Consider the following 57,671-nt stretch of genomic DNA (forward strand, 5'->3'; position numbering starts at 1 on the left):
GTTGCGAAAGCGACCTGTGCCGCATTCCACCCACCACCGGGGTCTGACCCCGGTTTGGGTGGAATGCGGCACAGCTCGCTTGGGTGTCTCAAGGGCCATGGCGGGCCGCAGGGGCGCGCCGGGGCGGGCGCATTTTAGCGGACGCGGGCGATTTGCGACAGGCGCTGCGCTATCGTGTCGAGCTCGCCTCGCAGGGCGTCGGGGGTGAGGATGTGGAAGCCGAACGGCAAGCCGGCCAGCTGGCGCGCCAGCCACGACAGGTCGTCGGCCTGGTTGTGCAGCAGTACGCCGTCGGCGGTTTGCTCGAACAGGCCGATCGCGTCCTTCAGGAAGCGCTGCGCCGTGCGCAGGTCGGTGTTCAGCAACACCTTCGTGGCGTGCGTGCGCGGGATGGAGGCGAGCGACGTGCGCAGGTGGGCCAGCGCATCGAAACTGTCCGGGCGCTTGAAGCGCTGCGGCAGCGCCGACGCCGTGACAATCCGGTCCAGGCGGAAGGTGCGCATGTCCTGCCGCAGATGACAGTAGCCGACCGCGTACCAGCAGCCGTCGTAGAACGCCAGACCGTAGGGGTCGAAGCCGCGCTCGCTCTCGGCCGCGCCGGGCGGCTGGTAGCGCAGCTGGACGCGGCGGCGCGCCTGCGCCGCTGAGCTGAGCGTCACCAGCGCGGCATTGTCCTCCGGCGCGGTGGCGCGCGCCAGGTCGAGCCGCACCGTTTCGTCGATGGCGCCCACCCGCTGCTTCAGCCCGGCCGGCATGATGCGCTCCAGCTTGGCCTGCGCGCTGGCCACCGCCGGCGCCGCTTCGGCCAGCCCCAGACTGCGCGCGGCCAGCAAGCCAAGCGCCAGCGCCAGCGCTTCGTCGTCCGTAAACATCATCGGCGGCAGCTTGAAGCCGGGCATCAGCGCGTAGCCGCCGTGGCGCCCGCGCTCGCTCAGGATGGGGATGCCGATCTGCTCGAGCATGACAATATAGCGCCGCAAGGTGCGGCCGTCGACTTCGAGCCGGCGCGACATCTCGGCGCCGCTCAGGCGGCCATGCGTCTGCAGCAGCTCCAGCACGGCCAGGACTCGGGTGGTTGGATGGTACATGCCGCCAAAGATAGCAGACAATCAGGGCGGAATCTGTCCTATTTGAACTTTATGCTCCTTCTTCGCACAAGAAATCAAGAAGGAGATTCAAATGGAACAAAGCACCAACCTGTGGCTGTACTTCGTGGTGGTATTCGGCATCATCGCCCTGCCGGGGCTGGACATGGCTTACGTCATGGCCAGCTCCATCCTCGGCGGGCGCCGCGCGGGACTGGCGGCGGTGGGCGGCATTGTGGCGGGCGGGCTCTGCCACCTGCTGATGGCCACGGCCGGCATCGCCGTCGTGCTGCAGCTGTGGCCCTCGCTGTTCAACGTGATCTTGCTGGCGGGCGCCGCCTATATCGCGTGGATGGGTATGACTTTCCTGCGCAGCGACAGCGTGTTCCGGCCCGCCACCGGCCGCGAAGTGCTGGCGCCGCCCGTCATCTTCCGCCGCGCGATGATGACCAGCCTGCTCAATCCCAAGTCGTACATCTTCATGCTGGCGATTTTCCCGCAATTCCTGAAGACCGACCAGGGCCCGCTCTGGCTGCAGTCCGGCGTGCTGGGCGCGATCACGGCGGTGACGCAGGTGGCCGTCTATGGCGCCCTGGCGTTTGCGTCCAGCCAGGCCAGCGGCTGGTTCAGCACGCATCCGCGCGCCGCCGTCGTGACCGCGCGCGCCATGGGCGTGCTGCTGATTTTCACCGCGCTGCTAAGCGCCAGCCAGGCCTTGCGCGAACTGGCGCCGCGCTGGCAGCCGCACGACGTAACCCTGGTGGGGGCGGGCGGTCGCTGCGCTGAGGGCGGCTTACAGCGCGCGGCCGTCGTACTGCTGCACCGGCAGTGCGTAGATGTCGATGTCTTCCAGGCAGTTGATGTTGACGGCAGCCATGGCGTTGCCCTGCGGGTCTACGCCTTCGCCGTAGGTGTGGATGCCGCACGCGGGGCAGAAACGGTGGTGGATGACGTGCTTGTTGAAAGTGTAGCTGGCCAGCTTGTCTTCCGGCGTCAGCAGCGTCAGGGCGCTGCGCGGGAAGAAGGCCATGCGGGCGCCCTTGCGCTGGCAAATGGAGCAGTTGCACGTCATCGCTCCAGTGATCTCTCCTTCGACTTCGAACTTCACGTTGCCGCAGTGGCAGCTTCCGGTATAGCGCATTGCCGTCTCCATCAGATTGTTATGGAGGCAGTGTAGCGTTATTTGCTGCGCCGTTCCAGCGCTTGCAGCACGCCTTTGCGGTTCTTGTGCGCCGCTTCAAAGCTGCGGATCTTGCGCACCTGGGCGGCGGTCAGCTCATCGAGCCGGCTGCGGATCTCGGTCACGGTGAGCTGCTGGTAGTTCTTGATGGGCAGCGCGGCGTCGCCCTGCTTGCCCTTCTGTTCCTTGGTCTCGCCGCTTTCCTTGCGCTGCTTGTTGACGATGCGCGCCGCCACTTCTTCCTCGCGTCCTTTGTAGCGGCCTTCCTTTTCGAACTTTTCTTCAAGCTCGTTGTACTCGCGTTCCCGTTTCGGGCTGGCTCCTCGTGGCATGGCGCTTCTCCTGGCAGTGAAGATACCGCCGATACTACAAAATCGGCCCTGCCGGCGGCGCACGATCGGGCTTGCGCATCGGCGCCGGCGCCAGCAACGGCAGCGTCACCGTGAAGCACGCGCCCGCGCCGTCGCTGCTGCTGGCTTCCACGCTGCCGTGCAGGGTCGTGGTCACCAGCTTGTAGACGATGTGCAGCCCGAGTCCGCTGCCGCCCTTGCCCATGCGGGTGGTGAAAAAGGGATCGAACACGCGCCCCAGGTTGTCCTGCGGAATGCCGAGGCCGTCGTCGGTCACGGTGATGGCCACCTGGCCTGCGCCGTCCGGCTCGGCGGCAATGGTGACCGTGCCGGCCAGCCCGGGCAAAAAGGCGTGTTGCACCGCGTTGGCGATCAGTTGCGCCACCACCTGGCCCAGCTGGTCGGGGTAGCTGTCCATTTCTATGCCGGGGCCTATGCTGCACAGCACGCGGTGGCCGCTGTCGGTGATCGCCTGGTCCAGGCCTTGCAGCGCGCTGCGCACCGCGTCGCCCAGGTCGAAGCGCCGCCGGCCGTCGGCCGCCTGCTCGTCCGCCACCTGTTTAAAACTGGCCACCAGCTTGGCCGCCTGGTCCAGGCTGCGCATCAGGATGGCCGCGCCCTGCTCCACCGTGCCGACGAATTCCTGCATGCGGCTGCGCGTCAGGCCGCGCCCCATCTCCTGCGCAAACTCGGCGGTGCGCGACTGCAGCGTGCTGGCCGCCAGCAGGCTGTTGCCGATCGGTGTGTTCAGCTCGTGGGAGATGCCGGCCACCACCGCGCCCAGCGCCGCCATTTTCTCGGAGCGCAACAGTTCGTCCTGCAGCGAGGTCAGCCGCATGAGCGCGGCGTGCAGGTCCTGGTTGGACTGCGCCAGCTTGAGCGAGAACGCTTTCTGCTGGCGCATGGCCAGGCGCAGTTCGGCATTGCTGGCTTCCAGCTGTTCCTGTTGCTCGATTACCACGAAGTCGCGCTCGATGCTCTTCTTGATCTCCCACAGCAGTTCAACGTATTTCTGCTGGTAGTTGCGCTTCTTGCTGTCGAGTACGCAGATGGTGCCGAACACCTGCTGATCGGGCCACAGCAGCGGTACGCCGAGATAGGAAATCATGTTCAGCGCCACGTCCGGATTGCAGCGCCAGTCCTCGTCTTCCAGCGCATCCGGCACATGCAGCAGCCCGCGCGTGGCCATCACCGTCTCGCAGTACAAGCCGGTGTTCAGCTTGGCCTTTTCGTCGGCTTCGTAGGGATTGCCTTCGCTATGGCTGGAGACCAGCACTTCGATCTGCTCCGGCAGCACGCGCATGATCAAGCCGGCCGGCACGTCGAAGATGCCGGCCATGACGTCGGTGGTGGTTTGCCACTTGGCGAGGAATGTTTCGGGGATTGCGCTAGCGTGCAGGGTCACAGACCGCTCCTTCAACAGTGAATGTTGTCAAATCAATATACTCTGGCCCCAGTCCGCTAGCAAGCTCCGTCGTCGCCCCGCGCTAGAACTGTTCCACCCAAGCCGCAAGCTGCGCCGGCGTCAGCATGCTGTCGGCTTGCGCCAGCTTGCCTTGCACCGTGCCCCCTTCGCCATGGCAGACCTGCAGCGACCAGCCGTGCCTGCCGAGCCACAGCAGCGCCGCCAGCCAGAACGCGTGCTGCGCCGACAGTGCATCGCCGGTCGCCGTCTCAAGAAATTCGGCCAGGCCGGCGCCGCGCTGGAACTGCACGCCGGTGCCGCCCAGCGCGGCGCAGCTGTCGCCGAATACTTCTGCCAGCATTTCCAGCGCCCGCGCCGGTTCGGCCTGCGGATAGCGCTGCTCGATGCCTGCCAGCTGCTCCCGCACGGCCAGCCCGAAGGCGGCGCTGCGGAAGGCTTCGGACGCGGTCAGGTCAGCGTAGTCCATCAGCAGCCAGTCCGGCTCCGGCGGCGTCATGCCGGCCAGCAGCGCGGCCGACAGATAGGCATCCACCGGCAGGTAGGACACCTGGCCGGCGATGCTGGCGCTGAGCGTGTAGATGGTGCCGATGCGGGCGGCCACTGTCTGCTGCTGGCGCACCAGCAGCTTTTCCCGCAGCAGCTGGGCGTGTTCCTTGCGCAGCCGGGCCAGGTCCAGCGCCTGTTTCATCTCCATGCGCAGCGCGGCGATGTCCCACGGCTTTTGCATGTAGCGATGGATCTGCCCCTGGTTCACCGCTTCCACCGTGTGCTCCAGTTCCGCGTAGGCGGTCGTCAGGATGCGGATGATGTGCGGGTATTTGTCCCAGGCGTAGACCAGCAGCTCGTTGCCATAGGCCCCGGGCATGCGCTGGTCGGACACCAGCACGGCGATGCTGTCGGCGTGCTGGTCCAGCAGCCGCTTGCCCTCCTCCACCGAGGCGGCGGTGAGGATGGGGGCCAGCGTGCCGAGCGCGCGCTGGAAGTATTTGAGGGCGGTGACCTCGTCGTCCACGTAAAGTATGGCCGGCGGCGGTGTGCCTGGCTTGCTGTGATTGCTGGTGTCGCTCATGCTTTTTCCTTCTCTGAACGCGGGAATTTCATGTCACGATGGATGGGCTGCACATGGCAGGTCGAATGTAAACTGGGTCCAGAACCCGACGGCGCTGTCTGCCACCAGCGTGCCGCCATGGCGCTGCACCACGCTGTAGCTGATGCTCAGGCCCAGGCCGAGGCCCTGGCCCACTTCGCGCGTGGTGAAAAAAGGTTCGAAGACGCGGCCGAGGTGCTCGGGCAGGATGCCGGGGCCGTTGTCGCGCACGCTGACCCGCAGGCGCTCGGCGGCCGCGCCGCTGCCCGCTTCGGCCACGATGTCGATGGCCGGATCGGCGGTGCCGTGCTTGCGCATGGCCAGCGCGGCGTTGCTGATGAGGTTGATCAGCACGCCGATGATGGCCGCTTCGTCGCCGCGCACCATGGTGTCGCCGCGCAGCTCGCGGCGGATGCGCACGCCCTTGGTTTCGTGGCTCACCAGCCGCACCGCCGAATCGAGCGCGCGCTCGAACATGAAGCGCGCACTGTAGTGGTCGGCGTCCTGCTTGCGGTAGGCGAAGGTCTTCAGGTCGGACACGATGTGCTGCACGCGCTGCATGCCCTGCTTGGCGTCGGCCAGGCATTCGCTCACCAGCTCACTGGCCCGCGCGGCCGGGTCTTCGATGGCCACGTCGATTGCCATCATGCAGTAGTTGACCGGGTTGTTTACTTCGTGCAGCAGGCCTGCCGCCAGCGTGCCGAGGGCCGCCATCTTCTCCTGCTGCAGCATCTGGCCCTTGATCTCGGCCAGGTCGCGGTTGGTGGCTTCAAGCTGGGCGTTGTTGTCCGCCAGTTCGGCTTTCAGGCGGTAGAGCATGAAGCGCGCCTGCTCGTTGTAGAAAGTGCACACCGCGCTGGCAATCGCGGTGAATACCAGGAACATGGAGTTGACGGCGAAGGCGCCAGCCCACTGCACCCCGGCCGGATGCAGATAGCACGCGACGAAGTAGCTCAAATAGGTCAGGCCGCCCAGCGACAGGTTTTGCCACAGGCTGAACGGCAGCGCGATGCCGGACGCGAACACGGCCAGGTTCAGGCCCGCGTAATAGATGGAATTGGCGCCCTCGGTCTGCTGGATCATCCACGCTATCATCAACTGCGGCGCCAGCAGCCAGCAAAACGTGAGGGACTGCACATTGCGCTCGCCCCACGGGTTGCGCATGGCCAGCACCACGCCAAACAGCACCGCCGCGGTGGCCACGCGCGCCAGCGCGAATTCCAGCTGATGGGCGGGGTAGAGGCTGTAGTCGAGGCCTGTACCCAGCAGGATGAGCGCAATCGCGGTGAAGGCGCCGCCCCGGCTGAAGCGCAGCCGGTAGGCGCGCAGCACGGAGGCGTAGCTGCCGCCCCGCCCGGTCATGGAATGCCGGCTTCCGCGAACACGTTGACGCCGGTCGCGTCCAGGTACACCTTGCGGTGCAGCGCCTCGAACGGCAGCAGCTGCTGCATCTTCAGTTCGTCGCGGTGGATCAGATACCATTCCAGCAGGTGCTCCATGCCGGGGCGCTCCGGATTGCTGGCGTGGACATTGGTCAGCAGCAGGTGGCCGCCGGAGCGCATGCGCGCCGTGAAGTGGGCTACCATGCGGGCGCACACCTTGTCGGACAGGTAGTCGAACAGGCCGGCGCAGTAGACCACATCGAATTCCCCTGCCGGTTCGGCCTCCACGCGCCGCTTGAGCAACTGCTGCACCGAGTCCTGCATGAAGCGCAGCGTCACCTGGCGCCGCAGGCTGTTGTTGATGGCCCCCAGGCGCTGGCTGGTCCATTCCAGCGTTTCGCCGTTGAAATCCACCAGTTCGAATGACAGCCAGTGCGGTTCGTCGTACTCTGCCATGAAGCGCTGCAGTTCCGCCGCCGGGCCGCAGCCGACGTTCAGCACCCGGAACGGCCGCCCCAAGGCGCGCGCCGCGTCGGCCATCCGCTTCAGGAAGGCGGTGAGGATGTCGATGCGGTTGCGGTGCGCCAGCGCAACCGCCGTTTGCAGGAAGGCCGCGTTCACGATCTGGAAATAGGTGCTGGGCCCCTGGCGCGGATTGTCCAGGATCTGGTTGACCATATGGTAGTCGCCCGCGTAGCCCAGCGGCTTGGTGTAGGTGCGGAACACGAAAGGCGCGCGCAGTATCAATGGATGCAGCGCGGCCTGGGCGAACGCGCGGTGCGAAGCGGCGCATTCGTCCTCCACCAGCGCCGCCTCGGCGTTGATGTCGCCGAAATAGCGTTTGGTGCGCAGCACCAGCGGCTCGGCCAGTTCGGCGAACACGTCGGCACGCAGCTTGCCGTGCTCCCTGGGCAGCGCACCGGACAGATCCACCTGTTCCACCCAGCGCGCCACTTCGGACAGGTAGGCGCGCGTTTCGTTGATGGCGATCTGGTAATCGCGCCGGATGCGGAAGCGTTCGTCCCAGTCCGCAACGAACTGGCTGGCCTCGCGGCGCACGGCGCCGGGCGACAACGCCAGCCCGCCGCCGGGCATATCGCCCATCCCGGCCATGCCTTCCATGCCCAGCTCGCGCCATTCGTCGATCAGCGTCACCGACACCACGGCCGTCAGTCCGGTGTTGACGATGCTCACCACCACCGCCTTGCCCGAATAGCCGCAGCGGGTGCCGATGCGCACCGTCAGTTCGCTCAGCACTTCGCTGGCCTGCACGATGGAATACGGGTTGTACACCTCCATCACCAGCGCGCGCCGCTGCAGGTTGACGATGGTGGCGCGCACCGTCTCGCCCTGCGCATTCTGGAAACTCACGACCGGATCGATTTGCGTTTGTGAATACACGTTGGAACAGACTCCACGGTTATGCGATTTCCACGAATGGCGGTGCTTGCGCCTCTGCAACTTGCAATCGAGTGTACACCGTGCTTGGCGTAAATCGCAACATTTCCACCCTAGCAGTTTCACATTGTGTAGCAAAAACGATCATACAAATTTTTTATGGATTCTTATCAAGAAATATTTCTTTAAAAATAAAAATAGCACTGCTACACTATTTTTCCAGAATTCAAACAACACGCGGGAAACCAGGCCAGATGAATATCGCCAATATCAAGATCGGACACCGCCTCACCATCGCCTTCTCGCTCACCGTGCTGCTGATGGCCGTCGTGGTGGGTGTCGGCGTGACCCGCCTGCAAGCCGTCAGCGGCGAGATCGGCGTCACCATAGGCGACCGCTACAACAAGATCCGCCTGCTGAACGAGATCAAAAACAGCGCCAACCAGCAGGCGCGCAGCCTGCGCAATATATTGCTGATGCAGGACGCGGCGGCGGCCAAGGCCGAACTGGACCTGGCGGAGCAGAGCGCCAGGCAAGCCGATGCCCATCTGGCCAGGCTGGACAGCATAGTGACGCTGCCCCAAGCGCGCGCCCAGCTGGCACGCATTGCCGCCACGCGCGCCAGCTACGGCGCCGGCACTGCCGTGCTGCTGGCGCAGGCCAAGGCCGGCGAGCGCGAAGCGGCCATCGCCACCCTGTACCAGCGCGTGCGCGGCGAACAGCTGGCCTATTTTGCGGCGGTGGATCAGCTGATCGATTTTCAGGTGGCGCTGATGCAGGCCTCCGGCCAGGCGGCGCAGGACGTGGCGGCCAACGCGCGCCTGCTCATGGTGCTGCTTGGCGCAGCGGGCGCCGTCCTGAGCCTGGCCACGGCCTGGTACATCACGCGCGGCATCGTGCGCCCTCTCGGCCATGCCGTGAAAGTGGCGCGCACCGTGGCCGGCGGCGACCTGAGCTCGGCAATCGAAGTCCGCTCCAGCGACGAGGCGGGCCAGCTGACGGCGGCGCTGCGCGACATGAACGACAGCCTGGTGCGCATCGTCACCCAGGTGCGCGTGGGGACGGACACCATTGCCACCGCGTCGGCGGAAATCGCGTCCGGCAATGCCGACCTGTCGGCACGCACCGAACAGCAGGCCGGTTCGCTGGAGGAAACCGCTTCCTCGATGGAGCAGCTGACCTCGACCGTGAAGCAGAACGCCGACAACGCGCGCCAGGCCAACCGGCTGGCGCTGTCCGCGTCGGACGTGGCGGGCAAAGGCGGCGCGGTGGTGGCGCAGGTGGTCGACACCATGGCTGCCATCAACGCATCGTCGCGCAAGATCGTCGACATCATTGCCGTTATCGACGGCATCGCTTTCCAGACCAATATCCTGGCGCTGAACGCGGCCGTGGAAGCGGCGCGCGCGGGCGAACAGGGCCGGGGGTTCGCCGTGGTGGCCAATGAAGTGCGCAACCTGGCGCAGCGTTCGGCTGCGGCGGCGCGCGAGATCAAGGCGCTGATCGCCGACTCGGTCGACAAGGTGGACGGGGGCGCCAGGCTGGTGGACCAGGCCGGACATACGATGGAGGACATCGTGGCCAGCGTGCGGCGCGTGACGGATATCATCGGCGAGATCGCGTCGGCCAGCCAGGAGCAGCTGGACGGTATCGAACAGATCAACAGCGCCATCTGCGACATGGACGAAACCACACAGCGCAACGCGGCACTGGTGGAGCAGGCCTCGGCGGCGGCGGCCGCGATGCGCGAGCAAGCGCTGGCACTGTCGGGCACGGTGGGCGTGTTTACGCTGGCGGACGGCGCCGCCAAGGCGCAAGGCGCCACTGTCAGCCGCATGCCGAAGCGGCGCCCGGCCGGCAAGGCCGCCGCGCAGCTGCCCGCCCCGGCCGGTCCGGCCAAGCCAGCCGCACGGAAGGCGGCGGGCGGCGCCGCGCCGGTGCATGAAGCCGACGGCGAATGGCAGGAGTTCTGACCGTACGTTAGCGTACAGAGCGCCTGCCGCGGCAGTGGCAAGCTTGAGGCTTCCTCCGGAGGCCGCCATGACAGAGATACGCAAGGGCCAGGCGCCCAAACCGCTGGAACGGCAGGAGTTCGGCCTGCAGTTCCAGCGTTCCTTCCTCGATCCAGCATTCGATGCGGTGCGCGGCGCCCTGGACCAGGTGGAGGAAGTGGCCTGGAATAACTACCATGCGGGCCGCAAGGCGCCTGTCACCCAGGCCGCCGGCGAAGGCTACGCCGATCCCGGATACAAGCTGTCGGCCGAATGGGTGGCCACCCGCGAGCGCCTGCGCGCCGCCGAACACAGACAGAAGGATCCGGCCACGCCTTCGCGCGCGCTGCTGATCATCGGCTCGGCGCGCAACGACGGCACCTGCCCCGGCGAAGTGTCCAAAACCTGGCGCATGGCGCAACTGGCGCGTGAAACGCTGTCCGCGCAGCAGATCGAAACCGATGTGCTGGACCTGAGCCTGCTGACCTCCAGCTACGACCTGCACATCCATCCTTGCAAGCGCTGCGTCTCGACCGCCATGCCGCTGTGCCACTGGCCGTGCAGCTGCTACCCCAACCACGCGGAACGCCAGACCAATGACTGGATGGCCGAGATCTACGAGAAATGGGTGGCGGCGCACGGCGTCATCATCCTCACGCCCGTGTACTGGTACCAGGCGCCCAGCCCGCTCAAGCTGATGATAGACCGGCTGGTCTGCGCCGACGGCGGCAATCCGGACCCCACCAGCACGCACGGCAAGCAGGCGGCCGAAGCCAAGGCGCTGGAGCTGGCCGGCTGGGGCTACCCCAAGCACCTGGCTGGGCGCGCCTACGGGCTGGTGGTGCATGGCGACGTGGCGGGCGTGGAAAGCCTGCGGCGGAGTCTGTCGGACTGGCTGAGCTGGATGGGGCTGGTGAGCGCGGGCGGCCAGGCCGAGCTGGACCGGTATCTGGGCTACTACGAATCCTATGCCGACAGCCATGAAGTGCTGGACCGCGAGCAGAAGTTCCAGCAAGAGGTCCGCGTGGTGGCGCGCGCAGTCGCCGCCTGCATCGCCCGCCTGCGCGCCGGCGATCCCGTGCGGCCGGATGCAGGCATCGTCCCGCCGCGTCCCAAATGACATACTGGCCAAGCGTACCAAGCTGTGCTGAAAAGCGCGTTCAGCTCCCTCCAGCCTGCCGTGCCAGCGCCATGGCCACGCGCGTGGCCATCTCTTCCACTTTGTAGCCTTGTGCGCGCGCGGCGTATGCTTGCGCAGCGTTTGCATAACCGGGTGTGGCGAGCATGTGGCGCACCAGCGCGCGCCAGTCGGGCGGCTTGGCCAGCATCGCGGCATTCACGCCCATCCCGGCTGCGGCGATGCGGCGCGCGGTGAGGAATTGTTCCAGCTGCATGGGCAGCATCAAAACCGGCACCCCGGCCAGCATGGCTTGCGCCAGGGTCGCCTCGCCGCCGTGGGCGACGCACAACTGCGCCTCGGCCAGTGCGGCTTGCAGCGCAACCGGCCCGCGCGCGAACGCCAGGCTGGGCGCGGTGACCGGCGGCGCCTTGCCGCCGGCGACTTCCGGCAAGTAGCAAAGCACCCGGCAGCCTTGCTGCGCCAGCGCAGCCAGCACTTCCGCGTGGTCGGCATGGCCGGTTTTCAGATAGGCGAACACCTTCGGGCCGTTCCCCGGCGGCCATGCCGGCGGCGCGCCGCCGGCCGGCAGGAAGGCCGGGCCGTACCATTCGACGCCAGCGGCGCCGGCGGTGCGGCTGAACGGGTCGAGCTCGGGCCATGTGGTCAGCAGCGGCGCGTCACCCAGCAGCAGATCGGCGGCCCAGCTCAGCGGCGGCGCGCCATGGTGCGCCAGCACGGCATTGGCGGCTTGCAGCACGCGCGCTTCGGCATCGGCCAGCCGTTGCGGCGCGATGTTCTCCCATTCACGCAGGCAGGGCAAGGCGCACCCGGGCGGCGGCATGGAGAATGCCGAGCCGACCGAGGCGCTGCGCAAACCCATGCTGCGCGCGGCGAGGATGGCGGTGGGCGCGTAGTCCGCCACCACCACCTCGGGACGCAACAGGCTGAAGATGGAGCGCCAGCCGGCCACCAGGCCTGCCAGCGGCTCCGCCTGCAGATAACCCGCGGTCAGCAGGATCTCGGCATGGCTGGCGTGGTTCGGCGGCATGCCTTCGGTGCGGTGCAGCCAGACCGGCGCCTGCAGCGGGGGCGTGCGCAATGCGGGCATCTGCGGCCCGCGCGCGCCCATGACGCCCGGAGCGGCGCGCAACGGGTCACTGAACCGGCCACTGAACAGGCCATGCGCCTGCGCCAGGTCGCGCAGGCTGACGCTCACCTCGTGGCCGCGCGCCAGCAGGGCCGCGGCCAGCACCTTCAGCCGTCCGGCGTGCCCCAGGCCGCCGCCCAGTTCCCAGCACAGGTGAAAGCGCGCCATGCGCTAGCGCTCCGCGCCGGCCAGCGCCGCCAGTTCGGCGTGCAGGCCGGCCATGTCGTCGGCAATGCGCCACGCGCCCGGAAAGTCATAGTGCCGCGTCAGCGCGTTGCGCAGCACGATGCAGCGTATGCCCGCTGCAGTGGCAGCCTGCAGGCCGCGCGGCGAATCCTCCACCACCACGCATTGGCCTGCCGCCAGTCCCAGCTGCTCCAGCCCCAGCAAATACGGCTCGGGCGACGGTTTGCTGTGCGCATAGTGCTCCGCCGTCAGCACGAAGCGGAAATGGCGCAGCAGGTCCAGCCTGGAATGGATCAGCTCGAAATGGCTGCCCATGGAGCTGGTCACTACGCCCATCGGCAGCCGTGGCGCCAGCTCGGACAGCAGCTCCGCCACCCCGGCGATGGGTTCGACGGCCGCACCCAGCAGCAATTCCGAGTAGCGCCGGTTGCGCCCTGCGCGCAGTTCGGCGATGCGCTCCTCGCTCATGCCCAGATGCGCCAGCAGGTGCCACGCGCCGCAGTTGTCGGCCAGGTACCAGTTAAAGAAATCCAGCTCGGTCAACTCCACGCCGAACGGCAGGAACAGCTCGCGGTTGGACTGGTAGAACAGCCGCTCCGTGTCCACCAGCACGCCGTCGTTGTCCCACAGGATGCCTTCGATAGGCTTCACAGGCGCTCCGTCACCGCCATCAGAGCTTCTCCAGCTGCTGCCGCGCATACGCCGCGCCGCTGCCGTTCGGCGCCAGTTCGAGGTAAGTCTTGTAGGCGCCCTGCGCCCGCTTGCCGTCGCCGGCGCGCGCCGTGGCGTCGCCCAGGTTCAGATAGGCGATGGCGCGCGACGGGTCCATCTTGATGGTGTTTTCGAACCAGCGCGCCGCTTCCGGGTAGCGCTCCTGCTTGTAGAACACGAAGCCCAGGTTGTTGGCCGCCAGCGCGAAGTCGGCGCGCAGCTTGAGCGCCTCGGTAAACTGCGCCTCGGCCGCCGCGTACTGTTTTTCCTTGTACAGCTGCAGGCCACGGTCGTTGGCGCGCTGGGCCAGCTGGCGCGCGGACACCGGCACCGCCGCCGGCGGCGTGATGGCCTGGTCCTTGCCCTGCAAGTCCTTGATGGTGACGGCCACCGGCGCCGCATCAGGCTTGGCGTCCTGCTTGGCCTCGGCCTTGGCATCGAGCTTGGAATTGAGCGCGATGGCGTCGTTCGACAGCTGCGCCGTGCCCGCGCCCAGGAACTCGGTCTCGGCCGGCAGCTCGAACACGAAGTCGCCGCCCTCGGAACCCGGCAGGCTGCCGAACGCCGGAGTCTGGCTGGACACGCCCGCCACCGCCGGCGCCACATAGGCCGCCAGCTCGGTCGCAGTGATCAGGCCGTCGCCGTTCAGGTCGGCCTTGCCGCCCAGGCCCTGCAGCAGGGTCCAGGTGAACACCGAATGGCCATTCGGGCCGCCGTCCGCCACCAGCTGGTCGCCGCCGCCGGCAGTCAGCATCTGGCGCCCGATGCGCTTGGCGTTGTCGCGCAGGAAGGACGACGAGGAGCCGCCGCGCGTCAGGCCCAGGCCGCTGTAGCAGGCGTCCATCACGAACAGCACGTGCTTGGCGCTGAGGCTCTCGGCGATGTTCTGGATCTCGGTCATCGGGATAGCGTCCGTGGCCAGCTGGTTCGGGTCCGCGTCGGCCGGCACGATGTAGCCCAGGTCACGCCCGGAACTGAGCTTGCGCGTGGCGCCGTGGCCGGCAAAGAACACGAAGATACGGTCGTTTTTCTGCACGCCGCCATGCGCCAGCCGGTCGTGGAAGGCGCGCAGGATGCCGGCCCGCGTGGCCTCCGCATTCTTCAGCGTCACCACGCGCTCGGCGGCGAAGCCGAACTTGTCGATCAGCGTCTGCCGCACGCCCTGCGCGTCGCGCACGGCGTACTGCAGCTTGGGCCACTTCGCGTAGTCGTCGATGCCGATCACAATGGCCCAGGAGTTGCCGTAGCCGGCGGACACCGGCGCCGCCGGGGCCGGTGCTTGCGCGGACGCGCCCTGCGCCGCCTTGAAGGCGGTGCCGTCCCAGCCGGCGAACTGGTAGCCTTCCGCCACCAGGCGGTCCAGGATGATGGGCAGCGCCTTCACGGTGCGCTCGTGAATGTCATGGAACAGGATGATGCCGCGCCCTTCCTTCTCCACGCCCTGCAGCACGCGTCCGGCGATCGAACTGGGCACCGGGTCGGCCCAGTCCAGCGAATCGATGTTCCACATCACCGACTGCAGCTTGGCCTTGTGCAGCATGGCCATGCCCTCGCTGTTGCGCGCGCCGTAGGGGAAGCGGAACAATGGCGAGCGCTCGGCGTCCACCGCCTTCAGCAGCACGTCGGTGTTCAGGATCTCGGCCTGCAGCTTGTCGCCGCTTTCCTTGGACAGCTGGGCGTGGCTGTAGCTGTGGTTGGCCAGCGTGTAGCCGGCCGCCTTCAGCTTGCGGCTCACCTCCGCGCCGCCGTTCAGCTTGGCCTGCTGCGCGCCGTCCACGCTGCCGATGTTGCGGCCCACCTCGAAGAACACGGCCGGCGCGCCGTACTGCTTCAGGATGGCGGCAATCTCTTCGCTGTAGCGCTTGTGCGGGCCGTCGTCGAAGGTCAGCACCACGGTCTTTTTCGGCAGCGCCTTGCCGAAGATCTCGCCGTCCTCCGGCTTGGCCGGGCCAGCGCCGGCGCCGGCGGGCGGCTGCGGATACGGCATCACCACGCCGTATTCCTTCAGGATCTGTTCGCGGCTGTACAGTTTCTTCAGGTGCGCCACGTAGTCGTCCCAGCGCTCGCGCTTGAGCTCGATGCCGCGCGTTTCGAAACGGCCGAAGATCTGCTTGATCTCCTGGTCGTAATTGCGTTCGATCTCGGCCAGCGCGTCCAGGTCCTCCGAAATGCGCTTGTGCAGCTTGATGGCAGGCAGGGAGCCGTCCTTGGCCACATAGCCGCGCAGCGATTGCAGCAGTTCCCGGAACGCCAGCCGGTCGGCGTCGTACAGGCCGGGATCGGCCTCGATATAGTCCAGCAGCGCGCCCATGCCGGCAAAGCGCCCCGCGTCGGCCGACGCCGCCAGCGCGGCCAGCGCCTCGTCGATGCGGGCGATGCGCAGCTGGTTGTCGTGGAACAGCCCCTGCCCGACCTGGTTGGCGCGCGATTTCTCCGCCTCGCTCAGCGACTGTTCATCTGCAAGCAGCACGATGGTCTTGCGATAGGCCGCCAGCACTTCCTTGAGCTGGCCGGCGATGGCCTGCTGCGCCGGGGCGGGGGCGCCGGCGGCGTCGGGCTGGCCGGCAACTGGAGCGCCGGCGCCCGCGCCTGGCGCGGCGCGGTGGGTGTAATAGTAGCCTGCGCCGGCGGCGGACAGGACGGCGGCCGCTACGGCGGCCAGCAGGACGGGCTTGGAGATCACTCGGGGCTCTGTTTAGATGCGGTGCAGCAATTGTAGGGCATGTGCGGCCGGCGCGCCATTCGTTCCAAATTCCGTGGCTAGCCGGGGCCGGGTGTGCAATACTCCACGCTACCGAACGACTTGCTCAAAGACATGGCCCCAGCCGGCTTACTGCCACGTACCCTGAAATCCCGGATGACCACGGTTGTCATCCTGCTGGTGCTGGCCGCCACCACCATCGTCACCACTGTCGCGCTGATGCTGGCCGAGCGCGACATGAAGGCCGTCATCGGCGCCCAGCAGTATGCGGTGCTGTCGACCGCCGCCTCCTACGTCGATGAACAGCTGGAAGCCAAGCGCGCACTGCTCTCCACCCTGCCCGAAGGCCTGCCGCCCGGCATCCACAGCGACCCGGCCGCGCTGCAGGCGCTGCTGCTGGCCCGCCCTGCGGTCGGCGCGGAATTCTTTAACGTGGTGGCGTTCGACCGCAGCGGCAAAATGGTCGCCACCATGCGTCCGGACCTGAAGGAAGCAGGTCTTTCCGCCGCCGGCGCGCCCTATTTCGACAATACCGTCAAGAGCCGCGCCGGCTTGATCTCGGCGCCCTTCCTGAGCCGGCTGTCGGGCCGCCCGGTGGTCCTGATGACCCAGCCGGTGCTGGACCCGCGCGGCGAAGTGGCCTACGTGATCGCAGCCGGCATCGACTTGCAGCAGTCCGACTTCTTCGGCCCGATCAATGGCCTCAAGCCCGGCAAGACCGGCTTCATGTTCATCATGACGGCCAGCGGCATCCTGCTGCACCACCCCACGCCGGAGCGCCTGCTGCGCAACATCAATGACCGGCCCGGCTACAACCGCGCCACGGAAATGGCGCTGAACGGCTTCGAGGGCTGGACCGAGGCGAAAAACAAGGACGGCAACGAAGGCATCTATTCATATAAGCGCCTGAAGGCCACCAACTGGATCGTGGCGGCCCGCTATCCCACCGACGAGGCTTTCGCCCCGCTGATTGAATTGCGCAAGCGGGCCATCCTGGCCGCCAGCGTGTTCGCGGCGGTGGCCGGCCTGGTCGCCTGGCTGGCCATCGACCGCCTGCTGGCGCCGCTGGAGCGCCTGCGCTCGCAGGTGGCGCTGCTGCGCCGGGGCGGCACCGACCTGGCGTCGCTGCGCACCGGGCGGCAGGACGAAATCGGCGAGCTGAGCGAGGCGTTCTACCAGCTGACCGCCGAGCGCGCCGCCACCCAGGAGCGCGTGCTGGCCAGCGAGAGCCTGGTGCGCAGCATCCTCGAGCATGCACCCGACGCCTTCGTCAGCACCGGCCCCGACGGCACGGTGACCGAATGGAACGCACAGGCTGAGCAGACCTTCGGCTGGCGCCGCGACGAAGCCGTGGGCCGCAACGTGGCCGAGCTGATCGTGCCGCCCCGCCTGCGCAGCGCGCACGCGCTGGGCATCATGCGCCTGGCCGCCGGCCGCAGCGCGCCGGACGGCTTGCCGCGCCAGCGCCGGCTGCAACGCACCCGCATCGCGGCGCAGCACCGCGACGGCCACGAGATCCCGGTGGAGCTGTCGATCGGCAGCTTGCGCCACGACAGCGGCATGATCGCCACCGCCTTCCTGCACGACATCTCGGAGCGGGTGGCGCACGAGGAACAGCTGGCCGCCAGCGAGCACCGCGCGCGCATGATCGCCGACAGCATGCCCGCGCTGGTGGCCTATCTGGACCGCGACCTGCGTTACCGCTTCACCAACGAGCACTACCAGGTGCTGCTGGGGATGGACCCTGACGCCATGCTGGGCAAGTCGGTCAGCGAAGTGTTCGGCCCGGCGGTCTACCTGAACTGGAAGGACAAGATGGACGCTGCGCTGCGCGGCGAACGCGTGCATGAGGAACGCGACGGCGTGCAATTGGGGCGCGCGCTGCACCTGATGACCGACCTGGTGCCGGACGTGGACGCCGCCGGCCAGGTGCAGGGCATTTACGCGATGTCGATGGACATCACCCAGCGCCGCAACGCCGAGCTGACCCAGGCCGCCAGCGAGCAACGCCTGCAACTGATCACCGACCACCTGCCCGCGCTGATCTCGTATATAGACCGCGGGCACGCCCTGCGCTTCGGCAACGCCACTTTCCAGCACTGGCTGGGCCTGGACCCGGCCAGCCTGGCCGGCCGGCCGCTGCGCGAGGTGATGGGGGCGGCCGCCTACGGCAAAACCCTGCCCCAGCTGGCGCGCGCCTTCGCCGGCCAGCGCGTCTGCTTCGAACACCGCGCCCGCCTGCACGGCGACCTGCGCACGCTGGAAACCACTTTCGTGCCGGATGTACGGGCCGACGGCAGCGTGGCCGGCGTGTACGCGCTGACGCAGGACATGAGCCGCATCAAGGCGGTGGAACAGCAGCTGATCGAGCTGGCCCGGGTCGATGCGCTGACCGGCATCGCCAACCGCCGCAAATTCGAGGAGGTTTTGCAGCAAGCCATGGCGCGCAGCCAGCGCCTGGCGCGCCGCATGGCGCTGGCTTACCTCGACATCGACCACTTCAAGGCCATCAACGACAGCCTGGGCCACGGCGCCGGCGACGACGTGCTGAAAGAGTTCGCCAGCCGCCTGATCCAGTCGGTGCGGGCGGTCGACCTGGTGGCGCGCCTGGCCGGGGACGAGTTCATCATCGTGCTCGAGAACGTGGACCAGGGCGGCGAAGCGGCGCAGCTGGCGGCCAAGATCGTGGCCGCCGTGCGCACCCCGTTCACGGTCAATGGTTCACCGATGCAAGTGACCACCAGCATAGGCGTGGCCTTGTACAAGGGCGGCGGCGAAGGCGTGGGCGAGACAGCGTCCAGCCTGATCGCGCGCGCCGACCGGGCGCTGTACGAGGCCAAGCGCAACGGCCGGGACTGCTATGTTGTGGATGCGGAACAAAGCTGAGGTAAATGCGGCATTGTGGGATTTGGTGACAATTGTGCGTGCCGATTGCGGCACAATGTCCTTCTTAGCGGCCCGCGCCGTCAGGAGGAAAAGCCATGCTGAAGCACATGAAAATGGAGACCCGGCTGCATGTTGGACTGGGCGGTATCGTGATCCTGGTCGTACTGCTGGGCTTGACGGCTTTTGCCAGCCTGAGCGCCCTGCTGGGACGCTGGAACAATATCGAGAGCGTGACGCTGGCGCGCAAGGACGCTGTCATGTCCATCGCCGCGGCGCATGGGCGCGCCACGCACAGCTTCAAGAACTATGTGCTGCGCGGCGGCGACTATGCCGCCAAATTCCGCACCGAAATGGCCGAGATCGACAAGGCCGCCAACAGCTACCTGGCCGGCGGCGAGGTGTCGCGCGAAGAGCAAGGCTTGCTGAATGAAATCCTGGCCTCCACCAAGGAATACGGCCAGCAGATGGCGCACCTGGAGGCGCTGCGCGAAAAAGGCGCCACGGTGGCGGACCTGGACAAGGCCGTGAAGGGGGCGGACGCCGGCATCGCCAGCGCCAGCGCCCGCTTGCGCGAGGTCAATGCCGCCGAGACCAAGGCCGAATCGGCCGAGATGACCGGCATCGCCCGGCAGGCCAAGCTGTGGATCCTGTCCTTCGCGGTGGTGATCGCCGTGCTGGGCTGCCTGCTGGCGGTGTGGATTTCACGCAGCCTGAGCAGCATCGTGCGCGACATCCAGCAAGTCACCGGCGCGCTGGCCAGCGCCTCCACCGAGGTCAGCGCCACGGCCCAATCGCTGTCGCAGGCCTCCAGCGAGCAGGCCGCCAGCGTGGAGGAAACCAGCGCCTCCATCGAACAGATGACCGCTTCCATCACCCAGAACGCGGAGAACGCCCGCATCACCGACGGCATAGCCACCAAGGCGGCGCAGGAAGCGGCCAAGGGCGGCGACGTGGTGAAAGCCACGGCGGCGGCCATGCGCCAGATCGCCAAAAAGGTCAGCATCATCGACGATATCGCCTACCAGACCAATCTGCTGGCCCTGAACGCCGCCATCGAGGCGGCCCGCGCGCACGAGCACGGCAAGGGCTTCGCGGTGGTCGCGGCCGAGGTGCGCAAGCTGGCCGAGCGCAGCCAGGTGGCGGCGCAGGAGATCGGCGAAGTGGCGGCCAACAGCGTCGACCTGGCCGAACAGGCCGGCGTGCTGCTGGACGCCATGGTGCCGAACATCCGCCGCACCTCGGATCTGGTGCAGGAAATCGCCGCCGCATCCGAAGAGCAGTCGGCAGGCGTGGGCCAGATCAATGCCGCCGTGGGCCAGCTCAGCCAGGCCACCCAGACCAACGCCGCCAGCTCGGAACAACTGGCCGCCACCTCGGAAGAGATGAGTTCGCAGGCCGACCACCTGGCGCATCTGATGGCGCTGTTCAAGCGCTACGCCAGCGAGGAGCAGCCGGCGCGTTCCAATGTGCGTTCGGTGAAATCGGCCAAGCCGCGCCCGCAGCGCCCCGGCCCGGCGGCGGCCCTGGCGCCCGCCAGCACCCTGGACGAAAGCCAGTTTACCAAGTTTTGAATCCCGAGGGGGCTGGCTTGCCGAGTGGCTTTTCGGGGTGGCTTTTTCGCGTTGTCAGTCTAGTCTTACAGAGTGGCGGGACAATCACTGCTACGCATGCAAGCGACAATTTTGCATACTGGAAAAAACTGATAGCTGAGCGAGACAAGTCATGCAGAATCCCGTAGCCACCACCTCCCCCGAAGCATCGAGGCGCATCTACGCCGCCCTGTCCGAAGCTGGCGACTCGCTGCGCGCCGCCGACGCCGCGCTATTCCTGCGCAGCCAGCTCGACACCGCAGCCGGCCAGGCTGCCTGCCTGCCTGCACGTTATGACGAACTGGCCGGCTGGATCAGCCATCACGCGCAAAGCGTCACCGACGCCTACCACCGCTACCAGGTAGCGCGCGAATTCGGCGCGCCGCGCCGCCACTTCGCCACGCAGGCGCAGGCGCGCCAGTTCTTGCGCCTGGCCGCGCCGGCCCGGCTGGCGGACGGCGCTTCGCTGTACGGCGTGGTGGAACGCTGGGACGATGTCGACTTCCAGCCCATGATTGCGAGCTATCTGGAGCAACTGGGCAATGGCGTGCCGGACCGCAACCGCTACTTGCTGTACCGCGACCTGCAGGCGGGCGGCGCCGGCAATGCCGATGCCGGCATCCCGCTGGGCAACTACCGCAGCGCAGCGCTGGAACTGTCGCTTGCACACAACGGTGACGACTTCCTGCCGGAATTGATCGGCTACAACCTGTCGCGGCAGCAGCCGTCGGCGGAACTGCTGGTGGCGCGTCACGAACTGACGGAACTGGGCTTGAACGCGGATGCGTTTGCCGCCGCCGCCGTGGCGGCGGGCAGCGGCCCTTCCGCCCTGCTCACCCTGCGCGGCGTAATGGCCCGGGTCGGCGACCCGGCCGCCTTCTACCGCCGCGTGGCAGACGGCTACCGTCTGCATGCGCTGGCGGCGCACCTGCCGCTGCCTGCGGCCAGCGACGCCGCGGCGCCGCTGGCGGCCGAAGCGCCGGACAGCCAGCCTGCCGGAACGCAGCATGGCGGCGCAGCCCCGTCAGCCGCAATACAGCCGGCCAAGGTCCAGAGCGCGCCGCAGCGGGAGCCGGCCGAACCGGTGCTGCCGCCGGACGCTGTGCCGGACCGCGCCGGCGCCAGGCCGGCTTCCAGCCAGGGGCGCACGCAAGCGGCGGCATCGTCAACAGCAGCGCCGGCGTCGGCGGCCGCGCAGCATGGCTCATCCAGCGCCGGCCACGATGCGGCGCAACGGACCGGCCAGCTGGCCACCGCCGAAACCGCGCCGCGCGTGCGCACGGACCGTCCGGTTATCCGCCACCACTTTCCGGCCGACGAACACGCATGGGAATCGATAGGCTGCGAGCTGCGCCTGCTGGAAGCACGCCTGGCAGCGTCGGACAGCAAAGAGGAAGCCATGGCCACGCTGGCGCGCCTGCTGGCGCCATCGCTGCAGCACACGCCGGCAGGCCTGATGGCCGCGCGCATCTACAGCCAGCTCTTCAACTTGTAGCCGTCAGCGGGCCGGTTGCCGCCGCCATGTGCGCCGGGCCGGCAGCGTCGGCGACAGGCAACCGCACGGTCACGCAGGTGCCCTGTCCGGGCCCTGCGCTGGCGATGCCTATCGTCCCACCGTGCATTTCCACCAGCCGCTGCACCAGCGTCAAGCCTATGCCCAGCCCGCCCTGCGCGCGCTGCAAGGTCTGTTCGCCCTGCACGAACACCTTGAACACGTGCGGCAGGAGTTGCGCCGGAATGCCCACGCCCTGGTCGCGCACCGTCAGCTGCGCCATGCCGTCTTCCTGCGTTACGCGGATGGCGATGGAAGATCCTGCGGGGCTGTATTTCAGCGCGTTGTCGAGAATGTTGTCGATCACTTGCGCCAGCCGGGTCGCGTCGCCCAGCACCGGGGCCGGCTCGGCGTGCAGTTCGATGCGGTGCTGCTCCAGCCGCCCGCCGGCCTGCAGCGTTTCGACGCAGCCGCGCGCCGCATCGGCCAGGTCGATCTGGCGCTTGCTCAGCGCCAGCTTGCCCATCAGCGCCCGGTTCACCTCCAGCAGGTCATCCACCAGCGACGTCAGGTGGGCAGTCTGGCGCCGCAGTACCTCGCGCACCCGCTGGCCTGCCTGCGGCGGCGCGCCGGCCTGGCTGCCCATGTCGAGCAGGGCCACCGCGCTGGTGATAGCGCTCAGGGGGTTGCGCAGCTCGTGGCCCAGCATGGCCAGGAATTCATCCTTGGCCGCGTTCTGCTGCTCCGCGTGTTCGCGCGCGGCGCGCTCGCGCACCAGCAATTCGTTGCGTTCCGCCTCCACGCTGGCGCGGCTCACCATTTCAGCGCGCAGGCGGGCGTCGGCGTCGCGGATGGCGTCGTTCAGCGCTTCCATTTCCCGGATACTCGAATGGCGCAGGCCGGACACCGGCAGGCTGCCGCCCAGGGCGCGCGCCGCGCGGGAGGCGCCCGACACAAAGCGCACCAGCCGGCGTCCGGTATGGATGCCGAGCGCCAGCGCCGAACCGATGGCAATGACAAAACCGGCAATGGCCACCGACATCCCGCGCAGCACCGCCGCATTGATTTCCGCCACCGGCGCCGATACCACCACCGCCCAGCCGGACAGCGCCGAGCGCACGAAATACGAATAGACTTCGGTGCCCTGGGCACTGGCGTGGCGCAGCGTGCCATCCGGCGCGGCCTGCACCCGCGCCAGCACATCGGGCGCGATGCGCACGCGCGCCGGATCGTCTTCCTGGCCGCGCTCGGCGATGATGACGCCGGTGCTGTCGATGACGCTGACCTTCCAGCTTGCGGGGATGGTGCGCGCGTGGAAACTGCGCGCAAAATAGGATGGCGTGAACGCCTGCGAAATCACGCGCCGGTCGCCGGCCGCCGTGGTGATGGGCAATTCGACCGTGACGAACACCCGTTTCAGGTCCAGGCCCCATTTCATGCCCGACACCACCCCGGTGCCGCTGTCGAGTTGCTGCGCCACGACCTCGGGATCGGGCCGCAGCGGCAGCCTGGCGTCGTACGACAGCCGGGTATTGACCAGCTGCTGGCCGCTGCGGTCGTACAGGATGATCCAGCCGCCGTGGCCGGCATTGGCGGCGCCGGCCTCCTGGTGAAAGCGCTGCATGTCGCCGGAAGCGAGGGAATGGGAATTGGCCAGCACCCGCAGCACCGACTGCGCGCGGCGGATTTCAGCGTCGATTTCCAGCGTGGCGGCGCGGGCGCTTTCCTCGATGTGCCGCATCGCCGACGCGCGCTGCGCCGTGAGCAGCATGTCGAGGGCGATGCTGCAAAATACGGCCACCGGCAGCACAATGGAGGAAGCAAGCAACCAATAGTGGGTACGTAGTCGCATCGATGATCATGGGTCTGTTGGACGCCAATTGTACAATGGCGCCGCGCGATTTAGTTGGCGCCGGAGAGCAGCGCTTCGCGCAGCAGGCCTGGCGTCTGGCCGGTCCAGCGCTTGAAGGAGCGGCGGAAATTGGTGGCGTCGTGGAAGCCCAGGTGCCGGGCCACGGCGTCGTTGTCGGCGCGGCGGGTCTGGAACAGGTATAAGGCGACGTGGGTGCGTACCTGGTCCAGTTCGGCCTGGAAGTGCGTGTGGTGGCGCGCCAGGTGGCGCTTCAGCGTGGCCGGACTGACGGCGAAGTCCGCCGCAGTCTGTTCCAGCGTCGGCGCGGCGCGCACGCGCGCCAGCAGGTAGTCGTACAGCACGGTCAGCAGGCTGGGCGATGTGGCGGCGGCCCAGGCCGGCATGACCGGCGGCGCCGGCGCGGGGGCGGCCGCCGGCCATGGACGGTCCAGCCACGCGGTGTCGATCAGCATGGCGTCGAGGTGGCAGTCGAAACGCAGGTCGGCGCCGAGGTGCACTTCGTGCTGTTCGGTGTAGCGCGGCCGCGTGCGGTTGAAACAGAAGCGCCAGGGCAGGCGCTCGCCGCCCAGCCAGCGGCACATGGACGCCAGCGCCGTCATGTGCATCTCGGCCAGGAAGGGCAACTGGCCGGGCGCGCCGTAACTGTCGGTCCAGTACAGCGCAGTCAGTGCGCCCTCCTCGCGAAAACGCGGGCAAAGCAGCGGCGACAGCAGGCACTGGCCGGCCGCCAGGATCTGCAAGGCTTCGCGCAGGCTGCCGGCGCGCAGCAGCGCGGCGCTGGCCGGACCGTAGTCGCCCGGCAGCATCTGCTGGCCCAGCATGAAGGCGGTATCGGCGCTACCGAGCACGCGCGCGGCGTTCTGCAGCAGCTGCAGATACTGCTGCGGCGTCAGGCGCAGTTCCGCAGGCGGCAGATCCGGCCCATCCAGCCCGCTGCCGCGCCACAGCGCCGGCAGCGCCGCATCGCGGCTGGCAGCGTAGTCCAGCACCTGCCACGGCTGGTGCCGCGCAGGGATCACCGCATCGCCGGCGCCGTGGTAGACGATCACGCCGCGGCCAGGCCGTGTCCGCCGCCTGCGGCTGCAGGCGCCAAGTCGACCGCCTTGCCCAGCTCGGCCAGCAAGGCCTCGGGCTCGCCTTCGGCCAGCGTGCAGGCGTGGCGCAGTCCCACCGCGATCTGTCCGGCGGGCGACGCGTGGCGCATCCGGCCCACCATGCTGCACAAGTGCTCGGCCAGTTCGCGCGCCTGCGCCTGCACCATGCCGGGCAACAGGATGGCGTAACGGTCGCCCGCGTAGCGGCACAACAAATCCTCGTTGCGCAGGTTAAGCAGCAGCATGTGGCCCACTGCCTGCAGCACCCGGTCGCCCTCGCGCTGGCCGTGTTCACGGTTGATTCTGTGGAAGCCGTCTATGTCCAGCAGCACTAGCGCGCATGGATTGCCCGGGGCGCGCGCGTGCTCCAGCCTTATCTGGGCGCGCAGGTAGTCGGCGCCGGCCAGCTGGGTTACACGGTCGAAGGCGCGATGGTCGCGGAACAGCCGTTCGCGTTTCTGCAAGTGTTCATTCAGGCTGAACTGTTCCTGGCGCCAGTAATACATGCCGCCCGTGAGTGTCAGCATCCCCAGCGGCATCAACGCCTCCAGCCAGTTGTCCCACAGCTGGTCCTTGGCGACATGGAAGAACTCATCCAGGCAATCCGCCCACGAACCCAGCATGATGGCCGCCAAGCCCAGCGCCAGCAGGCGCGTCACCAAGCCGCCCGGCCGGCTGCTCAGGGTAATCAGCAGCCAGATGCCCGCCATGGCGGACGTGCCGCCTTCGCAAAGGATATCCAGCCATTTCCATTGCGCCGGCGGCCTGGCCTCGCCCATGACCGCATAGATCACGGGGAACAGCAGCAAGCCGGCGGCCGACAGTATCAGATAGGGGCGGTGCAGTTTTAGCATGGCCGCAGCATAGCGGCGCTTTATGACAAGGGCATGACCGCCCCGGGAAGGCGCCCCTGGCAACGGGGGGAGGTGCAAACGGCTCACGCGCCGCACCCGCTTTGTAACAGAAGCGACATATTGCCTTTCTAGAATGCCCGGCGTTACCTCATCATTTCAACCAACGAAAAAAACCATGCACAAGCCAACCGCGCCAACCTTCCGCCTGTCCGCCCTCAGCATGGGCGTGCTGGCCATGCTGACCTCCATGGGCGTGCACGCCCAGGTGGCCGAATCCTCCTCCATGGCGGGCGTCGTCGTCATCACCGGCCAGCAAGCCAGCCTGCGCAAATCCATCGCCGCGCAGGACAAGGCCGACAACATTATCAGCGTCGTCAGCAGCGACGACATCGGCGGCCTGCCGGACAAGAACGCCGCCGAGGCACTGGCGCGCCTGCCGGGCGTGTCGGTGCAGCGCGACCAGGGTGAAGGCCGTTACATCACGGTGCGCGGCCTGGGGCCGGACCTGAACGCCGTCACCATCAACGGCGCGCTGGTGCCCTCGCCAGAAGCGGGCCGGCGCGCCGTGGCCCTCGACATCCTGCCGGCGGGCCTGATCCGCTCGCTGGAAGTGAGCAAGACCCTGACCCCGGACATGGACGCCAACTCCCTGGGCGCCACCGTGGAAGTGAAATCGCTGTCCGCCTTCGACCTGCCGGGCAAGGTGCTGTCGCTCAGCGCAGCGGCCAGCCGCGACCAGAACACGGCGCAGACCAGCCCCAGCGCCGGCCTGCTGTGGGCGCAGCGCTTCATGGACGGCCACCTGGGCGTGGCCGTGGGCCTGAGCGGCGAGAAGCGCAAGTTCGGCTCCGACAACGTGGAAACCGGGGGCGCCTGGGACGGCGACAAGCTGGGCGGCGTCGAATTCCGCGACTACCTGCCGGTGCGCGAGCGCCGCGCCGCCGCCATCAACCTGGACTACCGCCCGGCAGCGGGCAGCAGCTGGTTCATGCGCAACCTGCTGAGCCGCTTCAGCGACGACGAGGTGCGCGACCGCCTCACCATCAGCAATATCGCCGGCGGCAGCCTCACCGAAGGCGCTACCGCCAGCGCCCGCGCCGAGCGCCGCCTGCGCCAGCGCAAGTACACGCAAGAGATCCGCTCCACCGTGCTGGGCACCGAACAGAAGTTCGGCGACTGGCAGCTGAACGTGGAAGGCGGCGCCAGCCGCGCCAACGAAGACACGCCGGAATCGATCAATGACGCGCGCTTCCGCGGCAACGCCAACTTTGCCGGCATCGGTTTCAAGGACGGCGCCAAGCCGCAGCTCGCCGCGCCGGCCGGCGTCTACGACGCCGCCAGCTACAGCCTGAACGCCATCACGCTGCAGCAGCGCTATTCGGAAGACAAGGAACGCCATGCGCGCTTCGACCTGTCGCACGCCTTCCCTGTCGGCGAGATGCGCTCGACGCTGAAGTTTGGCGCCAAGACCAGCCGCCGCGAGAAGGCCAATGACACCAACCAGTGGACCTACAACAGCAGCAAGGCCAGCAGCGCCAACTACTGGGGCGCCGGCCCCACCGCCCTGGCCGCCTTCGTGGGCGCCGATGAACTGGACTACAAGCTGGGCCGCATCGGCACGGCCATCGATCCTTCCGCCGTGCGCGCCCGTGTCGCCGGCCTGGACCGCAATGCGGCGCGCCTCGCTGCGGAATCGGCCATCAACGATTTCCGCATGAAAGAGGACATCGACTCGGCCTACGTACAGAACACGCTGGCCTGGGACGCCTGGCGCGTGCTGGCCGGCGTGCGCGCCGAGCACACCAGCTTCGACGCGGCCGGCTCCCAGGTCAACGGCTCCGTCATCACCCCGTTGCAGCGCGAGCGCTCCTACACCAACTGGCTGCCGTCGCTGCAAGCGCGCTACGACGCCGACGAGCACACCAGCGTCCGCGCCGCCGTCACCAAGGCCGTGGTGCGCGCCAACTTCAGCCAGCTGGCGCCGGGCGTGAGCCTGGCCAGCGCCACCGAAGCCACCATCGGCAACCCGGACCTGGCCCCGCTGCAGGCGCGCAACCTGGACTTGGGCGTGGAACGCATCCTCGGCACCGACGGCACGGTGTCGGCCTATGCCTTCCACAAGGAGATCAAGAACTTCACCTACACCACCAACCTGGCCGGTACCGGCCAGTGGGCGGGCTACTCGTCGGCCACTTCCTACGCCAACGGCGACAAGGCCAGCGTGAAGGGCATCGAACTGGCCTGGACCCAGCCGCTGCGCATGCTCCCGGCGCCTTTCAACCGCCTGCTGGCGGGTGTGAACGCGAGCCTGAGCGACTCCAGGGCCAACGTGGCGCGCTTCGACACCAAGGCCGGCAAGGTCCTGTCGCGCAGCATCTCCATGCCGGGCCAGTCGGACCGCGTGATGAATGTGATGCTGGGGTACGAACAGGGTCCGGTCAGCACCCGCCTGGCGCTGAACTACAAGTCCGAGTACCTGCTTGAAATGGGCGACATCCTGAACCCGGCGCAGGACCGCATCGTCGACAGCCAGAAGCAGCTCGACCTGTCTTTCGCATACCAGATCAGCAAGCAGCTGCAGCTGCAGTTCGAGGCGTCCAACCTGAACAACGAGAAGTACTACGTCTACCAAGGCGTCAAGAACCATAACGCGCAGTACGAGCAGTATGGCCGCACCTATAAAATCACCCTGAAAGCCAGCCTGTTCTGATATGAAGACCCAAGCAATCATCACGGCGGCATTCGCCGCCTTCGCCGGCACCGCCGCAGCAGCCGGCGCCACCGCAGCCGGCCTGCCGGCCGGCGTTGCAACCACCGCGTCGATCGGCCCGGCCGGCTCGCCTGCCTCGGCAGGCTCCCTGGCTGCCATCGCGGCGGCCACGGAGCTGGCCGCGCTGCCGGACGGCGGCTGGCTGGCGCTCGACAAGAACGCCCTGCGCCTGCTGGATGCCAATGGCGCCGAACGCGCCCGCCATGCGGTGCGCGGCAAGCAGCTGGACACCCGCAGCCAGCCCGGCGGCGTGCTCGCCACGCTGGTCGACTCGAACACCGAGCGCACCGTCGCCATCGACGCGGACCTGAAAGCGGGCACGCTGCGCGTGCAGGCGCCCTTCCCGGCGCCAGCCTTCGCACCCGAAGCGGCCTGCCTGTACCGCGACGCCCAGCAGCTCAGCTACCAGTTCCTGATCGCCAAGGACGGCCAGGGCGAACAGTGGCTGCTGGACGGCGCCGAACGCAAACTGGTGCGCAGGCTCGCTTTGCCGACGCACGTGCGCCATTGCCGCGCGGACGACGCCACCGGCACACTGTTCGTCAGCGAGTCCGGCATGGGCTTGTGGGCCTACAACGCCGATGCGGAAGGCGCGGCCAGCGTGGGCGAGCGCCATGCGCTGGCGCTGCGCCCGCCGTACGGCAAGCTGCCCGGCGGCGCCGGCGCACTGGCGCTGCTGCCGGGCGGGCTGGCCATGCTGGACGCCAAGGGCAAGACGCTGAACCTGTTCAGCCTGCGCAACGGCGCCTGGCAGGCGCAAGCGCCGCGCGTGCTGAAGGCGGCCGCCTACGGCCGCACGCTGGCCAGCCGCAGCAGCGGCGCGCGCACCGAACTGCTGCTGAACGACGAGGATGCGAAGCAATGGCACGCCGTCCCGGCCGGACTGGCTGCGCAACGCGGCCTCGCAGCCGGCAGTGCCGCCACCGCTGCGGGCAACGCTGCGGCAGCCACCGCGCCCGCCGCCTCGCCTGCGGTCGTCCTGCCCCGTGCCCAGACCGAACCCATGGCGCGCCTGGGCGACGCTGCGGACGACCCGGCCATCTGGGTCCATCCATCCGATCCGTCCGCCTCGCGCGTACTGGGCACCAACAAGAAGCAAGGCTTGCTGGTCTACGACATGCACGGCAGGCAGACCCAGTTGCTGGAATCGGGCCGCCTGAACAACGTGGACCTGCGCCAGAATGTGCTGCTGGACGGCGCCCGTCACGACCTGGCACTGGCCACCCAGCGCGACGACAACAGCATTGTGCTGTTCACGATAGACGGCAGCGGCGCGGTCGCCGAAACCGCGAGGTTCCAGACCGGCCTGGAGAAAATCTACGGCATCTGCGTCTACCAGCCGGCCGGCGGCGGCCTGGAAGCCTTCGTCAACGACAAGGACGGCACGTTCCAGCACTACCGCATCGGCCGCAAGGACGGCGCCTACACCAGCACCCTGCTGCGCAGCTTCAAGGTCGCCAGCCAACCCGAAGGCTGCGTAGCCGACGACCGCAGCGGGCGCCTGTACGTGGGCGAGGAAAAGCGCGGCGTATGGACACTGCCGGCAGCTGCAGACCAGGGCTCGGCCATGCGCATGGTGCTGCCGGTTGGCGGCGTGCTGACCGCCGACGTGGAAGGCCTGTCGCTCTACCACGGTGCGCAAGCGAGCTACTTGGTGGTGTCCAGCCAGGGCAGCAACAGCTATGTGGTGCTTGATGCGGCTGCACCGCACAAGGTGCGCGGCAGCTTCCGCATCGGCCTGAACGTGGCGGCCGGCATCGACGGCGCTTCCGAAACGGACGGCCTGGATGTCAGCTCCGCCAACCTTGGCGGCGCCTACAGCGAGGGCATGCTGGTGGTGCAGGACGGCTACAAGCGCCTGCCCGACGGTCCGCAAAACTTCAAGTACGTGGCCTGGTCCGATATTGCCACCGCCCTGAAGCTGCGCTAAAATGCGTGCGCTGCCCATTTTTCGGGCAGCGCCCATTCAGGAGTATGCGCCGATGAAGAAGTAAGCCCCCTCAGCAAGAGAACGCACGACCGCCGCGCGGCCTGCGTATGACGTCATATCTCGTCTGGAGCTTACTTTTATGGCAGTACTTGTCAACGCCACCGCCACGGTGGCCGTGGCGCCGTCCAACGCGCCCTCACCTTCCAGCGTTTTCTCGATCGCCCTGCGCCGGTTGTCGCTGGCACTGCCTTCCGGCCGCGTCCTGTTCGACCGCCTGGAGGCCACTTTCCACGCCGAACGAACCGGCCTGGTGGGCGCCAACGGCACAGGCAAAAGCCTGCTGGCCCGCGTCATGGCAGGCCTGGTCGCGCCCGACAGCGGCGCCGTGCTGCGCGAAGGCGGCGTCGTGTTCGTGCCGCAGGAAATACGCCCTGCCGCCGGCGACACGGTTGCCGCCGTGGCCGGGCTGGCCGCGCTGTTCGACGCGCTGCGCCGCATGGACGCGGGCGAAGTCCGCAGCGACGACCTGGATCTGCTGGAGGGCCGCTGGCACATGGCGGCCGAATTCGCGCAGGCGCTGGCCGAGTGCGGCATGCCGCAACTGCGGCCCGGCGACAGTGCCGCGGGCCTGAGCGGCGGCGAACTGATGCGGGTGGCCCTGGCGGGCGCCTTCCTGTCCCGGGCGGCAGGCCTGCTGCTGGACGAACCCACCAATCACCTGGACCGCGCCGGGCGCGCATGGCTGTGTGCGCGCTTGCTGGACTGGCGCGGCGGCGCCGTGGTCGTCAGCCACGACCGCGAGCTGCTGGACACGATGGACCGCATCGTCGAGCTGGACGCGGCCGGCCTGCACAGCTATGGCGGCAACTACAGCCACTACGAGACACAGCGCGAGGCCGCCGGCAACGCCGCGCGCGGCGCGCTGGAACACGCGCGCAATGAACGCGACACGGCGCTGCGCGCCCTGCGCAAGCAGCACGACGGCCAGCAAGCCCGCGCTGCCCGCAATGCCAGGGTGGGCAAAGAGGCCAATATCGCCCCTATCCTGCGCGGCAAGCTGAAACGGCAGGCCGAGGCCAGCGCCGGCCGCGAAGTCCAGCGCCGCGCCGACACCAGCGCAGCCCTCGACGATGCAGTGCGCGAGGCCGCGTCCCGCCTGAACGCACCCGCAGCCGTCGCCCTGCTGCTGCCGGCCAGCACCGTCCCGCCGGGCAGGCGCGTTGTCCAGTTCGACAGCGTGGTGCCGCCGTATCCGCCGCCAGGCTTGCAGACGCCCCTCGCGCGCGGCGGCGCCGGCGGCGCCCCGCCCCCGGCAGCGCAAGCCGGTGCGGCACTGGACTTCACGCTGGCCGGCCCGGTGCGGCTTGCGATCACAGGCCCCAACGGCTGCGGCAAGACCACGCTGCTGAAAATGATGGCGGGCCTGTTGCCGCCTTTGTCCGGCGAATGCCGGATCTGCGTGCCGCACGCCTGGCTGGACCAGCATGCCGCCGCCCTGCTGCCGCCAGAACTGACGGTGCTGGAGCGCCTGCGCCAGCTGGACAGCCCCTTGCTGGAAGGCGAACTGCGCAGCCGCCTTGCCCTGCTGGGCCTGCAGACGGCGCAAGTGCAGACGCCTTCCTGCCTGCTGAGCGGCGGCGAACGCCTGAAAGCGGCGCTGGCCTGCGCGCTGTGGCGCGGGGAGCCGGCCCAGCTCCTGCTGCTGGACGAACCCACCAACCACCTCGACCTGGCCGCGGTGCGGGCACTGGAACAGGCGCTGCAAAGCTACACCGGCGCGCTCGCCGTGGTCTCGCACGACGCCCGCTTCCTGGACGCCCTCGGGCTGACCCATCAACTGGACCACCGGCTGGACCACCGGCTGGACCACCGGCTGGACCACCGGCTGGCGCCCGCGCCACACCGCCAAAACGGCTTTTGGGAGCTGACCGAGAGATGATATGCTGCTCCTGACACCATTCCGGGAGCCCCAATGTCCATCGCTGAAAAACTATTCAAACTAAAAGAAGCCGGCTCGGACGTGCGGACCGAAACCGTGGCAGGGATCACCACTTTCCTCACCATGGCCTACATCATCTTCGTCAACCCCGCCATCCTTGGCGACGCCGGCGTGCCCAAGGAAGCGGTGTTTGTCGCCACCTGCCTGGCCGCCGCGCTGGGCACGGCCATCATGGCGCTGTACGCCAACTACCCGATCGGCATGGCGCCCGGCATGGGCCTGAATGCCTATTTCGCCTACGCCGTGGTGCTCGGCATGGGCGTGCCCTGGCAATCGGCGCTGGGTGCGGTATTTATTTCAGGCTGCCTGTTTGTCGTCGTCAGCTTGCTTGGGCTGCGCGGCCTGATTATCAACGGCATCCCGCACGGACTGCGCACCGCCATCACGGTCGGCCTGGGACTGTTCCTGGCGTTGATTGCGCTCAAGAGCGCCGGCATCGTCACCGCCAATCCGGCCACCATGGTCACTGCGGGCGACCTGCACAAGCCGCCGGCGCTAATGGCCATCTTCGGTTTCATGCTGATTGTGGCGCTGGACAAGCTGAAAGTACGCGGCGCCATCCTGATCGGCATCGTCGCGGTGACCCTGCTCAGCTTCGTCTTCGGCGACAACAAGTTCAACGGCATATTCTCCGCACCGCCATCGCTCGACCCGACCCTGCTGAAGCTCGACATCAAGGGCGCCCTGTCGGTCGGCATCGTCAATGTGGTGCTGGTGTTCTTCCTGGTTGAACTGTTTGACGCCACCGGCACCCTGATGGGCGTGGCCAGCCGCGCCGGCCTGCTGGTGCCGGGAAAAATGGAGCGCATGAACAAGGCCCTGCTGGCCGACAGTGCCGCCATCGTGGCCGGTTCGCTGCTGGGCACCTCCAGCACCACCGCCTACGTTGAAAGCGCGTCGGGCGTGCAGGCCGGCGGCCGCACCGGCCTGACCGCGCTGGTGGTGGCCCTGCTGTTCCTGGCCTGCCTGTTCATCGCCCCGCTGGCCGGCGCCGTGCCGGCCTATGCCACCGCCCCTGCCTTGCTATTCGTGGCCTGCCTGATGCTGCGCGACCTGGCGGATATTGACTGGAGCGACACCACGGAAAGCGTACCGGCTGGTATCACCGCCATGCTGATTCCGTTCACGTACTCGATTGCGCACGGTATCGCCTTCGGATTCATCACCTACGCCGTGCTCAAGCTGCTCACCGGCCGCGCGCGGGAAGTCAAACCCATCGTGTGGATCATCGCCGCCGTGTTCACCTTTAAATACGCTTACCTTCCGGGCTGATTTCCCGGCAAAGGCCTGCGCTACCGGCGATTCCTTGATCGCCAGGATGCCGACGACGTTGTGCAGCCGCATGCGGCACAACGTCAGAAGATCCTCCTCCGGCGCCCCCAGCCGCATCCGCACGTCCATGCCCTGCGGGCACTGGCTGATTCGCATCGCCTCCAGATCGATTCCGGCCCGGCGCACAATCGCAAGTGCGTTCTCGAGCGTGGACAGGGCTGCGTCTGCTTCGATGGTGAAGCGCAGGCTTTTCCGGCAGGGAGTGGTGTGTGTGTTCATGTTGAGAACTATACGGCCCGACCAGGAAAATAGGCTTCCTGTTATTGCGCCATTTTCGCTAGAATGAAGAATATTCTTCTTCATTTTTGTCAATATCATGAATTCCACACCAAACATCGATGAAACCGACCGCCGCATCCTGCGCGCACTGCGGCGCGACGGCCGCCTGAGCAACACCAAACTGGCCGAACAGGTGGGCCTGTCCACCACCCCGTGCTGGAACCGGGTGCGGGCGCTGGAAGAGAACGGCGTGATCGAAAGCTACACGGCGGTGCTGAACCAGCAGGCGCTCGGCCTGCCGGACACAGTCATCATCGAGGTGACGCTGGACCGCCACGACGACGAGATCTTCGAGAAATTCGGCCAGGCGCTGGCCGACCTGCCGGAAGTGATCGAAGCCTACCTGCTCACCGGGGAGTACGACTACCTGATCAAGGTGGCGGTGGCCGGCACCGCCGGCTACGAGGAATTCCTGCGCCGCAAGCTATACAAGCTGCCCGGCCTGCGCCACAGCCGTTCCACCTTCGTGCTGCGCTGCCTGAAACGCGCGCATTCCGTGGAACCATGACGCTTTCCGCCCGCTAGTAGTTGCCGCTGTCGAAGATGGCCGCCACCTCAGGGCGCCGGAAGTGCTCCACCACGTAGTCGACAAACACACGCGTCTTCGCCGGCAGCAGCTTCTTGCTGGGATAGTAGATCGACACCGGCCCCGCGTCCGCGTGCCAGCCCGGCAGCAAGCGCGCCAGCGCGCCGCGCTTCAGCCAGTGCGCAGCGTGGGGCATGGGCAGCAGCGCCACGCCCAGGCCGCGCATGGCGGCGTGCGCCATCGCCTCCGGGTCGTCGAATATCATGCGCGGACGGCTGGCGGCCAAGCCCTGCTCGCCGCTGTCGTGCGCCAGCGTCCACACTTTGGCGCGCCCGGTGCCTGCCGAGCGCCGCACGATGCCGTCGAATTGGGCCAGGTCGGCTGGATGGCGCGGCCACTCACGGCCTTCCATATAGGCCGGCGACGCCACCGCCACCATATCGACCTTGGTCAACTCCCGCGCCACCACGCCCGGCGACAGTTCGATGCCGCCCCCGATGGCCGCGTCGAACCCGCCGCCCACCAGGTCCACCTGGCGGTTGTCGAAGTGCCAGTCCGGCAGCACGGCCGGATAGCGCTGCAGGAAATCGTCCAGCAGCGGCAGCAGGTACTCGCGTCCGAAGGCCAGCGCCATGCCCACTTTGAGCACGCCTGACGGCTGGCCGTCGTCCGCCGCCGCGTTGGCGAAGGCGTCCCTCAAAGTGGAGAAAGCGCCGCCTGCCTGATGCAGGAAGCGTTCGCCGCCGCTGGTGAGCGTGAGACTGCGGGTGCTACGCTGGAACAGCCGCAGTCCCAGGCTTGCCTCCAGGCGCGCCACGTTCTTGCTGACGGCGGCCGGCGTCAGGCCGAGCCGGCGCGCGGCGGCGGAAAAGCTGCCCGTCTCGGCGGCGTGGATGAATGATTCCAGGTAGTTAAGGGGCTCCATCGTTTTATTTTATACCATCAGTTGAAACTGCAATAACGGATTACGGTCTAGCGGAGAGGTAATTACAAGGACATACTGGACTCATCAACCCACCCAAGGAGAAACAACATGAACACCACCACCATCACCACCGCTACCACCTTCGCCAACAAAGTCGCCTTCGTCACCGGCGGCGCGCGCGGCATCGGCGCGGCAGTCGTGCGCCGCCTGGCAGAGGGCGGCGCCGCCGTCGCCTTCACCTACCAGTCCTCGTCCGCCGTGGCCGAGGCGCTGGCCGACAGCATCAAGGCCGCCGGCGGCCGCGCCCTCGCCATCAAGGCCGACGCTGCCGACGCTGCCGCCGTCACCGCCGCCATCGCGCAGACCGCCGCCGAATTCGGCAAGGTCGACATCCTGGTCAACAACGCCGGCGTGCTGCGCATGGGCGACGTGGCCGAGTTCTCGCTGAAGGACTTCGACGACACGGTGGCCGTCAACATCCGCGCGGTGTTCGTGGCCGTGCAAGCCGTGCTGCCCTTCATGGACAAGGGCGGCCGCATCATCAACATCGGCAGCACCAATGCCGTGCGCATGCCGTTTGCCGGCGCAGCCGCCTACGCCATGAGCAAGTCCGCCCTGCTGGGCCTGGTGCAAGGCCTGTCGCGCGACCTGGCGCCGCGCGGCATCACCATCAACAACGTGGGTCCCGGCCCGGTCAACACCGACATGAACCCGCAGGACAGCGACTTCGCCGCCGTCATGCACGGCCTGATGGCGATCCCGCGCCACGGCACCCCGGAAGAAGTGGCCGGCATGGTGGCCTACGTTGCCAGCCCTGAAGCGGGCTTCGTCACCGGCGCCAACCTGCTGATCGACGGTGGCTTCGCATCATAAGCTGGCAAATTGTAACGATTGTGTCATGAACGGCGGGGGCCAGCGGCATTAAGGTACAATGCTGGCTCACCGTATTCTGGCCGGCCTGCCCGAGCAGCACGGCACACAACACATGAAATTGATTTCGATTCTCGCGCTGGCGCTGGCCGCCGCGCACGGCGGCGCGGCCGCCCAGGACATCCCTGAACGCACCTGGTCCACCTCGGCCGAACTGGGCGCCATTACCACCACCGGCAACACCGTCGGCACTTCCGTCACCGGCAAGATCGATGCGCGCCAGGAGCTGGACAACTGGAGCAACGAATACATCCTGAGCGGCTATTTCAAGGAAGACGAAACCCACACCGACAACGGCGACAAGGTGCGCGAGCGTTCGGCCGAGCGTTTCGCCCTGTCGGCCAAGGCCGCCTACAAGCTGGTGGACGAGAACAAGAAGCTGTTCGTGCTCGGCTCCCACGTGGACGACAAGTTCGGCGCCTACACCACTTACAGCTCGCTGTCGGTCGGTCACAGCTCGCGCTGGCTCAAGTCGCGCGACAAGACCCTGGACGTGGAACTGGGTCCGGGCTACTTCACCGGCACGCGCGCCACCGGCGAATCCGAGAACGGCCTGACCGTGCGCGGCGCAGCCTCGATGCGCTGGCAGCTCAGCCCTTCCGCGCTGTTCACGCAAACGGTCAGCATGGAACGCGGCACCTCGAACCTGCACTCGCAGGCCGAGACGGCGCTTAGCACCAAGATCAACGGCACCATGCAGATGAAGGCCGCCTTCAGCGCCCGCAGCGACACCAACGTCCCCGAAGACAAGAAAAACACCGATACGCAAACCTCGCTGACCCTGGTGTACTCCTTCTGAAGCAGTTCTCCTAGGCCTGGCCCATGATGCGCGGCAGCCAGGCCGCCAGCACGCCCTGCGCCGCCGTGTAGTACCAGATCAGGGCCACATTGTTCAGCGTGGCCCGGCTGTCGGCGGTCAGGTGCCCGCGCCACGAGCGCGCGCACAGGTAGGGCGCGGCCAGCGTCAGCAGCACCACGTGCAAGGCCTGGTAGGCGCTCAGCACCGCTACCGACGCGCTCCATGCATCCCTCTTGGCCGACAGGCCGGCCGTCGCCAGGCTGGCGATGTCGCTGCCCATCGCGGCCAGCGTACACGCCAGCGCGCCTGCGACCAGCAGCAGCAAGCCGCATTGCGGTTCGCCCGGCATCTCGCCTGGCCGCGCGGGCCGGCAGGCCAGCGCTATCAATGCGGCTCCCGCCACCCACAGCGCGCTCGACAGCCAGGCCCATTGTGCCGCAGGCAGGCTGGCGCCCGGTGGCGGGCACACGGCCAGCTGCATCGCCAGGTGGATGTGTGTGAACCCGAATGACGCGAAGATGCAGCCGTCCACCACCAGCATGATTACGCAGGCCCACCACGAATGGCCCCTGCAGCCGCGCTCTCCCACCGGCAGCCGTAGCCGGTCCGCCACTTTCGCGCTCGCCATCGGCGGCACGCGGTCGGTCTGCCACAGCCAGGCCATGACGGCGGCCACCGCCAGCAGGCCGCACAACCAGGCCGGCACGGTCCACTTTACCGTAAGCAGCAGGAAGTAGCCCGCCGTGCCAGCCGCCGCCACCAGCGGCCACCAGCTGTCGCCTGCCAGTATCAGCAGGTAGCGCGGACTGGCGTCCTTCCAGCTGGTGAAGATGGTTTCGCGCCGTCCAGTGGCTGTGCCGGGCAGGAAGTGCGCGCCGCGCTCGACCTGTTCGGCCAGGCCCTCCTGCTCCCATAGCGGCTCGCTCGACGTCACCAGCGGTATGCTGCGCGGACCGTATTCCTCGTCCGGCAGCCACTCCATGGTGGCCGCCCCCCAGGGGTTGCCCTTGTCCTGCTCCGGGCGGCACAGCGTGCGTACCACCTCGACCGTGAACAGCAGCACACCGGCGGCGAACACGAAAGCGCCGATGGTGGAGACCATGTTCAGGCCATTCCAGCCCAGGTCCGGCGCGTAGGTGTAGACCCGGCGCGGCATGCCCAGCAGGCCCGTGATGTGCATCGTGAAGAAGCCCAGGTTGAAGCCGCCGAACATGAGCCAGAAGGCCCAGCGATTGCTGCGCTCGGACATGGTGTGCCCGTTCAGCAGCGGCAGCCAGTAGCAGATGCCGGCGAACACCGGGAACAGCATGCCGCCCACCAGTACGTAGTGCAGGTGGGCGACAATGAAATAGCTGTCGTGCGCCTGCCAGTCGAACGGCAGCACGGCCACCATCACGCCGGTCAGCCCGCCGAGCGCGAAGATGGACAGGAAGCCCAACATGAACAAGGTGGGGCCGTTCATGCGGCCGGTGTGCGGATCGCGCCGCACGCCGGCCCGCCAGATCGTGGCGATCCACGCGAACACCTGGACCGAGGCCGGAATCGCCACCACCATGCTGGCCGCCGACACCAGGCTGGCCGACAGCAGCGTGAGGCCGCCGGTGAACATATGGTGCGCCCACAGCGCGAAGCTGACGACACCGGTGACGGCCATCGACCAGATCACCGCATGGCGCCCCACCAGCGGCGTGCCGGCGATCGCGGGAAGCATGGTGGACACCAGCCCGGCAGCGGGCAGGAAGATGATGTACACCTCCGGGTGGCCGAAGAACCAGAACAGATGCTGCCACAGGGCCGGGTCGCCGCCGCGTTCCGGGATGAAGAACGGCCAGTCCCATGCCCGTTCCAGTTCCAGCAGCGCGGTACCGGCGATGACCGCCGGGAACGCGAACACGATCATCAGGCCGACGACCAGCATGGCCCACGCGAACACCGGCATGCGCGCGAGCGTCATGCCGGGCGCGCGGGTAAACAGGATGCCGACAACAAGCTCGATGGCCCCGGCGATGGCGGAGATTTCAATGAAGCCTATGCCCAGCAGCCAGAAGTCCGCTCCCAGGCCGGGCGACCAGGCCTTGCCGGTCAGCGGCGGGTACATGAACCAGCCGCCATCCGGCGCCAGGCCTGCGAACAGCGTGCAAAAAAAGGCCAGGCCGCCGATGGCGTAAGCCCAGTAAGCGTAGGCCGAAAGGCGCGGGAACGGCAGGTCGCGCGCACCCAGCATATTGGGCAGCAGGTAGACGGCGAACGCTTCCACCACGGGGATGGCGAACAGGAACATCATCACCGTGCCGTGCATGGTGAACAGCTGGTTGTAAGTGGCCGCGCCCAGCAGCGTGTTGCCGGGCACGGCGAGCTGCAGCCGCATCAGCAGGCCAAGCACGCCGGCCAGCAGGAAGAACAGCAGTGCCGTGGCCAGGTACAGGCGGCCGATGTTGGTGTTGTTGACGGTACTGAAGTGGCGCCAGCCGGAGGGCGTGCGCCACACGCGCTCCAGCTGTTCCAGCTCGCCGGGTGGACGCGGCAGGCTATTGGGCAGCTGGCTCATTTCAATTGCTCCAGGTAGGCGGCCAATGCCCGCAGCGATTCCGGGTCGACGCCGCTGGCGGCCGGCATGCGCACACCGGCCTTATGGGCATTCGGATCGGCGATCCATGCGGCCATGGCGCCAGGCTCGTTGCGCAGCGTGCCGGCAGCCAGGTAGAGCCGGCTTGCCACGTGCGTCAGGTCTGGTCCAGCGCCGGACAGCTGCAAGGGACCGGCACCCGGAGCCAGCCCCGCCGCTCCCCCCGCGGTGCGGACCGCGTGGCAGGCAGCGCAGTGCTGCAGGAAGAGTTCGCGACCCAGCGCAAGCGGCGCGCCGCCTTCGCCCACGGCAGGTAGCGGCTGCGGGCGCGCCTGCTGCGCCAGCCACGCGGAAAAGGCGGTCGGCGGCTCGACCACAACGTGCAGCGCCATCCTGGCGTGCTGGATGCCGCAGTACTCGGCGCACTGGCCGCGATACACGCCGGTTTTCACCGGGCGCAGCGAAAGTCCGGTCATCCGGCCCGGCACCATGTCCATTTTGCCCGCCAGCGCAGGGACCCAGAAGCTGTGGATCACGTCCGTGCTGGTAAGCGCCAGGTAGACCGGGCGGTCCGCAGGCAGGTGCAGCTCGTTCGCCAGGACGATGTCCGCTCCACCGGACGGATCGCTGTAGCGCACTTCCCACCACCACATCCTGGCCGTCACCGACACCAGCAGCGCGCCGCGCGAGGTCTGCGGGTCGAGCTGCGCGCTGCGCACCACGTTGTAGGCCATGAGTGCGGACAGCACGGCAACCGGCAGCAGCACGCCGCCGCCAACAATCCATAGTCCGGGGCGCAGCACCCGCCCGCCTGCTCCGGCCGCGCCGCCCTGCCCGCGCCGGCGCAGGCTTAGCCCGAGCAGCAGCATCACGCCGCCGAAAATCAGCGCCGCGCCCGCAATCAGCACCCAGGCCATTTGCGAGATGATGGCCGCGTCGGCACTGGCGGGGGCAAAGACGGCGTCCATGTTCAGCGCAGCGTGTAAAGGTAAGCAGCCATGTCGCGCGCATCGGCCGGCGAGACGCCCATGGCGGGCATCGCCGTGCCGGGTTTGGCGGCCGGCGGGTCGACGATCCAGCGTTGCAGCACGTCCGGGGTGTTGGGCAGTTGTCCGGCGATATAACTGGCGCGCCCGAACGTGTCGAGGGCCGGACCGATCCGCCCCTGGGTCCCTTCCACACCCGGGATGCTGTGGCAGGCAGCGCAGTGATAGCGCACCAGCAGGGCCCTGCCGGCGCCGGCGTTGCCGCCCGGGACGGGCATGGGCGCCGGACCGTCGTCGCTGCACCCGGCCAGCAAAGCCAGGGGCAGAGCCATGCAGCTGACTGTCCGATAGGTGCGCACCGCTGAACTCCTGTGCTGATGAGGCCAGTAGCTATAATACAAGCATGCCAAAATTGGCTAATTTCTATTGACCAAGAACAATGCCATCCAACCGGCGCCGGCTGATGCTCAAGACCATGGCTGCAACCACGGCCGGACTGGCTGCGCTCGGCGCGCTGGGCGCTTATCTGCTCGTCGAATCGGGGTGGTACAACGTGGCCGCCAATGAGCAGCACCTGCAGCCGGTGCACAGCTTGCTGGAACGGGCCATGCACCAGTCGGTGCGGCGCTACGCCAGCGCCACTTCCGCGCCGCCGCTGGACGAACCCGAACTGATACGGCGCGGCGCGGCGCTTTACCGCAGCCATTGCGTAGTCTGCCATGGCGGTCCGGGCGTGGCGCAGGAGAAGTTCGGGCAAAGCATGCAGCCCGTACCCGGCCCGCTGGTGGACGCGGCGCGCCGCTGGCAGCCAGCCGAGATGTACTGGATTATCCGGCACGGTATCAAGATGAGCGGCATGCCGGCATGGGAGTACCACATGGCCGAGCAGGACCTGTGGGCCACGGTGGCCTTCGTCGCCGAGATGCCGAGAATGACGCCGGCAACCTACAGCGACTGGATGGCACAGGCTACCGGGTCAGGCGCTGCGGCAGGCCACGGCGCACAGGGCGTCCTGCCCGGCCGCCCGGAACGCGGGCGCGCGGCCCTCACGCAATACGCTTGCCAGGCCTGCCACATGATACCGGGCGTAACCGGTTCACGCGTCTACGTCGGGCCGCCGCTGCAAGGCATTGCCGGCCGCGCCCTGATCGCCGGGCGGCTGCCCAATTCCGCCGCCAGCATGGCGCTCTGGATGCGCGACCCGCGCCATGTGCAGCCGGGTACCGCCATGCCCGTGCTGGGCGTGTCCGAGCAGGACGCGGTGGACATCGCCGCGTACCTTCAAACGCTGCACTGATCACTGAACCGGGCCCGACGCCCACGGCGTGCGTCACGCATTTGCGAAATGCGCAATCATATACCGATGAGCGACGACCATACCCCGCAGGCGGCCGACACCGGCCAGCGCGGTTTCCTGCACCGCGTTGTGCTGATGGACGGCATCGCCGCCCTGTTCCTGCTGACGCTGGCCGCCTTATGGTTTGCGGCGGACGCGCTGCTGCTCATCTTCGCCTGCATCCTGTTCGCCATCCTGCTCAACGCGCTGGCCCGCATCGCCCACCGGCGTTTGCGCCTGCCGTCGCGCCGCATTGCACTGGCGCTGGTGCTGGCCTTGCTGGCGGCGCTGCTCGGCGTGGGCGGCTGGCTGATGGCGCCGCAGCTGTCGGAACAGGCCAGCCACCTTGCCCAGGTGGTGCCCACCTCGCTCGACCAGGTACGGGCCGAACTGGCGCGCTATCCAAGGTTGCGCAGCCTGCTCAACGAGCTGCCCAGCAACAAGGACCTGGCGCGGCAGCTCTCTGCCATGGTGCCCAACGCCGGCCTGTTCTTCTCCGGCGTGTTCGGCGCGCTGGGCAACGCCATCATCATCCTCGCGGTCGGCATCTACTTCGCCATGCGTCCGCGGCTCTACATCGACGGCATTGTCACGCTGGTGCCGCCGGGCCGCCGCCCGCGTGCCCGCGCGGTGCTGGACGAAATCGGCGACACACTGTCCAAATGGCTGGTGGGGAAAGCCTGTTCGATGGTGGCGGCCGGCGTGATGACCGCCGTCGGGCTTAGCCTGCTGGGCGTGCCGATGGCGCTGCTGCTGGGGCTTATCGCCGGGCTGCTGGACTTCATTCCCTACGTGGGGCCGCTGATGGCGGGGGTGCCGGCGCTGCTGATCGCGTTCTCGGACAGCCCCACGCAAGCGCTGTACGTGCTGCTGCTGTTCGGCGGCATCCAGGTGGTGCAAGGCTACCTGCTGGAACCGCTGATCGACCAGCACACGGTGGCGCTGCCGCCAGCGCTGACCATCGCCATGCAGGTCACGTTCGGCGCGGTGTTCGGCATGGCCGGCGTGGCGCTGGCCACGCCGATGACGGCGGTATTGATGGTGCTGGTGGTGATGCTGTACGTGCAGGACGTGCTGGGCGACGACGCCAAGCCGCCCGCGCAGATGGCGAAAAAGGATTAGCCCGGCACCGGCGCCTGCTTCTGGGTCTGGTACAGGCGCGCGTAATGGCCGCCGCGCTCCAGCAGCGCGTCGTGGCTGCCCGATTCGGCGATGCGGCCGGACTCCATCACCACGATGCGGTCCGCCTTCTCGATAGTGGACAGGCGGTGCGCGATGACCACCGTGGTGCGACCCTGCATCAGCACTTCCAGCGCGGCCTGCACCTGGCGTTCGGACTCGGTGTCCAGCGCGCTGGTGGCTTCGTCCAGGATCAGGATGGGCGCGTTCTTGTACAGCGCGCGCGCGATCGCCAGGCGCTGGCGCTGGCCGCCGGACAGGCGCGAGCCGTTCTCGCCCACCTGCGTCTGGTAGCCCTGCGGCTGCTTCATGATGAAGTCGTGCGCATAGGCCGCGCGCGCCGCCGACTCGATGCGGGCCTGGTCCGGGGCCGGGTCGCCGTAGGCGATGTTGGAAGCCAGCGTGTCGTTGAACAGCACCACGTCCTGGCTCACCAAGGCGATTTGCGAGCGCAGTTCGGCCAGGCGGTAGTCGCGCAGGTCGTGGCCGTCGAGCAGGATGCGGCCCTGGCCCACGTCGTAGAAGCGCGGCAGCAGGCCGGCCAGCGTGGTCTTGCCGCTGCCGGAGCCGCCCACCAGCGCCACCGTTTCGCCGGCGGCGATGTCAAGCGACACGTCGCGCAGGGCCGGCGCCGCGTCCGGGTCGCCCACGTTGTACTGGAAACCCACGTTTTGCAGCGAAATACTGCCGGTGGCGCGTTTCAGCTCGCGCGTGCCCTGGTCCACCTCGGCCGGCGCGTCGATCAGCCCGAACACCGACTTGGCGGCAGCCAGGCCGCGCTGCAGCGGCTCGTTAATCTTGGTCAGATTCTTGATCGGCGACTGCATGGCCATCAGCGACACCATGAAAGCGACGAACGCACCTGGCGACAAGTGGCCGGCGCGGGCACGCAGCAGCGCAAAGTAGATTACGGCCGACAGCGTGATCCCCACCAGCATCATGATCAGGCCCGAATTCATCGCCGCCGTGGCGGCGTGCTTCACCGCCAGATGGCGGTTATGCTTGACCACGTCGTGGAAGCGGCGCTGCTCGTACGCCTCGCCGCCGAATATCTTCACCACGCGCTGGCCGCCGATGCTTTCATCGAGCACGCTGCTCAATTCTCCCATGGCGGCCTGCGCATCCTCGGCCAGGCGGCGCATGCGGCGCCCCGCCACGGTCACCACCACCGCCACCAGTGGCAACAGGCCGAAGCAGAAGCATGCCAGTTGCCAGTCGATGGTGATCAGCAGGATCAAGTAGCCGACCGTCGCAACAGAGTCGCGCACAAAGACGTTCAGCACGTTCAGGCCGGCCTGGGCCACCTGGGCAGCGTCGTACGCCACACGCGACAGGGTGGCGCCGGTGGAAGTCTGGTCGTAATACTTGTTCGGCAAGCGCAGCAGGCGCGCGAACATGGCTTCGCGCATATTGGCCTGGACGCGGCTGGTGAGCCAGGCCGAGCCGTAATCGGCGGAAAAGCTGCTCACCATGCGCAGCAGCGCCAGGCTGGTGATGACCAGCGGGATGCTCCACAGCGCTGCCTCGGCAGGATTGCCGGGCAAGAGCGAATCCAGCCAGCTCTGCACCGTCACCATCATGCCGCCGGTGGCGCCCTGGATCGCGCCCAGCGGACCGGCGGCCGAGCCGGCGGGCTGCAAGGCATCCACCACGTTTTGCAACTGGCGAATCAGCATAACGTCGGTGGCCGCCGCTATGCCCACTGCGAGCAGCGTGGCGAACATGGCGCCAAGATAGGGACGGAACTGTCCAAGCAGGCGGAAGTAGAGTTGGCGGCTTTGCACTAGAACACTGTTTCTAATTACGGAAGCATGCATTGTAATCGCATAAAATGCCCACGGCACCCCATCATCCTAATAAAAGAGACCACCATGAGTTACGAAACCTTGCAAGTGAGCCTGGAAGCGCATGTGGCCGTGATACGGCTGAACCGTCCGGACAAGGCCAACGCCATGAACCTGGCCATGTGGCACGAAATCCGCACCGCCTTCGAGTGGGCCGACAGCACGCCGGAAGTGCGTGCCGTGGTGCTGGAGGGCGAAGGCAAACTGTTCACGTCCGGCATCGACCTGCAGATGATGATGGGCCTGGCTGCCTCGATCCGCAACGACTGCGACGGCCGCACCCGCGAAAACCTGCGCCGCACCATCCTCGACCTGCAGGATTGCCTGAGCAGCCTGGAGCGCTGCCGCAAGCCGGTGCTGGCCGCCATCCACGGCGCCTGCATCGGCGGCGGCATCGACCTGGTCACCTGCGCCGACATGCGCTACTGCTCGGCCGACGCCTGGTTCAGCGTGAAGGAAATCGACATCGGCATGACGGCCGACGTCGGCACCTTGCAGCGCCTGCCCCGCCTGATCGGCGAAGGCACGGCGCGCGAGCTGGCCTACACCGCCCGCAGGGTGGACGCGGCGGAAGCGCGCGAGATCCGCCTGGTGAACCGCGTGTTCGAATCGCCCGAGGCGCTGGCGGCAGGCGTGCGCGAGATCGCCGCCGGCATCGCCGCCAAGTCGCCGCTGGCCATGCGCGGCACCAAGGAAATGATCAGCTACGCGCGCGACCACAGCGTGGCCGACGGCTTGAACTACATTGCTACCTGGAACGCCGCGATGCTGATGTCGAACGACCTCCAGGCAGCCATGATGGCCAATATGAGCAAGCAAATTCCCACGTTCGACGACTAGTTCAGCCATTAATCGCTTGATATAGAACAAATATCAATATCTTAATGTTGCCTTTCCATACACTGAAACGGCGCGGCGCATCTTGCGCTTCGTTTAATTTCTCAGCGAAAAGGAGAGTGCACCATGAGAACTCCAGCAAGATCTTTGCATGCGGTCCTGGCGGCGATGCTGGCCGCCGCCCCGCAGGCGCGAGCCGAGGTAACCGTACTCAGCACCGGGTTTGACGATGTCGGCGCGCTGGGCGGCTGGCTGTTCGTCAACCAGAGCAACCCGTCCGGCTCGCTCTGGTTCCAGGGCAACAGCGGCATCTTCCCGGCGCAGGCTGGCGCCGGCAACGCCTATATCGCCGCCAATTTCCTCAGCGCGGGCCAGGGCAGCGGCACCATCGACAACTGGCTCATCACTCCGGAACTGAGCCTGCCGGGCGCGGCCACCCTCAGCTTCTACACCCGCAGCGCCGCCACACCCGGCTTCAGCGACCACCTTGAGGTACGCTACTCCAGCGGCGGTTCCGCCATCGGCGATTTCAGCAACGTGCTGTTGACCCTGGGCGGCGGCGGCCCCTATCCCGCCCTCTGGCAGCAGTACTCGCTGACCACGGACCCCGGTACCACCGTCCGTTTCGCCTTCCGCTATACCGGGCCTGCGGCCAACGCCGACTATATCGGCCTGGACACGGTGGTGGTGAACGCCGTGCCCGAGCCGTCCGTATGGCTGATGCTCGCCGGCGGCCTGCTGCTGGTGCTGTGGCGCGCGCGGCGCCGTGCCTCCGTGGCGCGCCTGCTGGCGATGGCGTCCTTGCTGGCCGGTGCGCAAGGTGCGGCGGCGGCCGGGCAGGACGGCATGGTACTGGTGCGCGACGCCGAAACCGGCGCCCTGCGCGCGCCCACGGCGGCCGAGTTCGAGGCCCTGCGGGCGCAGCAGGGACGTCCTCCCACGGTGGCGCCGCAAGTGTTCCAGCACCCGGACGGCACCCGCCAGTCGCGCGTCGCCCAGCGCCAGGTCTACTCGGTGGCCACGCGCGGCGCGGACGGCGTCCTGGCCAGCCGCTGCGTGCATGGCGAGCAGGCGGCCGAGGCCGCCCTGCGCCAGGATGGTTCCCGCCCGCGGGGCGCCAACGCCAGCGAGGAAAACAGCCATGAACACCGTTAACCGCCTCGTCTCGCGCGCTGCGGCCGCCGCCCTGCTCTGCTGCGCAAGCCTGGCCGCAGGCTGGGGCGCAGCCTTTGCCGCCGTGCCCATCGTCATCGTCGTCGCCGACGGCCCCGGCGAGGGCTTCAACGACCCCACGCCGGCCGCGCCGGTGGGCGGCAACACCGGCACGACGCTGGGCGAACAGCGCCTGATAGCCTTCACCTACGCCGCCAAGCTGTGGGGCAGCCGGCTCAACAGCAGCGTGCCGATCCGCATCCGCGCCGCCTTCGATCCCTTGCCGTGCAGCGCCAACAGCGGCGTGCTGGGCGCGGCCGGGGCGTGGGACATCTTCGCCGACTTCCCCGGCGCGCCCAAGGCCAACACATGGTACCCGGCCGCACTGGCCAACAAGCTGCGCGGCGCCGACCTGTCCGCCCCCGGCGACCCGCACATCGGCGCCACCTTCAATTCGCGCCTGGGCCTGGCGGCCGACTGCCTGCCCGGCGGCGGCTTCTACCTGGGCCTGGACGGCAACTTCGGCAGCGCCACCGACTTCGTTACCGTGCTGCTGCACGAAATCGCACACGGCCTGGGTTTCCAGACCTTCACCGACGAGGCCAATGGCCAGTACTACGCCGGCGTCCCGTCGATCTGGGACCACTACCTGCTCGACAACCGCCTCGGCCACGAGTGGGTGGAGCTGACCCCGGCCCAGCGCGCCGCCTCGGCCATCAGCAACGACGGCCTGGCGTGGAACGGCCCGTTCGTGACGGCGGCGGTACCGGACGTGCTGGACCCGGTGTCCCGCCTCACGGTGGCCGGCCCGGCAGCCGGTCCCGCCGCGCGCGACTACGAGGTGGGCGACGCCTCCTTCGGTCCGCCGCTGGCCAATCCGCCGCTGACCGGGCAGGTGATGCCGGTGGCGGACCAGCCCGATGGCCGTGGCCTGGCGTGCGAGCCGCTGTCGCCGCAAAACGCGCTGGCCGTGAACGGCAACGTGGCGCTGGTGGACCGTGGCGCATGCGCCTTCGTGGTGAAGGCGCTCAACGTGCAGAACGCGGGCGCCATCGCCATGATTGTGGTGGACAACGTGGCCGGGCCGCTCACCGGCCTGGGCGGCGCCGATCCGGCCGTCGCCATCCCGGCGGTCCGCCTGACGCAGGAGGATGGCAACGCCATCCGCGCGCAGTTGCAGCGCCGCTCCCGCACCCAGTCCGGCGTAACGGCCAGCCTGGGGGTGAATCCGCTGAAACTGGCGGGCGCGGACCCCGAGCGGCGCATGCTGATGTACGCGCCCGATCCGCTGCAGCCGGGATCCTCGGTGTCGCACTACAGCACGGCCGCCAAGCCCAACCAGCTGATGGAGCCAGCCATCAGCGGCGACCTGTCGCACGAGGTGGCGCCGCCGCGCGACCTGACCCTGCCGCTGCTGAAGGACATCGGCTGGTAGCGCCGTCGTAGCCGAATTCGGTTTGCAAGCCGGGCGCGTTCAGGTCTAATGGGGGTTTTATTGCCCGGCTGCCATGTCCCGCTCCAGCGCCCTGCTCAAACTGCACTTCGCCGCCCTGCTGTTCGGCAGCACCGCGCTATTCGGTCATGCCATGAGCGCCAGTCCGGTCATGATCGTGTTCGGACGCACCGCCTTCGCCGTGCTGGCGCTTGGCCTGTTTGCCGCCTGCGGCAGGCGTGCGCCCTGGCACGGCCTGGCAGCGCGCGACATCGGCAAGCTGATGGGGGCTGGCGTGGTGCTGGCGCTGCACTGGGTCACCTTCTTCATGGCCGTGCGCAGCGGCGGCGTGGCGCTGGCCACGCTAGGCTTCGCCTCCTTCCCGGTGTTCGTGGCGCTGCTGGAACTGGCCATCCTCGGCGAGCGCCTGCGCGCCCGGGACGCGGCCGTGCTGCTGCTGGTGCTGGCCGGCCTGGTGCTCATCACGCCCGCCTTCGACTTGCGCAACGCGTCCACCACCGGCCTGCTGTGGGGCATCCTGTCCGGCGCCATCTACGCCTGCATCGCCGTGTTCAACCGCTACCTGTCCAGCGCGGCCAGCGGCACCCAGTCGTGCTGGTGGCAGTGCCTGGCGGCGGCCTGCGTGCTGGCCCCGTTCGGCTGGCGCGAAGCGGCCGCGCTCGAGGCCGGCGAATGGCTGCTGCTGGCCTGCCTGGGCGCGGTATGCACCGGGCTGGCCTACACCATGCTGATCCAGGCGCTGGAACAGGTGAAGGCGCAGACCGTGGCCATCGTGATCTGCATGGAACCGGTGTACGCCATCGCGCTGGCCTGGCTGCTGTTCGGCAGCGCGCCGGGCGCGTCCGTCCTGCTGGGCGGAGCGCTCGTCATCGGCGCGGTAATGCTCTCGACATTGCAGCCTAGAAAGCTGGCCTGAGTGCTAGAATATTGTTTATTAAATATGACACGCGCAACCCGGCGCATTCTCACCATGGCTAAAAATCGGACCCTGCTGCCCGGCATCGCCGTTTCACTGCTGCTGCATGCCGGGCTGATCGCCATGATGGCCGCCCCCGTGCACCGCGAGCGACCGCCCGACCCGCGCCGCATGATGGTGTGGCTGACGCCGCCCGCCGCCCTTCCCTCGTCCCAGCCCGTCGGCACGCCCGTCCCTGCGGCTGCCCCGGAAATGGCCACCCGGCGCGCGCCGCTCCCGCCGCCTCGCCTCTCGCAACGGCCAGGCAGCGCCGTCCGCGCGCAATCGGCCGCGCCCGTGGAACAGCCGTCCGCCGTCGCGCACAGCGGCGCCACCCCGCCGGCCACGGCGCAGGCGGGGCCCAGCCTGCCGGCCGATCCCTTCGCGCCAGCGGCAGCGCCTGTCCAGGGCAAATTTGACGTGAGCGCCGCCATGAAATCGGCCCGCAAGCTGGCCACCGCCAAGTCCACCAAGGATGATCCGCCCATCGCACAGATCTACGACAAGCCCCTGTACGGCCCGCCGTCCGATACGCCGCTGGGCAGCGCGGTGGGCCGCACCGCCCGCGCCGACTGCAAGGACGTGGCGTCCGGCACCGGCATCCTGGCCCTGATTATCGTGCCGGTGATGATACTCACCGACAAAAAGGACTCCGGCTGCAAATGGTAGCCGCTGCCAACCGCTATGGTCACCGCCTGAGCAGCAGCCCCGCCGGATGTCTATACAACGGAGTCAGCAAGATGTTTTTGAGCAATAGCCGCAGGCGTGGTACATTTTTGTTCAGAACAACCACCACTCCGGTACGACCACCCCTTGCCTGACCTGGACTCTAGCCACCGACGTTCGCTGCTTGCCGTGCTGCCGGCGCTGTGCACCGCGCTCTTTTGCGAGCGCGTGCTGGGCGCCCCTGCGCCCGAATCGCTTGCGGTCATCTATCCCGACATCGGCCAGCCCCACCGCAAGATCTTCACCGAAATTATCGAAGGCATCGAAGAACAGGCCAAGCTGCGCGTGCGCGGCTACCCGGTGGCCGCCAATGCCGACTTTGCCGACCTGCAGGCCACGCTCAAGCGCAACGGCGGCAAGGTGGTGATCGCGCTCGGGCGCCAGGGACTGCAAGCAGCCAGTGCCTTCGACGGCTCCACCGGCGTGGTGGTGGGCGGCGTCAGTTCGGCGCCGGATAGCGAGCGGCTGCGCGGCATCACGCTGCTGCCCGACCCGGCGCTGCTGTTCAGCTACCTGAAAAGCATGATGCCGCACGTGCGGCGCGTGATCGTCGTGTACAACCCGCAAGCCAGCGGCCCCATAATAAAACTGGCGCGCGAGGCCGCGCGCGGCCAGGGGCTGGAACTGGTGGCGCACGAGGCTGGCGACCTGGCCGGCGCCGCGCGCCGCTACGAAAGCGCGCTGGCGTCCGCCGACGGCCGTTCGGATGCGCTGTGGCTGCCCCCCGATCCGGTCACGGTCGACGAGCAAACCATCGTGCCGCTGGTGCTGAAGGAATCCTGGAACCGCAGCGTACCAATCTTTTCCAGCAGCATCCTGCACGTGAAAAAAGGCGCGCTATTCGCGCTCTATCCCAACAATTTCGCGCTGGGGCGCGACCTGGCCACCCTGGCGCTGGGCGTGCTCAACGGCGACAATCCGCGCCCCGGCCTGACGCCGCTGCGCGCGGTGCGCACCGCGTTCAACTGGCGCTCGGCCAGTCACTTCGGGCTCTCTGTTGCCCTCGGACAACAGCGCACTTACGACGCGATTTTCCCGGAACCTTGATGGCTGCTGGGCTACCCGGCCGCGCCGGCCACAGAGTTTTAACGATCTGTTAATTGTTTCCGGTCGAAATTAAATTTCTTTCTAAACAGCCAAGTAAGTGGAATATACTACCGGCAGTAATTTGGCCGCTGTATGGCGCTAGCAGTAAGAGACCCGCGCCGGGGCCGCACCGGATAGTATAATGATTAAAATGACAATTAATGCCAGCCGCCGCCTGCGCGCCAGCGCCGCGCTGCTGCTGGCGCTCGGGACCGGCGTTGCCGCGCCGGCCGCCAACGCCGAGCTGAACGACGCCGACAGCTATATCGAGCTCCCCGGCGCCGGCGCCGACGCGCGCACCACCGTCAGCGAAGTGATGGCCCGCATCGAATCCGGCAGCACGCCGGCGTCCAGCCAGCGCGAATACCTGCGCGAATTCCAGCAAAGCCTGCCGCGCGACGTGCCGCGCGGCTACGTGCGCCCCGTCACCCTGGCGCAGCTGGAAGACCAGCTGCGCCGGCCGGAAGTGCAGGCGTCGATCGGCAAGGGCACCATCGCCGTGCTCTACCCCAATGTGGAGGCGCAATTCCGCCACGCTTTCACCAGCATCATCCAGGGCATCGAAGAGCGCACCAAGCTGCGCGTGCGCAGCTACCCGGTCGATCCCAAGGTGGACGTCGCCGAACTGAACGCCACGCTCAAGCACAACGGCACCAAGGTCGTCATCGCGCTGGGCCGCCAGGGCCTGAACGCGACGGCCGGCCTGGACCGCGAAATCACCGTGCTGGTGGGCGGCGTGCTGCTGCTGTCGGACGCCGAAAACGTGGCCGGCATCAGCCTCACGCCCGATCCGGCGGTGCTGTTCGCGCGCCTGCGCGCGCTGCTGCCGGACTTGCGCCGCGTGGTGGTGGTGTACGACCCGGCCAAGAGCGACTGGCTGATCCGGCTGGCGCGCGACGCAGCCCGCGCCCAGGGGCTGGAGCTGGTGGCGCACGTGGCCAACGACCTGTCGCGCGCGGCCCAGCTTTACCCGCAGGTGATCGGCGCGGCCGACAACCGGCGCGATGCGCTCTGGCTGCCGCACGACAGCACCACGGTGGAGGAAAGCACCATCCTGCCGCTGGTGCTGCGCGAATCCTGGAACAGCGGCGTGCCGGTGTTCTCGTCGAATATGCTGCACGTGAAAAAAGGGGCGCTGTTCGCCATGGCGCCAAACAATGTGGAACTGGGCCGCACGCTGGCCAGCAGCGCGCTGGGCGTGATTGCCGGCGACGGCAAGCGCCGCAGCCTGACGCCGCTGCGCGAACTGCAGACGGCCATCAACCTGCGCACGGCCAGCCACATGGGCCTGAACCTGGGCCACCAGCAGCAACGCAATTTCGACTACGTGTTCCCGCAGCCCTGACGATGTATTTTTGCAGCCTCTTTTCGGTGGACTATGTTTCATAATTATTTGCGCCGTACAGGATTTCGCCGTCAGCTGACCGTCATCGTCTCGGCCGCCATTCTCGGCCTGGCCCTGTTCTCGTCGCTGATGAATTCCTGGGAAGCGCGCGGCCGCATGCGCGACCACTTTACCGAGCAAGGCCAGCGCATCGCCGACAACCTGGCCCGCCAAAGCACGCTGGCGCTGCTGTTCCACTCGGCCGAGAACGCGCGCGACGTGGTCAGCACCACCTTGGCCTTCCCGGACGTGGTGGGCCTGCAGATCAGCGACGCCAAGCACAAGCCGCTGCTGCTGCAAGGCCCGCTGAGCGCGCGCCTGTCGACCATGACTGCGGCCCAGGCCAGCCCGGCCAACGCCAGCCTGGTGGGTGAAAGCTCGGAAGCGTGGCTGTTCGCCGCGCCGGTGTATGGCGGCCAGAGCGAGGCCTCGCCGTTCGACATGCAGGACCAGAAGCCGCAGCTGCTGGGCTATGTCCACGTCCAGGTCGGCAAGGACACGCTGAACCGCCTGACCTGGTCCCTGCTGGTGGGCAACATGGCGCTGACCCTCTCGTTCGCCGCCATCCTGCTGGCGCTGGTGCGCCTGCTGACGCGCCACATGATCAATCCCCTCAACGCGCTGTCGAACCTGATGCGCCGCGCCGAAGCGGGCGAATCGGGCATGCGCGCCGCGCCGGCCGGCCCGCGCGACCTGATCGACATGGCGCAAGCGTTCAACAAGATGATGAACGTGCTGGAGCAGCGCGAGGCGGAACTGAAGGAATCGCGCGACGCGGCCGTCAACATGGCCGAGATGAAGGCGCAATTCGCCGCCACCGTCAGCCACGAGGTGCGCACCCCGCTCAACGGCGTGGTCGGCATGCTCGACATGCTGAAGGAAATGCGCCTCACGCAGCGCCAGCAGGAATGCGTGGACGTGGCCTGGAACTCGTCGCGCACGCTGATCGACCTGATCAACAACGTGCTGGACTTTTCCAAGATGGACGCCGGCAAGCTGACGCTGGAGGAAACCGACTTCGACCTGCGCAAGCTGCTGGAGGAAGTGATCGAGCTGGTGGCCCGTCCGGCGCAACAAAAGGGCCTGGAACTGGCCTACCTGGTGATGCCGGGCGTACCCGAACGCATCACCGGCGATGCGCTGCGCCTGCGCCAGATCCTGATCAACCTGATGGGCAATGCCGTCAAATTCACGGACAACGGCGAAGTCACGCTGCAGGTCTCGTTGGCCACCGCTTTGGCGACCTCGCCGGCGGCGGGCGACACCGGCATCGCGCTCGAATTCGAAGTGCGCGACACCGGCATCGGCATGACCCGGGAGGTGCAGCAGCACCTGTTCGAATCCTACGTGCAGCCCGATCCATCCACCACGCGCCGCTACGGCGGCACCGGCCTGGGCCTGGCGATCTGCCGGCAGCTGGTCAACCTGATGGGCGGCGACATCCGCGTCGACAGTACGCTGGGCAGCGGCACCGCCTTTGTCGTCACCGTGCGCTGCCAGGCGGCGCCCGCCCAGCTGCCCTTCCAGGCCGATCCGGCGCTGGCCAATGTGCGCGTGCTGGCGCTGGACGAAAGCGCCACCGTGCTGGTCTTCCTCAAGGACACGCTGACACGCCATGCCATGACCTGCTACCTGAGCAGCTGCGGGCGCGAAGCCATGGTGGAACTGAAAGAAGCGGCCGAAGCCGGCCAGCCCTACCACGTGGTCATCATGAACATCGGCGCCACCGACGACCAGGGCAGCGACATCGCCGAACGCATTGCCGCCGCCGGCCTGTCGCCGCACCTGCTGCTGATGGACCGCCACGGCGGCACCGGCTCGCCGCCGCAAGCGCACGCCAGCAGCCACGCCGTGCTGCCCAAGCCGCTGCGCCAGTCGCGCCTGCTGAACGCCCTGCATGAACTGCTGGCCGGCCGCAGCCACGCCGAACCGCAGCACGCGCAGCCGGGCGGCGCCCTGCCCGCGCGCCAGTTCCGCGTACTGGTGGCCGAGGACAACCGCACCAACCAGATGGTGGCGGCCGGCATGCTGGCCATGAACAACTGCGTATGCGAGTTCGCCGCCAACGGCCGCGAAGCGGTGGAGGCGGCCAAGCGCAGCCGTTTCGACCTGATCCTGATGGACTGCAGCATGCCTGAAATGGACGGATACGAAGCCACCGCCCACATCCGCGTGGCGGAGGAAGCCGAAGGCTTGCGCACGCCGCTGGTGGCCATGACCGCCAACACCCAGCGCGGCGACGCGGAGAAATGCATGGCGGCCGGCATGGACGACTATCTGGCCAAGCCGATCACGCTGGTCGAGCTGCGCCACAAGCTGCAGAAATGGCTGCCGCATGGAAGCGACCCCCACTCGGCCAACCAGGCGCATGGCGCCCCCGCCACGGCTGCGCTGGCGCAGCTGCACGCAGGCCAGCATGCAGAACCGCACCACCTGGCGCCGATCGACATGGAAGTGTTCGAGAAACTGCGCGAAATCCTGGGCGCGGCGCTGCCGCACGCTGTGTCGCCCTTCCTGGAAGATTCGCCGGTCTACCTGAACGAACTGGAACAGGCCGTGCACACCGGCGACAGCGACACGGCACGGGCCCGCGCCCACGCGCTGAAAGGCTCGTCCGGCAACCTGGGCGCGAACGCCTTGGCGCTGCTGGCGCAGCAGATCGAAGCGCTGGCCATCGAGCGCCGGCTGTCCCACATCGCCCCGCTGCTGCCGGCGCTGCGCGCCGAATACGGCAGCGTGGCGGCCTTTCTCAGTGCCGAAATGAGTGTGGACGACCCCGAAACCGACGCACCGCAAGAAGAACTGGCCTCGGTGCTGATCGTCGACGACGACCGCAGCACCCGCAGCACGCTGCGCTACACCCTGCAGCGCGACGGCTTCCAGGTGGAGGAAGCGGCCGACGGCGTGCAAGCCCTGGCCATGCTGAAGCGCTTCCATCCGGACGTGATCCTGATGGACGCCGTGATGCCGGTGATGGACGGCTTCACCGCCTGCGCGCGCCTGCAGGAACTGCCGGGCGGCAGCGCCATCCCGGTGCTGATGATCACCGCACTGCAGGACAATTCCTCGGTCGAGCGCGCCTTCGCCGCCGGCGCCAGCGACTACATCCCGAAACCGATCCACTACGCCGTGCTGTCGCAGCGCGTGCGCCGCATCATCGAGGCCAACCGCGCCGAGAAGCGCATCCGCCACCTGGCCTATAACGACTTGCTCACCGGCCTGCCGAACCGCACCCTGTTCTTTGAGCTGCTGGCGCAAGGCATCCAGCAAGCCAAGAACGACGCCAAGCTGCTCGGCGTGCTGTTCATGGACCTGGACCGCTTCAAGTACGTGAACGACAACCTGGGCCACGACGTCGGCGACCGCCTGCTGGTGGCGGTGGCCCAGCGCGTGCGCCACAGCGTACGCACGGTAGATACCGTGGCCCGGCTGGGCGGCGACGAGTTCACCGTGGTGTTGAGCGACCTGGACGGGCCGGCCGCCGCCGCCACCGCCGCCCACAACATCTGCCGCGTGCTGGCCGCGCCGTTCCAGATCGACGGCCACGACATCTTCGTCACCAGCAGCGTCGGCATCGCCATGTACCCGCACGACGGCAGCGACGTGGCCACCCTGGTCAAGCACGCCGACAGCGCCATGTACCGCGCCAAGAAGACCAACACCGGCTTCCAGTTCTACGAGGCCTCGATGGAGCAGTCCATCTCCGAGCACGTGCGACTGGAAAGCGACTTGCGGCGCGCGCTGGAGCAGCAGCAGCTGGAGGTGTATTACCAGCCGCAGGCCAGCCTGGAAGACGGCCAGATCATCGCCATGGAAGCGCTGGTGCGCTGGCGCCATCCAACGCGCGGCATGGTGCCGCCCAACGAATTCATTCCGCTGGCCGAGGAAACCGGCTTGATCAACCCGCTCGGCGACTGGGTGCTGCGCACCGCCTGCGCCCAGCTGCGCAGCTGGATGGAGCAGGGCCTGCCGCCGCTGCGGGTGGCGGTCAACCTCTCGGTGCGCCAGCTGCTGCAGAAGGAATTCGCCGCCTCGGTGGAAGCGGTGCTGGCCGACACCGGCCTGCCGCCGCACCTGCTGGAGCTGGAGATCACAGAAAGCACGCTGATGGAGAACGCGCAGGACACGCTCAAGGCGCTGCACCGCCTGCGCGGCCTGGGCGTGCGCCTGTCGATCGACGACTTCGGCACCGGCTATTCCTCGCTGTCCTACCTGAAGCGCTTCCCGGTCGACATCATCAAGATCGACCGCTCCTTCGTGCGCGACGTGCCGATGGACGCGGACGACGTGGCCATCGTCACCGCCATCATCGCGCTGGCGCACAGCCTGCGGCTGGAGGTGGTGGCCGAAGGCGTGGAAACCGAAGCCCAGCTGAACTTCCTGAAAGGCCGCAACTGCGACCTGATGCAGGGCTACTATCTCAGTCCCGCCATCCCGCACGACCAGTTCGCCGCCCTGATCCGGCAGCGGGAGGGCGCAGCCCTGCGCTGACACCAACCTCGAGGCCCGCCATGCGCTTGTTCCCCTGCCTGTCTGCAATCCTGGTCCTGCCGCTGCTGAGCGGCCCCTCCATGGCGGCCGGGGTGGCCGTGCCGGCCCGGCCAGGGCCGGCGCAGTTGAGCGAGGAGGACGAGCTGGCGCTGGTGTACGGCGATAAGTCCTCGGTCAGCATCGCCACCGGCAGCGCCCAGCCGCTGCGCCGCGCGCCGGCGGTGGCCACCGTGATCACGGCCGAGGACATCGCCGCCATGGGCGCCAACGACCTGGATCAGGTGCTGGAGAGCGTGCCCGGCATGCATGTCTCGCGCTCGGCCATCAACTACGAACCGCTGTACATCGCGCGCGGCATCTACAGCGTGAACAACCCGCAGATGCTGATGCTGCAGAACGGCGTGCCGATGACCACGCTGCTCACCGGCAGCCGGGGCACCTTATGGGGCGGCTACCCGGTGACGCACATCGCGCGCATCGAAATCATACGCGGCCCCGGCTCGGCTCTGTACGGGGCCGACGCCTACAGCGGCGTGATCAACATCGTCACCAAGCGCGCGGCGGACGCGCCGGGCACGCAGGCCGGCGCGGGCGCCGGCTCCTTCCGCACGCGCGACGCCTGGGTCCAGCACGG

The 57,671-nt window shown here is 67.8% G+C and carries 41 protein-coding genes and 1 pseudogene (1 of these 42 running past the window's edge); 24 read left to right on the plus strand and 18 right to left on the minus strand.

The window, feature by feature from the left end:
- Window positions 1–134: 134 nt before the first annotated feature.
- Window positions 135–1,088 (minus strand): helix-turn-helix transcriptional regulator, encoded by a 954-nt coding sequence (locus AC6H42_RS27400; RefSeq protein ID WP_057156492.1) that lies wholly within the window; start codon window positions 1,086–1,088, stop codon window positions 135–137.
- Window positions 1,089–1,179: 91 nt separating this feature from the next.
- On the opposite strand from AC6H42_RS27400, the pseudogene AC6H42_RS27405 reads away from it, so the two are divergent.
- Window positions 1,180–1,770: pseudogene (locus tag AC6H42_RS27405) on the plus strand (LysE family translocator); the annotation flags it as partial.
- A 108-nt stretch (window positions 1,771–1,878) separates the two neighbouring features.
- On the opposite strand, the gene AC6H42_RS27410 reads toward AC6H42_RS27405, so the two are convergent.
- From AC6H42_RS27410 to AC6H42_RS27435, 6 genes are all read right to left on the minus strand, one after another.
- Complete coding sequence (locus tag AC6H42_RS27410; protein ID WP_057156490.1) at window positions 1,879–2,226, minus strand: GFA family protein; 348 nt, start codon at window positions 2,224–2,226, stop codon at window positions 1,879–1,881.
- A gap of 38 nt (window positions 2,227–2,264) precedes the next feature.
- Window positions 2,265–2,597: a DUF8129 domain-containing protein gene (locus AC6H42_RS27415; RefSeq protein ID WP_057156489.1), complete on the minus strand. Its 333-nt coding sequence runs from the start codon at window positions 2,595–2,597 to the stop codon at window positions 2,265–2,267.
- A gap of 34 nt (window positions 2,598–2,631) precedes the next feature.
- Window positions 2,632–4,020: a GAF domain-containing sensor histidine kinase gene (locus tag AC6H42_RS27420; RefSeq protein WP_497549394.1), complete on the minus strand. Its 1,389-nt coding sequence runs from the start codon at window positions 4,018–4,020 to the stop codon at window positions 2,632–2,634.
- Between the two features lie 82 nt (window positions 4,021–4,102).
- Window positions 4,103–5,110, minus strand: coding sequence for a response regulator (locus tag AC6H42_RS27425; protein WP_057156488.1), 1,008 nt, complete (start codon window positions 5,108–5,110; stop codon window positions 4,103–4,105).
- A 33-nt stretch (window positions 5,111–5,143) separates the two neighbouring features.
- On the minus strand, window positions 5,144–6,490 hold the full coding sequence (locus tag AC6H42_RS27430; RefSeq protein WP_057156487.1) for a sensor histidine kinase: 1,347 nt from the start codon (window positions 6,488–6,490) through the stop codon (window positions 5,144–5,146).
- Window positions 6,487–7,911, minus strand: a complete 1,425-nt coding sequence (locus tag AC6H42_RS27435; RefSeq protein WP_497549395.1) for a methyltransferase domain-containing protein — start codon at window positions 7,909–7,911, stop codon at window positions 6,487–6,489. The genes AC6H42_RS27430 and AC6H42_RS27435 overlap by 4 nt, the downstream gene beginning before the upstream one ends.
- Window positions 7,912–8,162: 251 nt before the next feature.
- Here AC6H42_RS27435 and AC6H42_RS27440 point away from each other — a divergent pair, with 251 nt between their 5' ends.
- Window positions 8,163–9,881, plus strand: a complete 1,719-nt coding sequence (locus tag AC6H42_RS27440) for a methyl-accepting chemotaxis protein (protein ID WP_497549396.1) — start codon at window positions 8,163–8,165, stop codon at window positions 9,879–9,881.
- 67 nt (window positions 9,882–9,948) lie between these two features.
- Complete coding sequence (locus tag AC6H42_RS27445) at window positions 9,949–11,019, plus strand: flavodoxin family protein (protein WP_497549397.1); 1,071 nt, start codon at window positions 9,949–9,951, stop codon at window positions 11,017–11,019.
- Window positions 11,020–11,059: 40 nt separating this feature from the next.
- Here AC6H42_RS27445 and AC6H42_RS27450 read toward each other — a convergent pair whose 3' ends face one another.
- The 3 genes from AC6H42_RS27450 to AC6H42_RS27460 are packed head-to-tail and all read right to left on the minus strand — an operon-like array spanning window position 11,060 to window position 15,746.
- Window positions 11,060–12,334, minus strand: coding sequence for a glycosyltransferase (locus tag AC6H42_RS27450; RefSeq protein WP_497549398.1), 1,275 nt, complete (start codon window positions 12,332–12,334; stop codon window positions 11,060–11,062).
- Between the two features lie 3 nt (window positions 12,335–12,337).
- Window positions 12,338–13,003, minus strand: a complete 666-nt coding sequence (locus tag AC6H42_RS27455) for an HAD family hydrolase (protein ID WP_057156481.1) — start codon at window positions 13,001–13,003, stop codon at window positions 12,338–12,340.
- 19 nt (window positions 13,004–13,022) lie between these two features.
- Window positions 13,023–15,746, minus strand: a complete 2,724-nt coding sequence (locus AC6H42_RS27460) for a polysaccharide deacetylase family protein (protein ID WP_497549399.1) — start codon at window positions 15,744–15,746, stop codon at window positions 13,023–13,025.
- Between the two features lie 174 nt (window positions 15,747–15,920).
- Between AC6H42_RS27460 and AC6H42_RS27465 the strand changes: the two genes are divergently transcribed.
- The 3 genes from AC6H42_RS27465 to AC6H42_RS27475 all read left to right on the plus strand — a co-directional run bounded on the left by AC6H42_RS27465 (window position 15,921) and on the right by AC6H42_RS27475 (window position 21,734).
- Complete coding sequence (locus tag AC6H42_RS27465; RefSeq protein WP_057156479.1) at window positions 15,921–18,650, plus strand: sensor domain-containing diguanylate cyclase; 2,730 nt, start codon at window positions 15,921–15,923, stop codon at window positions 18,648–18,650.
- A gap of 95 nt (window positions 18,651–18,745) precedes the next feature.
- Window positions 18,746–20,221: a methyl-accepting chemotaxis protein gene (locus tag AC6H42_RS27470; RefSeq protein WP_497549400.1), complete on the plus strand. Its 1,476-nt coding sequence runs from the start codon at window positions 18,746–18,748 to the stop codon at window positions 20,219–20,221.
- Window positions 20,222–20,372: 151 nt separating this feature from the next.
- Window positions 20,373–21,734 (plus strand): hypothetical protein, encoded by a 1,362-nt coding sequence (locus AC6H42_RS27475; RefSeq protein WP_497549401.1) that lies wholly within the window; start codon window positions 20,373–20,375, stop codon window positions 21,732–21,734.
- Here AC6H42_RS27475 and AC6H42_RS27480 read toward each other — a convergent pair.
- From AC6H42_RS27480 to AC6H42_RS27490, 3 genes are read right to left on the minus strand one after another with little or no spacing between them, the layout of a single operon-like run.
- Window positions 21,724–23,583 (minus strand): sensor histidine kinase, encoded by a 1,860-nt coding sequence (locus AC6H42_RS27480; RefSeq protein WP_497549402.1) that lies wholly within the window; start codon window positions 23,581–23,583, stop codon window positions 21,724–21,726. The two genes, AC6H42_RS27475 and AC6H42_RS27480, sit on opposite strands and share 11 nt — an antisense overlap.
- Before the next feature lie 50 nt (window positions 23,584–23,633).
- The gene (locus AC6H42_RS27485) at window positions 23,634–24,653 is read right to left on the minus strand and encodes an AraC family transcriptional regulator (protein WP_057156475.1); all 1,020 of its coding nucleotides are present in this window, start codon (window positions 24,651–24,653) and stop codon (window positions 23,634–23,636) included.
- Window positions 24,650–25,552 (minus strand): GGDEF domain-containing protein, encoded by a 903-nt coding sequence (locus AC6H42_RS27490; protein WP_057156474.1) that lies wholly within the window; start codon window positions 25,550–25,552, stop codon window positions 24,650–24,652. Before AC6H42_RS27490 ends, AC6H42_RS27485 begins: the two co-directional genes overlap by 4 nt.
- A 175-nt stretch (window positions 25,553–25,727) precedes the next feature.
- Between AC6H42_RS27490 and AC6H42_RS27495 the strand changes: the two genes are divergently transcribed.
- From AC6H42_RS27495 to AC6H42_RS27515, 5 genes are all read left to right on the plus strand, one after another.
- Window positions 25,728–28,262 (plus strand): TonB-dependent receptor, encoded by a 2,535-nt coding sequence (locus AC6H42_RS27495; RefSeq protein ID WP_497549403.1) that lies wholly within the window; start codon window positions 25,728–25,730, stop codon window positions 28,260–28,262.
- Between the two features lies 1 nt (window position 28,263).
- Window positions 28,264–30,252, plus strand: a complete 1,989-nt coding sequence (locus tag AC6H42_RS27500) for a phytase (RefSeq protein WP_497549404.1) — start codon at window positions 28,264–28,266, stop codon at window positions 30,250–30,252.
- 139 nt (window positions 30,253–30,391) lie between these two features.
- Complete coding sequence (locus AC6H42_RS27505) at window positions 30,392–32,191, plus strand: ABC-F family ATP-binding cassette domain-containing protein (RefSeq protein WP_497549405.1); 1,800 nt, start codon at window positions 30,392–30,394, stop codon at window positions 32,189–32,191.
- Between the two features lie 33 nt (window positions 32,192–32,224).
- Window positions 32,225–33,523: an NCS2 family permease gene (locus tag AC6H42_RS27510; protein WP_497549406.1), complete on the plus strand. Its 1,299-nt coding sequence runs from the start codon at window positions 32,225–32,227 to the stop codon at window positions 33,521–33,523.
- Between the two features lie 376 nt (window positions 33,524–33,899).
- A complete protein-coding gene (locus AC6H42_RS27515; RefSeq protein ID WP_497549407.1) occupies window positions 33,900–34,370 on the plus strand; it encodes an Lrp/AsnC family transcriptional regulator in 471 nt (156 codons plus the stop codon).
- A gap of 13 nt (window positions 34,371–34,383) precedes the next feature.
- Here AC6H42_RS27515 and AC6H42_RS27520 read toward each other — a convergent pair whose 3' ends face one another.
- The gene (locus tag AC6H42_RS27520; protein ID WP_057156469.1) at window positions 34,384–35,313 is read right to left on the minus strand and encodes a LysR family transcriptional regulator; all 930 of its coding nucleotides are present in this window, start codon (window positions 35,311–35,313) and stop codon (window positions 34,384–34,386) included.
- A gap of 108 nt (window positions 35,314–35,421) precedes the next feature.
- Between AC6H42_RS27520 and AC6H42_RS27525 the strand changes: the two genes are divergently transcribed.
- Both AC6H42_RS27525 and AC6H42_RS27530 read left to right on the plus strand, forming a co-directional pair.
- Window positions 35,422–36,186 carry an SDR family oxidoreductase gene (locus AC6H42_RS27525; RefSeq protein WP_057156468.1) on the plus strand — a complete coding sequence of 255 codons (765 nt, stop codon included), beginning with the start codon at window positions 35,422–35,424 and terminating at the stop codon, window positions 36,184–36,186.
- Window positions 36,187–36,298: 112 nt separating this feature from the next.
- On the plus strand, window positions 36,299–37,042 hold the full coding sequence (locus tag AC6H42_RS27530; protein ID WP_057156758.1) for a DUF481 domain-containing protein: 744 nt from the start codon (window positions 36,299–36,301) through the stop codon (window positions 37,040–37,042).
- 10 nt (window positions 37,043–37,052) lie between these two features.
- Here AC6H42_RS27530 and AC6H42_RS27535 read toward each other — a convergent pair whose 3' ends face one another.
- Genes AC6H42_RS27535 through AC6H42_RS27545 form a run of 3 tightly spaced genes read right to left on the minus strand, consistent with a single transcriptional unit; the run spans window position 37,053 to window position 40,926 of the window.
- Window positions 37,053–39,590 carry a cbb3-type cytochrome c oxidase subunit I gene (locus AC6H42_RS27535; protein WP_497549408.1) on the minus strand — a complete coding sequence of 846 codons (2,538 nt, stop codon included), beginning with the start codon at window positions 39,588–39,590 and terminating at the stop codon, window positions 37,053–37,055.
- Window positions 39,587–40,576 carry a cytochrome c oxidase subunit II gene (locus AC6H42_RS27540; RefSeq protein ID WP_497549409.1) on the minus strand — a complete coding sequence of 330 codons (990 nt, stop codon included), beginning with the start codon at window positions 40,574–40,576 and terminating at the stop codon, window positions 39,587–39,589. The genes AC6H42_RS27535 and AC6H42_RS27540 overlap by 4 nt, the downstream gene beginning before the upstream one ends.
- Before the next feature lie 2 nt (window positions 40,577–40,578).
- Window positions 40,579–40,926 carry a c-type cytochrome gene (locus tag AC6H42_RS27545; protein ID WP_057156465.1) on the minus strand — a complete coding sequence of 116 codons (348 nt, stop codon included), beginning with the start codon at window positions 40,924–40,926 and terminating at the stop codon, window positions 40,579–40,581.
- A gap of 131 nt (window positions 40,927–41,057) precedes the next feature.
- Here AC6H42_RS27545 and AC6H42_RS27550 point away from each other — a divergent pair, with 131 nt between their 5' ends.
- Window positions 41,058–41,891, plus strand: a complete 834-nt coding sequence (locus AC6H42_RS27550) for a c-type cytochrome (protein ID WP_229418252.1) — start codon at window positions 41,058–41,060, stop codon at window positions 41,889–41,891.
- Window positions 41,892–41,957: 66 nt separating this feature from the next.
- Window positions 41,958–43,052, plus strand: a complete 1,095-nt coding sequence (locus tag AC6H42_RS27555; protein ID WP_057156463.1) for an AI-2E family transporter — start codon at window positions 41,958–41,960, stop codon at window positions 43,050–43,052.
- On the opposite strand, the gene msbA is transcribed toward AC6H42_RS27555, so the two are convergent.
- On the minus strand, window positions 43,049–44,893 hold the full coding sequence (gene msbA, locus AC6H42_RS27560) for a lipid A export permease/ATP-binding protein MsbA (protein WP_057156462.1): 1,845 nt from the start codon (window positions 44,891–44,893) through the stop codon (window positions 43,049–43,051). The genes AC6H42_RS27555 and msbA overlap by 4 nt on opposite strands.
- 87 nt (window positions 44,894–44,980) lie before the next feature.
- Between msbA and AC6H42_RS27565 the strand changes: the two genes are divergently transcribed.
- The 9 genes from AC6H42_RS27565 to AC6H42_RS27605 form a co-directional block, all read left to right on the plus strand.
- On the plus strand, window positions 44,981–45,793 hold the full coding sequence (locus AC6H42_RS27565) for a crotonase/enoyl-CoA hydratase family protein (RefSeq protein WP_497549410.1): 813 nt from the start codon (window positions 44,981–44,983) through the stop codon (window positions 45,791–45,793).
- Window positions 45,794–45,916: 123 nt separating this feature from the next.
- Window positions 45,917–46,945: a choice-of-anchor J family PEP-CTERM protein gene (locus AC6H42_RS27570; protein ID WP_082551927.1), complete on the plus strand. Its 1,029-nt coding sequence runs from the start codon at window positions 45,917–45,919 to the stop codon at window positions 46,943–46,945.
- Window positions 46,932–48,377 (plus strand): PA domain-containing protein, encoded by a 1,446-nt coding sequence (locus AC6H42_RS27575; protein WP_497549411.1) that lies wholly within the window; start codon window positions 46,932–46,934, stop codon window positions 48,375–48,377. Before AC6H42_RS27570 ends, AC6H42_RS27575 begins: the two co-directional genes overlap by 14 nt.
- Window positions 48,378–48,450: 73 nt before the next feature.
- Entirely contained in the window at window positions 48,451–49,311 is an 861-nt protein-coding gene (locus tag AC6H42_RS27580) for a DMT family transporter (protein ID WP_057156459.1), read from the plus strand.
- Between the two features lie 54 nt (window positions 49,312–49,365).
- On the plus strand, window positions 49,366–50,019 hold the full coding sequence (locus tag AC6H42_RS27585; protein ID WP_497549412.1) for a hypothetical protein: 654 nt from the start codon (window positions 49,366–49,368) through the stop codon (window positions 50,017–50,019).
- Window positions 50,020–50,163: 144 nt separating this feature from the next.
- The gene (locus AC6H42_RS27590; RefSeq protein WP_497549413.1) at window positions 50,164–51,123 is read left to right on the plus strand and encodes an ABC transporter substrate-binding protein; all 960 of its coding nucleotides are present in this window, start codon (window positions 50,164–50,166) and stop codon (window positions 51,121–51,123) included.
- A gap of 181 nt (window positions 51,124–51,304) precedes the next feature.
- A complete protein-coding gene (locus tag AC6H42_RS27595; protein WP_057156457.1) occupies window positions 51,305–52,507 on the plus strand; it encodes an ABC transporter substrate-binding protein in 1,203 nt (400 codons plus the stop codon).
- Window positions 52,508–52,540: 33 nt separating this feature from the next.
- Window positions 52,541–57,037, plus strand: coding sequence for an EAL domain-containing protein (locus tag AC6H42_RS27600; protein ID WP_497549414.1), 4,497 nt, complete (start codon window positions 52,541–52,543; stop codon window positions 57,035–57,037).
- Between the two features lie 20 nt (window positions 57,038–57,057).
- Window positions 57,058–57,671 carry the start of a TonB-dependent receptor plug domain-containing protein gene (locus AC6H42_RS27605; RefSeq protein WP_497549415.1) on the plus strand. 1,525 nt of this gene lie beyond the right edge of the window, so only the first 614 of its 2,139 coding nucleotides appear in the window; it begins with the start codon at window positions 57,058–57,060; its stop codon lies off the right edge, out of view.

It is taken from the genome of Massilia sp. NBRC 108631 (genome assembly GCF_059704565.1).

Coding starts and splice junctions, on each gene's coding strand:
- AC6H42_RS27520 (WP_057156469.1), bottom strand. CDS start 35,313: ATGGAGCCCCTTAACTACCTGGAATCATTCATCCACGCCGCCGAGACG.
- AC6H42_RS27495 (WP_497549403.1), top strand. CDS start 25,728: ATGCACAAGCCAACCGCGCCAACCTTCCGCCTGTCCGCCCTCAGCATG.
- AC6H42_RS27530 (WP_057156758.1), top strand. CDS start 36,299: ATGAAATTGATTTCGATTCTCGCGCTGGCGCTGGCCGCCGCGCACGGC.
- AC6H42_RS27445 (WP_497549397.1), top strand. CDS start 9,949: ATGACAGAGATACGCAAGGGCCAGGCGCCCAAACCGCTGGAACGGCAG.
- AC6H42_RS27550 (WP_229418252.1), top strand. CDS start 41,058: ATGCTCAAGACCATGGCTGCAACCACGGCCGGACTGGCTGCGCTCGGC.
- AC6H42_RS27575 (WP_497549411.1), top strand. CDS start 46,932: ATGAACACCGTTAACCGCCTCGTCTCGCGCGCTGCGGCCGCCGCCCTG.
- AC6H42_RS27400 (WP_057156492.1), bottom strand. CDS start 1,088: ATGTACCATCCAACCACCCGAGTCCTGGCCGTGCTGGAGCTGCTGCAG.
- AC6H42_RS27525 (WP_057156468.1), top strand. CDS start 35,422: ATGAACACCACCACCATCACCACCGCTACCACCTTCGCCAACAAAGTC.
- AC6H42_RS27415 (WP_057156489.1), bottom strand. CDS start 2,597: ATGCCACGAGGAGCCAGCCCGAAACGGGAACGCGAGTACAACGAGCTT.
- AC6H42_RS27490 (WP_057156474.1), bottom strand. CDS start 25,552: ATGCTAAAACTGCACCGCCCCTATCTGATACTGTCGGCCGCCGGCTTG.
- AC6H42_RS27580 (WP_057156459.1), top strand. CDS start 48,451: ATGTCCCGCTCCAGCGCCCTGCTCAAACTGCACTTCGCCGCCCTGCTG.
- AC6H42_RS27475 (WP_497549401.1), top strand. CDS start 20,373: ATGCAGAATCCCGTAGCCACCACCTCCCCCGAAGCATCGAGGCGCATC.
- AC6H42_RS27585 (WP_497549412.1), top strand. CDS start 49,366: ATGGCTAAAAATCGGACCCTGCTGCCCGGCATCGCCGTTTCACTGCTG.
- AC6H42_RS27595 (WP_057156457.1), top strand. CDS start 51,305: ATGATTAAAATGACAATTAATGCCAGCCGCCGCCTGCGCGCCAGCGCC.
- AC6H42_RS27450 (WP_497549398.1), bottom strand. CDS start 12,334: ATGGCGCGCTTTCACCTGTGCTGGGAACTGGGCGGCGGCCTGGGGCAC.
- AC6H42_RS27410 (WP_057156490.1), bottom strand. CDS start 2,226: ATGCGCTATACCGGAAGCTGCCACTGCGGCAACGTGAAGTTCGAAGTC.
- AC6H42_RS27600 (WP_497549414.1), top strand. CDS start 52,541: ATGTTTCATAATTATTTGCGCCGTACAGGATTTCGCCGTCAGCTGACC.
- AC6H42_RS27470 (WP_497549400.1), top strand. CDS start 18,746: ATGCTGAAGCACATGAAAATGGAGACCCGGCTGCATGTTGGACTGGGC.
- AC6H42_RS27565 (WP_497549410.1), top strand. CDS start 44,981: ATGAGTTACGAAACCTTGCAAGTGAGCCTGGAAGCGCATGTGGCCGTG.
- AC6H42_RS27535 (WP_497549408.1), bottom strand. CDS start 39,590: ATGAGCCAGCTGCCCAATAGCCTGCCGCGTCCACCCGGCGAGCTGGAA.
- AC6H42_RS27570 (WP_082551927.1), top strand. CDS start 45,917: ATGAGAACTCCAGCAAGATCTTTGCATGCGGTCCTGGCGGCGATGCTG.
- AC6H42_RS27505 (WP_497549405.1), top strand. CDS start 30,392: ATGGCAGTACTTGTCAACGCCACCGCCACGGTGGCCGTGGCGCCGTCC.
- AC6H42_RS27500 (WP_497549404.1), top strand. CDS start 28,264: ATGAAGACCCAAGCAATCATCACGGCGGCATTCGCCGCCTTCGCCGGC.
- AC6H42_RS27465 (WP_057156479.1), top strand. CDS start 15,921: ATGACCACGGTTGTCATCCTGCTGGTGCTGGCCGCCACCACCATCGTC.
- AC6H42_RS27510 (WP_497549406.1), top strand. CDS start 32,225: ATGTCCATCGCTGAAAAACTATTCAAACTAAAAGAAGCCGGCTCGGAC.
- AC6H42_RS27425 (WP_057156488.1), bottom strand. CDS start 5,110: ATGAGCGACACCAGCAATCACAGCAAGCCAGGCACACCGCCGCCGGCC.
- AC6H42_RS27515 (WP_497549407.1), top strand. CDS start 33,900: ATGAATTCCACACCAAACATCGATGAAACCGACCGCCGCATCCTGCGC.
- AC6H42_RS27480 (WP_497549402.1), bottom strand. CDS start 23,583: ATGCGACTACGTACCCACTATTGGTTGCTTGCTTCCTCCATTGTGCTG.
- AC6H42_RS27440 (WP_497549396.1), top strand. CDS start 8,163: ATGAATATCGCCAATATCAAGATCGGACACCGCCTCACCATCGCCTTC.
- AC6H42_RS27540 (WP_497549409.1), bottom strand. CDS start 40,576: ATGGACGCCGTCTTTGCCCCCGCCAGTGCCGACGCGGCCATCATCTCG.
- AC6H42_RS27545 (WP_057156465.1), bottom strand. CDS start 40,926: ATGGCTCTGCCCCTGGCTTTGCTGGCCGGGTGCAGCGACGACGGTCCG.
- AC6H42_RS27430 (WP_057156487.1), bottom strand. CDS start 6,490: ATGACCGGGCGGGGCGGCAGCTACGCCTCCGTGCTGCGCGCCTACCGG.
- AC6H42_RS27555 (WP_057156463.1), top strand. CDS start 41,958: ATGAGCGACGACCATACCCCGCAGGCGGCCGACACCGGCCAGCGCGGT.